This is a genomic window from Vibrio ruber DSM 16370, from assembly GCF_900163965.1.
Lineage (GTDB): Bacteria > Pseudomonadota > Gammaproteobacteria > Enterobacterales > Vibrionaceae > Vibrio > Vibrio ruber.
This window is the reverse complement of sequence record NZ_FULE01000004.1, coordinates 1-53356: the sequence shown is the minus strand read 5'-3', so window position 1 is coordinate 53356 and position 53356 is coordinate 1. Positions and strand designations below refer to the sequence as shown.

Below are 53356 nucleotides of genomic sequence, written 5' to 3'. Positions count from 1 at the left end.
CTTTAACGGAAAGTTCCGCGATGAATGTTTAAACGAACATTGGTTTCGGGATCTGAGTCATGCTCGTGAACTCATCAGTAGCTGGCGTATGGATTACAATGAAAATCGTCCTCACTCAGCACTGGATTATCTGACTCCATCTGAGTTTGCAGCAACCACAAGAACAGTAACGAACAATGGTGATTTAATAAGCATTACTAATGAAATTTTGGATTAATTCTTGGGGGCAGGTCAAATCCAAACAGGAGTAAAGTCGTGATTAATAGCAACAGGAGTTTTCGGGAGATTGAACGGATCATGGTAAGACACCTTGCTGATTCCTTAACCGTTCTAACGTATCTGAAGCAAGCATTTTGCGGTAATCCGGTAACGAGCTATTCACGATACCGGTATCGATGGCCCAACGAGCCTGCAACTGCAAATTAGACAACAATGCATTACCTAACGACAGCCGGAACACATAATCTTTCCAAGAACTTTGCAACTGAATTTTATCAATATTCAGAGCCTTACCGACAATACTTCGGGACGATTCAGGATGTTGATGCATCCAATTGATCGTCTCTGCCAGTGCTTGCAACAAACGTCGATGTGTCTCTTTTTTTTGCAGATAAGATGAGTGCATCATCAAAAGATTGAATGAGAGTTGATATACACCGTTCAGACTTAAATCGACCAAAGGTGTTCCCGATTGTGATGCAACCTGATAACCATAGGGTTCCCATACCGATATCGCATCCACCTGCCCATCAAGTAACGCGCTGGTCAGTGCTTGCGGTGTTAAATACACTTTTTTAATCTGATCACTGGTAAGATTATGTACTAACAACAATGCATCCAGATAAAATTCTGAAGAACTAGCTTTAACCACCCCCACAGTTCTACCGACTAAGTCACTCATTTGACGAACGCCAGTCCGTTGTAATGACAACAGTTTTAAGTCATTGTCCGACTGCACAAAACTGCTCAAAACCATAAAGTCTTTACGTTTAAAACTCTCAAACATAACGACGGATTCAGAGGCCGTAGCATAGTCTACCACGCCTGAAAAAAGCTTACGGATACAGGCAACACCGCCATAACAAGGGACGATCACGACATCTAACCCATGTTTGGCAAATATGTCTAACTGCCTTGCAATCAGAAATGGTGAGGATAACGGTGTCTGAGAAACAGCAATATAGATATGTTCTTTAGGCGTTTGCATCAACATTGCTTGCTCTCTATGTACCCAAAATAAAAACACAGAAAAACCTGCTATCAATATGATCAGCAACCCAACCCATCTGAGAAAAGTAAAACGAGTGTTCATCTATCCATTGTCCATATTCCTCCCCCTGGATTCAGGTTCAGGAGCCATTCATGATGCCTGCAATTTATCCTGATGACTTAACTTGAAACTGGGACATCAAATGACGTAAATCAGATGCCTGTATCGATAGATCTTCACCGGCCCGTTTTGTTTCATCGGTGCTCATCAGTACCGATTGTCCTGAGTCTCTGATATGCACCATGCTACGGCTGATCTGCTCTGCCGCAACCGATTGTTGTTCACTTGCTGTCGCAATCTGGACATTGGATTCATTCAATTCTACGAGCGCCTGATCAATGAGGTTCATTTGTTGTTTAATATCCTGAATCAATATTGAAGACTGCCCGATTTGCTCACTGCTAACCTGAATGGCACTGACCGCAGAATCGGTATTATCCACCAGTGATTCAATTAATGAGTCGATTTCTTGCGTTGCTTTCTGACTGCGTGAAGCCAACACCCGGACTTCATCGGCAACGACAGCAAAACCTCTTCCCTGCTCACCGGCCCTTGCCGCTTCAATCGATGCATTCAAAGCCAGTAAGTTTGTCTGTTCTGCAATGGCGTTCACCACAGACACAAAATTCTGAATTTTTGTCGTCCCTGATTGTAAGTTAGTGATCAATGCCTGTGAGTTTTCAGCGCTCCTGACCAACTCCTCCGCAAGATGACGGTTTTTTTCAATCATCCGGCATCCATCTTTCACATAGGTTTCTGCTCGCTGACTGGAGGACGACGCTTCTTCGGCATTGGCGGCAACCTCCGTGATTGTCGCAGCCATTTCAGTCATGGCACTGGCAACCTGCTCTGTATTCTGTTGCTGGGCATCAACTGATTGCCGATTGCTACTGGCAACGGTTGACAACTCGACCACCGCGGTTGCAATCGAATAGCTACTACTCATAACGGATGACACAATCTTGCCTAATGAATCTGACATTGTCTGCATCGCATTCAATAAGCGCCCGACTTCGTCACGACGATCCACCTGAATATCCAGATCAAAATTCCCTTGCGCCATCTGCTCAGCAATTGTACAGGCATAAGACAAAGAATGAACTAATTGACGACTAATAAAGAAACCAATCAATAAGCCGACCAACAGTGCAATCGCTACCAATAAAATCATCCCCCATATTGCCTGTTGCTCTTCGAGCTCCGTTTGCATTAACGATGATTCGGTGAGTTTCTCCACTTCGGTTAAAAGCGCGCCAAGCTGTCGGTTCTGAGCCGTTTGCTGCACCTCCAATTGCTGCGCTTTTTCAGATAATACCTGACCATTTTTACGATCAGCAATCGCCTGAAGAATCTCTGCTGCGGAATGTTCATAACTCTGGTGATGCTCAATAACGGCATTCAAATGCTGCAATAACCGTTGCTCCTTCTCAAGCTTCTCATTCTTATGATATTGCAACATCCCTTCTAGATTAGATTGTGCCTGATGCACTTCCTGATCAAATTTCTGTGAAACGAGGCTAAAATTTTGTTGGAGTTGTTTTAACTCTTCTGCATCAAGATCGGCAGTAAAATCAGCAGCCCGCAAGGCTTTCTCAACAATTAACGCACTTTGTAACTGTTTCACCGTGGCATCACTGACGAGTTGAATTAAAGGGATATGTTCATGGGCAATCCCTTTAACCTCTTCAGCAACTCGGTTCATCTTGAATAGGCTGAAAGAAGAAAGAATAATGGTCAATACTAGCATCGTACCAACAAGAAAGACCATCTTGGCAGTAATCGACTGATTTTTTATCCATTGCATAATAAAACTCGGCCAACTGTAAATGTTTATATATTCATCAATCAGACGTATTCATACACATGCTGTACAATTACGTCATAACTCACTTATTTAATTTAAGTGTATAGGGCTACTGCGTAATTGCTCAGATTTTTTTGATAATAGACCACAAAACAGGCTAACACTGATACTTAAAGCCTGAAAAAACAATCACTAATATCACTCGAAAATATAAAAATAGTCTCTTATTCAAAACGATTGGAATTTATAGGGACACAAATTTATAGGGACACACACTTGTAGAATGTATTTGCAGGGACAGACACTTGTACTGGATGTAAGAACAGGGGAAAATCGAACTGGTATCAGAAGCTGTACTGCACAACCTTTTGTATTACAATCATAGCTATCTGAAAAATTCGGCTTTCTTTATTTGTGCAAACCAACAATCGGAATCGGCAAAACCGGTCTTGGAGCAGATACCATCAAAAAATAATTGCAGCGATGAGCTGATGAGTGCGGCCACAGAGCAGCAAAAAAAATCAGTCACCTGCACATGGAGTTTGATCAAAAAAATGAGTACATTCAGTTGCCATATTTCCGATACCAGCTCCGGTATATCTGCCACCCATAGCTATCAGATCGAAAGACCACTTGTATCAGCCATAATCAATGCCGAGGATCGTATTGATTGTGAAACGGTCACGTTATTATTCAATCACGATGCCTCTCATTTGATGCTGCATCCTATGGTGAAAATGCCTTTAATCAGGCGTTTTTTCCCAAAACCGATGCGCATTTTCATGTGACGAAACAAAAGCATTCTCATATTCTATTACGGCTCTCGCCCTACACCTGTTCAATTTATCGTGAGATTTAAGAGTCAAGTATGCAAAAGACATTTCATCGGGGTGAGATTTTACACTTCCCCAAAAGGACAGACAGTCCTGAACAAAACTACCAATATCTGAATGATGGTATTCTCGTTATAGAACAAGGAAAAATCATTGATTTACTCGATGCCGACATTTTTTTTCAGCACCATCATATTGCACAGGAACAGATAGAAACACATTCGGGGTTATTGATACCGGGCATGATTGACAGTCATGTCCACTACCCTCAAATGGAAATGATCGCCAGCTATGGTCGTCAACTGTTGGAATGGCTCAATGACTATACATTCCCAGTCGAAACAAAGTATGCAGACTCATCCTATGCAGCGCTGCAAGCTGACGCTTTTCTCCGACAACTTTTTGCGCACGGCACAACAACCGCCAGTGTCTTCGCCACCGTCCATCCACAGTCTGTCGATGCTTTCTTTACCGCAGCGGCAACTTATCAGGCCCGAATGATCTGTGGCAAAGTCTTAATGGATCGTCATAGTCCCGATAACCTGCGTGACACCGCAGATTCGGGTTATCGAGAGAGTAAAGATTTGCTGGAAAAATGGCATCATCATGAACGGGCACTGTATGCAATTACGCCTCGATTTGCACCGACAAGCACACCGGAGCAACTGGCATTAGCAGGACAGTTGGCCCAAGAGTACCCAGATGCCTTTATTCAGACTCACTTGAGCGAAAACACGGACGAAATTAACTGGGTAAAAAGTCTATTCCCAGATGCCAAAGACTATTTGAATGTTTATGAGCGGTATGGATTAGTACGTGACAGAGCATTGTTCGGACATGGGATCCACCTTGAACCAAGAGAATATCAAACACTGGCCAGCAACCATAGCAGCGTCATTTTCTGCCCGACGTCAAACCTATTCATCGGCAGTGGGTTATTCCCCTATTTTACTGTCAAAGAACATGGGATACCGGTGGCGATTGCCAGTGATGTCGGGGGCGGAACCAGTCTCAATCTACTGGTGAATCAAGCTGAGGCTTACAAAATTCTGCAATTACAACATCAAAACCTCAATCCTTTTGAATCATTATATCTATGTACACAAGGAGCTGCTGTTGCAATGCAGTTGGAAGACCAAATCGGTAATTTAAACCCCGGTACGGAAGCTGACTTTATTGAACTTGATGTCAATGGCATACCACCAATGCTCAAACAGCGCATGGCGCAAGCAAAAACCTTGGAAGAAAAATTATTTGCTCTAATTATGCTGGCTGATGAACGTGTGATCCGTCAGACCTATGTGAATGGACAACAGGTGTATTCTCGCCCATAAGTGACGCAAGATTTCGGGACACATATTTGATGTCCCGAAATCTTTCAACCATAGCCGAAGCCACCCGTTTACCCTCGGTGACATTGAATATTATCGGGTAAGTTTTTGGCTTTTAACGATAAACGTTGTTGATCTAGACGGACAATATCCAATGTCCCTCCCGCATGTTTGGGAATATATTGTTTAAGATTCAGCATCGCTTCCCACTCGGGATGCGTGAGATTTTCAACCTTCAGCTCCTTTGCCTCAAGGATCAGCTTATCTCCTTCCACTTGCCAACTACCATTCCCGACAACAGAGTACGACACTTCGATAGGCTGCCCCGGTAAACGAGCAATCAGTGTTCCCTTAGTCACATATTTATGGGACGCAAGATAATGTTCCTGAGTCGTTAAATTTAACTGATACAAAGGCTGACGCAGAGAAGCCGTGCAATCCCACTTCCCCCGCAATAAAGACACATTTTCAGCAGCTTGAGCTGCTACCGAAAATCCACTGAATAAACAGCAAGATAGCAAATAAAAATAACGCATCACATCTTCACTTCATCTAAATAAGTTATCGAATCATAACCAATTTTAACCCGAAAGTGTCAGAGTCAGGTCGGAAACTATTACGAGGACAGACACTTTATTATGGGTTGGGTTACAAGGACAGGCACCTTATTCTTCTCTTCTGTTCCATGGACAGACGGCTCAGAGATGATAACAGGCTAAATTATTCAATTTGTCACTTGTAATTCAGGTAAGAACCATGCATCTTTAGTCAAATTAAATATTTGATAAAAAAGGATAATTTAAGTGAATATATCCAAAGCCCTATCATTCACCAGCATGATTTTATTAAGTGGCTCGGCCATGGCATCGGTCACAATCGATCTCCCTGAATCTGTTAATATTCTGGTTGCTAATGGCGGTAAAGCAGATATATCAAGTGATGGTTTTTTCAGTTCACAAAGAAAACTACAACTGGAAGACGGACTACAACAAATTGTCTTTCGTTATGAGCCTTTTTTTCAGGAAGGTAAAGACAACATCGGTGTAGAAAGTGATGTAACGGTTGCTGTATTTAATGCGGCAGACGCAGAACTGACGCTCCAAGTTCCTCAATATAGAAATTCGCGCGAAGCTCGGGAACATATTAGTAGTATGCAATGGTCACTCACGAATCAAGACGGACAAAAAATCCCAGTCACGCAGGATAAACTACTCAAAGACGGTATTCAATTCGGACGCAACTATTATACGGAAATGTCGGTTTACAATCAGTCTGACAAAGTGGCATCCGTTCCTGAATATGCACCGCAGTCGGGTCTACCGGTCAAAACCATCCCAGCTCGGTCTATCAAATCTGATCAAACCAAAGCTTCAGCATCGACAGCAGAGACCATGTTGCATTACTGGTACGAACAAGCAGATAAGCAAACCCGGGCTCGCTTTAAACAATTTATCAATCAGCAGTAATTTGCTCATAACTTAAAGATTGTTCAGTTCGATAACGAACACATCTGATCTATCCCGTAAAATGTCACCATTTCTATATCAGAATGGTGACATTTGTTTTATTGAAATTTATAGATAACGAACACCCCCTTTTTAACCGACCCATTTGCTCATCATCGCGTTTAATATGCAGCACGCTTTATTTTCCCTCAACTCACAACTCACATGTGAAGTCTCTTCAAATCTCATCTTCCCTATTCTCCGATGATGATCACTAACTGGCATAAAAGATAACGTTATGGCAAGGTACTTATCATAAAAACAAGCCATGCTATAAAAACAAATCATAAAAATTGCTAAGTAGATAGATTGATCATAAGGATAAACAACATGAAACCGATAACATCCACAGTCGTTTTATGCCTACTGATTGGCATCGCGGGCTGTCAGAGTACACCGCATCAAACATCATCGGATAATCCAACCGACGAACAGTCCCAGTCTTACGCACTGTTTACTCACCTTCAAACTACCTATCAGCAATGGGATAAAACGCTCACGGATGTTGAACCTTTCAAAATCTACTCCGAATCTCATTACAAAAAGCTACAAGATGCATGGAACGATGCTCAAACGTTATATCAAGAGCTTCAAGCCGATCCATCAAGAACCACCAAAAGTGTATCGATTTTCTCCAGTCAAACCTATGCAGACAAATTCAACCAGTATATTGACACTATCGAGCAGCAGCTAAATCAGCTTAAAGCCTTCAAAGAAAAAGCGGATCATTTCCTTGCCGATGCAATTGCGGAAATGGATTACTTAACAAAGATCGACGCACAACATTATGATGCCAGAGAATATCAACGCGTGAACGGGATGTATCATGATCTGTTTGAATATGTTGCTGAAGATAAGCTAGAAAAGGCACAGACAAAACAAGTAGACTTTCTGAACATGTCTCGGAACCTTGAAGTCAAGGTCATGCGTCTCAAATATGTCCAGCCATTACAGAAAAAACTCACATTATTAAAACAAGAAGATTTCAACGAAGTGGCTCCTATCACCTTTGCTAAAGCCAGTCATCAAATTCAACTAGTTGAAGCAACCGCTCAGTCTAATCCCAGAGACATTGAAGCTATAGAAAAAGCAGCACACCTTGGTCAGTTTGAAATCGCTCATCTAGAGCAAGTTACACATAGGGTGAAACAATTACGCAGTATTGAAAACGGTCAATTTGAACCGACTGTTCTTGAGATTGAAAACAAATTACTGGCTATTTCACAAGCTATCGATAATTCAGACTACCGAGATCAAGTGCTAAGAGAGCAAACGAATCGTATTCTGGAAAGTGTCGCAGCGCTCCAACAGTTGGTGCAAACACAACAAGAAAGTTTGCAGGCCAAAAACACGGCACAACAACAAAATAACCAGAAGCTACAAACAGCGCTGACAGAAGCCTATCAGCAACAACAAGCACTACAGGAACAGTTGCTTCAGGAACAAACACATGTGGAAAATCTAGAAACGCTGGTTGCTCTGTTAAAGTCACAGCAATCCTCATCCACAACACCCCCTCTGCCAGAAGAGCAAAACAAATTGAGAGAAGCGGATAAAACGCCGCCAACTCTACAGCAAACAGACCCGAAAAATTCAGAGGTGCAGTGACCCCAACCTAAGCGCAACTCATTCATATTAAATGATTTTTAAGTACAGGGATGACAGGTTTGTCATCCTTGGTCTTTCTAAGGACAGACACTTTAGCCTTTCTCGCTCCCTTCTAGGGACAGGCATAATTAGACCCAGTAAGTATGTCATACTTTACTGACATCAAATTACATCGAAAAAACGGATATGACTCGTATCATGAGAATCGTCGTCTTTCTCATTTATTTTCAATTCGCCATACTTTCCGCATAATTTATCAATACGGTTTCTTCCTATGACCATCGCCAGAGCACAGTTGGTTTCTCCTGATATCACAGCCTACTACCACTGCGTCTCTCGCTGTGTCCGACGTGCCTTTTTATGTGGTGAAGACCAACTGACTGGAAAGTCCTACGAACACCGACGTTACTGGGTTGAGCAACGCATTCTGGCTTTAGCCCAAGTATTCTGTATCGATATCTGCGCCTATGCAGTGATGAGCAATCATTACCATCTGGTTGTTCATATTAACCGAGAAAAAGCAGCACAATTATCGGACAAAGAAGTTATCGAGCGTTGGGGAAAGGAGCATCAATTACCACAGCTGATTCTGAAATATCTAAAAAATCAGACCTCCGCTTCTGAAATTCAGACTTGTCGAAAAATAATTCACCTTTGGCGGGAGCGACTCTACTCTCTGAGCTGGTTGATGAAAGAGCTCAATTTCAGTATTGCTAAACAAGCCAATCAGGAAGATCAATGTCGTGGGCATTTCTGGGAAGGCAGATTTAAATCTCAGGCTTTACTGGATGAAAAAGCGCTGCTGGCAGCAATGGCCTATACCGATCTAAATCCGGTTCGAGCTGGTATCGCTAAAACACCAGAAACTTCAGCATATACATCGATCAAGAGACGACTTGATACACTGAATACGGCTCAAGCCCCACAACTTAAGCTATTCCCATTCGTTGGTGAATCTTCCCAGAAAAAATCTGATGGTATCCCATTTCATCTAATTGATTACATTGAGTGGGTAGATTGGATTGGGCGGCAGGTTCGGGAGGGAAAGCCGGGTTATATCGACAACAAACAACCTTCCATTCTCATCCGATTATCTGCCAATCACATGGATAGTTTTTACTTATGTACCCAGCTAGAACGAAAACGATGTTTATGGATAGGCTCATCGAAACGACTTCAAATAGTGAAAGATCAATTGAACAGGCAGCGTTTACATGGACTATCTGTCTAAATAGCACTTCATATATCCTTTCAAATTGCATCTGACATTTCTGAAAACTGCACCATATCAGGTTCTACACACCATTTAAGATTTGCCCCAACCATCTTGACCCTATTCCGTTTAAGAAAATAGCTCAACAACTCACCGAGTAAAAAATCCAGCTGCGTTTCGTTATGATGACTAGAATGTGACTTGTGTGTCCCCATAATTAACCAAAGACTTGGAACGACTGTCCTCATTAATGTTGTGTGTCCTCGTAATTAATTATGCCTGCTTGTGCTTGTGAGTTACCATCGCTTATGGCAGATTAACCCTTCATATATATCTGAAATACACGTTGTTTATCCACTTTATTGATCATGGTCTCCCGTCCTTTATGAAAAAGCTTTCAAAACAATGGTTGTTATTCGCTATTCTTTTATTCTTGGTTCTCTCTGTTGGTATCACGTACTGGTGGCTACAGCCGGAACCACAGCCGGTTTATGCGACACAAACAGTAAAAAGAGGTCACATTGAAAACAATGTTCTTGCGAATGGGATATTACAAGCTTCCAAATTAGTCAGTGTTGGTGCGCAAGTCTCCGGTCAGATTGTGAATTTGCCAGTCAAGCTCGGAGAACAGGTCAAAAAGGGGCAGCTCATTGCGCAAATCGATAGTTTGACACAACAAAATAGTCTCAAAGAGTCTCTCGCTTCTCTCGCAAGTTTGAAAGCACAGTATCGTGCCAAACAAGCACAAATTCGTCAGGCACGACTGGCGTATGCTCGTCAAAAAGCAATGCTGGCAGACAATGCCAGCTCCAAAGCCGATTATGAATTAGCCGAGTCGAATCTTGCTGTTTATCAGGCAGAACTAGATCAACTGAGCGCCGGAATTGAGCAGGCAGAAATTAATGTTGATTCAGCCAAAGTCGATCTGGGTTATACCAAGATTTCAGCACCAATGGACGGCACGGTTGTTTATACCGCAGTAGAAGTCGGACAAACCGTGAATGCCAACCAAACAACCCCTACCATCGTTGAACTGGCAAATCTAAACCAGATGACAGTAAAAGCAGAAATATCCGAAGCCGACGTTATACATGTTCATTCGGGGCAACCGGTCTACTTTACCATTCTGGGCCAGCCAAACCATCGCTATCACGCGACATTACGTGCCATTGAGCCCGGCCCGACAGTGATGGACGGTGATGATAGTGATATGACATCAAATGATTCAGAAGCAATTTATTATAATGGTTTGTTTGATATCGATAATCCGGATGGTGTGCTACGCATCGGTATGACAGCACAAGTGACAATTGTCCTCAATCAATCTGACGATGCGTTGATTATTCCCGCTCAAATCTTACGCCCCAGAGATAATGATCCAAATGGTTATCAAGTCCCGGTACTGGTGAAAGGTCAAGTCGAATTTCGTGATGTCACGATAGGTATTAACAATAAAGTCCGGGCAGAAGTTCTCAGCGGTTTGAACGAAGGCGATAAAGTAATTCTCAGTTTACCCAGTGGTGATTCCTATACGCCTCGCCGCTTTCGCCGGTCGATGGGGATGTAATACATGAAGGATGCATTACTCCATTTGTCCGGTGTGTCCCGAACTTTCCCTGCCGGTGAACAGACGTTGACTGTTTTGAAAGACATCGATCTCACGATTGAACGTGGTGAAATGGTCGCAATTGTTGGTGCTTCCGGTTCGGGGAAATCAACCCTGATGAATATTCTCGGTTGTCTCGATAAACCGTCACAAGGCAATTATCTGATCAACGGACAAGATACCTCGACAATGCGAGGGGACGAATTGGCCCACCTCCGCCGGGAGTATTTTGGATTTATTTTCCAACGCTATCATTTATTGGGTGATTTAACCGCAGTTGATAATGTTGAGGTTCCTTCCGTTTACGCAGGAAAAACACGCAAGACTCGTCGGGAAAGAGCGCGTCAACTATTGGCTCGCCTTGGATTGGGTGACCGTTTCGATCACAAACCCAGTCAACTCAGCGGAGGACAGCAGCAACGGGTCAGTGTTGCCCGGGCGCTGATCAACGGCGGTGATGTCATCTTAGCAGACGAACCCACCGGGGCTTTGGATAGCCACAGTGGTGAAGAGATGCTCAAGCTGTTACAAGAGCTGCATCAGGATGGCCACACGATCATCATCGTGACACATGATATGCACGTCGCCCAATTTGCGGATCGCATTATTGAAATTAAAGATGGTGAAATCATTCGTGATCAACAGCATCACAAGCAACGGCACAATACACACCGAGAAAGTCCGGCATCGCAGACGCGACGTTGGTTCAACTGGGATCGCTACATCGAAGCTTTCAAAATGGCGCTGCTGGCGATGTCGAGCCATCGTCTCCGTACCTTTTTAACCATGCTGGGGATCATTATCGGCATTGCATCGGTGGTCTCTGTTGTTGCCTTAGGTACCGGGTCACGACAGGCTATTCTGAAAAACATCAGTTCAATGGGAACCAATACCATTGATATACGACCGGGAAGCGGATTTGGTGATCGGCGGGCAGATCGAATCCGGACACTGAGTGCCGGTGATGGTGATGCACTGAAAATGCTGCCTTTTGTCGATAGTGTGACGCCATCGATCAGCAGTAGTGTCACCATTCGTTATACCAATAAAGCCGTAACAGCAAATATTGAAGGGGTCGGGCCGGAATATTTTCGTGTCAGAGGTTATGAGATTGCAACAGGACAATACTGGGATAGCCACAGTGTTCAGTCATTAGCGCAGGAAGCCGTAATTGATCACAATACCAAACAGGAACTGTTTCCGCAGAGCAATCCAATCGGCCAAGTCATTTTTCTCAACTCATTACCCGTCCGAATTATCGGTGTCACACAGCCGAGAGAAAGTGCATTCGGCAATAATGATTCACTGAAAGTCTGGGTTCCCTATACCACCGTCTCCGGTCGAATGCTCGGTCGCCCCCATTTGGACAGGCTTACGGTCAGGATCAACGATTCAGCACCCAGTCAGGCTGCTGAACAGGCGATTATCGCACTGCTGAAAATGCGGCACGGCACGCAAGACTTCTTTACGATTAACACAGATACCATCCGCCAGAGTATTGAAAGAACAACTGCCACCATGACCCTGCTTATTTCAGCAATTGCCGTTATCTCACTCATTGTCGGCGGTATCGGTGTGATGAATATTATGCTGGTCTCCGTCACAGAAAGAACCCGGGAAATCGGCGTACGTATGGCGGTTGGCGCGAGACATAGTGATATTTTACGCCAGTTTCTGATTGAAGCCGTGCTGGTTTGCCTCTGTGGTGGCGTATTAGGAATTTTACTCGCCTTTCTGATTGGGGTTATATTTTCCTATAGTGGTAGCAACTTTCAGATGATTTATTCCACAACATCCATTATCACCGCATTTCTCTGCTCGACACTCATCGGTGTCTTGTTCGGCTTTTTACCTGCGCGGAATGCAGCACGTCTGGACCCCATCGAGGCGCTGGCAAGGGATTAATAACCAATGAATTCAATCATGTTCAAACCAGTGTTTAACATTGTCATATCAACTCTGCTGATATCGGGTTGTACTACGCTAACCCACACCAAGTTCACACCGCCACAGGTAGACATCCCGGCCACATGGCAGACACAACAGGTGAACGAACAGGTCAGCCTTAACCCATGGTGGGAACGATTTAACGATCCACAGCTCAACCAACTCATTCAACGGATGCTACGCATCAATAATGATCTGGCATTGGCAACTCTCACGCTGCAAAAAGCACGTCTGGAAGCCGGTTTGAGTGAAACCGATCAATATCCTGAATTATCATCCACACTGGCAACGTCACATTCAAAACGGTTGGATTCAGGCAGCAATAGTAAAAGTTACTCCGCCAACCTCTCTGTCAGTTATGAATTGGATCTGTGGGGACGTGTCGCTTCATCCGTCAACGCAGCCCAATGGACAGCAATTGCCAGCGCCGCAGACCGGGAAAGCACCGCTCAAAGCCTCGCCTCAACAACGGCTTCACTCTATTGGCAAATTGGTTATCTGAAAGAGCGGGTGGCACTCAGTAATAAGAGTATCACCTATGCCAAACAGGTTCTGGCACTGACTCAACGCCAATATCACAGTGGTGCGGTTTCTGAATTGGATGTTCTGGAAGCCAAACGCAGTTTAGCCGGACAACAAGCCGCGCACAGTGACCTACTGCAATCTTTGGCTGAAGCTGAGAATGCGATGGCGATGCTCTTCAATCAGCCGCCAAAACAGCCTGATTTACAGATTCAGTCACTTCCCCAAGCCCCTATTCCTGAAATAGCTGCCGGTATCCCGGCGGATTTGTTGGTCAGGCGACCAGATGTTAAAGCGGCACTCTATGAACTGAAATCAGCACTGGCAACCAGCGATGCCACTGTGGCCGGATATTTACCGACACTGACTCTCACCGGCTCTGTCGGGGACTCTTCTGCCCAATTGCGCGATCTGCTGACCGATCCACTCGGCACACTGGGTGCTGAAATAATCCTGCCTTTTTTGCAATGGAATAAGATGTCACTCAACCAAAAAATCGCCGAAACCAATTATCAAACGGCACTGGTGAACTACCGTCAGACCCTCTATACGGCAATGAAAGATGTTGATAATGCACTCTCGGCAAAACAACACTATCAATATCAGGGGCTCAGACTCAAAGAACAGTATGATGCAGCTACCGCTGCAGAACAGATTTATGCCAGTCAATATCATCATGGCGCTGTGAGTATCCGAGACTGGCTGGATGCACAAGAAACCCAGCGTAGCGCACAGGAATCACTACTGGAGAATCGCTACAACCAGTATCAAATTCAGGCCACGGTATATCAGGCGCTGGGGGGAAGTGATATCGCGCCACCATTGGCGGCAGAAAATCCTTAATTCACCAGTACAAGCGAAGATCACAGAACGGCCGGTATAATCCGGCCATTTTGGTCATTGACGACTCAAATCCCGAACTCAAAAATCAGATGGCTGATATTTCAGATAACGCCCACTCACCCAAGCTACTTCATTGCGGAACTGAATCATCGCCCAACCTCGTGAAAACCGATAGACATAGATGTTCTCACCATACGCCAACTGGCCGACCGGCCGTCCATCCAGCAAATTATCACCACGCACATTTAATTGCTTTGCTGTCACCACATAGTGACCGGCTCCCCGGTAAAGTTTTTTCCGGCTCGCTTTCTGAGCGGGTGCCTGAGACTGAAGCTGGTGATAAGCGCTTTTCTGAACATGATGACATGCCTGTCCTTTCAGACAGCTATTGGCTTGAGCGGAGAATGTGAAAGACAACCCCAGACAGAGCAGCATTATTATTTTCATACGTTTTTTCATCATTTTTTCATACTTTTTATATACAACCTTGCGGTATTGTCCAATAGGAACATATCGCATTGACGTATATTCTATACACAACTGATTTCAAGATACAGTTGTCGTATAACAATTGCATCATCTAGTTCAGTAGATGAATGGTTAAATATGCAGTCACCATTCCTTTTATGATTGGAACATGCTAGCTCGAACAGTGTGGCTAACTTGGGTTCCTAACTCATTTTTCTAACCCATCAGCGTTCTATCTCAATAGTCATAAATATTTATTTCATTGAGGTGAGATAGTTACCTTCTATCAATCATTCAGATTTTATATCAGAGAATTAATCCATTTATATTATTAATTCAGTTATAGAAATAGAAAAAACAATTTCATTGACGTTCATACTCACAAAAACATTATATTAATGAAATTGATAATATAAGCTCTAAAGACTTATACCAATGTCTAAATAAAAATTGAGTGTGGATAAACACTCATACAATATATTTCAGTGGTCAATATTGACCACTGTTTTAAGCATTTACTAAATTTATCTGTTCAAGTAGGTTCTGGATACTTTTCCGAACAAGACAGTTAATCTTTTAAATCAAAGCGATGAATGATCTGGTTGGCACTCCCGCGCCATAGTAATGCCGGGTCATATTGCTCCTGCTCAAACTTACCATCAATCAGCACATCGACCATCTTAACGACGGCACACTGTTCCTCTGACAGCTCTTCAAGCGTATAACCCGTCCACATCCAGATATCCTTACCGGGACACTCATCTTTAACCCTTGTCACGAGTTGGTAAATAGCAGTTAAATTGGCGGGGTGAAGCGGGTCTCCCCCCGACAGCGACAGGCCACGCCGATAAATCCGGGTATCCTGTAAATCAGCAATAATCTGATCCTCCAGCGCTTGTGTAAATGGATGACCAGAATCGGGAGACCATGTGCATTGGTTATAACAGCCCCGGCATTGATGCTCGCACCCTGAAACAAACAGGGTGCAGCGTGTTCCTTCGCCGTTGACTACATCAACCTGATGATATTGATGATAATTCATAGCAATTACAGGTGCTTCACTCGTCGTTTGACTTCTTCTTGCTTACCGAAATTAAACGGACGCGCATCAGGGCTGCCTAAATAACCGCATACCCGACGAATCACAGAGACTTTAGCCGGATCATGGTTACCACATTTCGGGCAGACAAACCCTTTACTGGTACAGGAAAATTCTCCGGTATAACCGCACTCATAGCATTCATCAATCGGGGTATTGGTACCGTAGTAAGGCACCCGGCTGTAGCTGTAATCCCAAACGTTCTCCAGCGCTTCTACATTACGCTGCATATTCGGAAACTCGCCGTAACAGATAAAACCACCGCTCGAAATCGCCGGATACGGCATCTCAAAGTCAATCTTGTCGTATGGATTCACTTTTTTCTCAACGTCGAGGTGGAAACTGTTCGTGTAGTAGCCTTTATCCGTCACACCGTCGATGACACCAAACTCTTTGGCATCAATCCGGCAGAAACGATTACACAAGTTCTCACTCGGTGTACCGTACAAACTGAAACCATAGCCGGTCTCTTCTGCCCAGCGGTTGGTAGCTGCTTTGAGATAGCCGATAATTTTAACTGCTTCATCCCGGAGTCTTTGATGATCATAAACATGCTGTTGATCACCAAAAAGTGCATTGATTGTTTCATGTACCCCAATATAGCCCAGTGAAATCGATGCCCGACCGTTTTTAAAGATATAGGCAATCGACTCATCCGCTTTGAGCCTGACACCACAAGCCCCTTCCATATACAGAATCGGTGCAACCCGCGCGCGAACTTTCTCTAAACGACTAATGCGGGTCTCCAGTGCCCGACGCGCCAGTAACAAACGTTCATCGAGCAGTTGGTAGAAACGGGTTAAATCCCCCTTGGCCTGCAATGCAATTCGCGGCAGGTTCAGACTCACAACTCCGAGATTATTCCGGCCATCATGGATTAATTCGCCATCTTCTTCATAGGTGCTGAGGAAGCTTCGGCAACCCATCGGGGTTTTAAAGGAACCAGTCACTTCAACCACACGGTCATAGTTAAGAATATCCGGATACATCCGCTTAGTCGCACAATCGAGCGCCAGTTGTTTGATATCATAATTCGGGTCACCGGCTTGATGATTTAAGCCATCTTTAATCGCAAACACGAGTTTCGGGAACACCGCCGTTTTATGATTTTTGCCTAACCCGGCGATCCGGTTTTTCAAGATAGAAATTTGGATCAACCGCGATGCCCAACTGGTGCCCAGACCAAAACCGAACGTTACAAAAGGTGTCTGTCCATTGGCGGTGTGTAGAGTGTTGACTTCATATTCCAGCGACTGAAATGCGTCGTAGCACTCTTTTTCAGTCCGCGCCATCGCAAATCCTTCGGGATCGTGAATGTCCCACTCGTGGGCAGTATCAAGATGTTTTTGGTAACTGGCCTGAACGTACGGTGCTAATATTTCATCAATGCGATTGATGGTTGTGCCACCGTAAATATGACTGGCAACCTGAGCAATAATCTGAGCGGTTACAGCGGTTGCTGTCGAGATCGATTTTGGTGTATCGATTTCTGCATTGCCCATTTTAAAGCCGTGCGTCAACATCCCTTTCAAATCAATTAACATACAGTTGAACATCGGGAAGAAAGGCGCGTAGTCCAGGTCATGATAGTGAATATCACCGGTTTCGTGTGCCTGCACGATATCACGGGGCAGAATGCGAGTCTTGGCGTAGTGTTTTGCAACAATCCCAGCCAGCAAATCACGCTGAGTCGGAATCACTTTGCCATCTTTATTGGCATTTTCATTCAGTAAGTCAGCATTGCTTTCATTGATCAATCCCTCAATTTCCCGCGTCAGTGCACTCTGTTTCTCGCGAGCGATATCACGATCATGGCGATATTCGATATAAGAACGAGCCAGTGCTTTGTAAGGCCCCTGCATTAACTCGTTCTCGACCAACGTTTGAATTTCTGCAATATGAACTTCTTTGTAATCCTTGAGTTTTAACTCAACCGCCAGCGCAACATTTAAGGCATAGATGGCCAGTTCTTGATCAGCATGTTCGGCTGCAGCCTCAACCGCAGCCTGAATTCTGTCTCGATGAAACGCGGCCCTTGAGCCATCACGTTTGATTACAATCGGTTTCACTTTATCTCCTTACCCCTCATCGCCTGCTTTGAGCAAAACACATGATATAGGGCTTAACATTGTCATATCAACACTACATATTGTAGTGCATTTAACGAAAAGCCCTCTGCACATGTATTGATCAGGATCAACAAAGCACAGTGAATGGATAAGATAAACACGATTATTATCAGCAGATCTCATTTATTGAAGTACATCGCTGAAAATGGAATTTTTTTCGCTACCAAGGTAGATTTTTCATTCAAGACGATTCTTCATCACGGCAAAATACAGCACCGGAATCACAACCAGTGTCAGTAATGTGGACACAAAAACCCCGAAAATCAAACTGATCGCCAACCCGTTAAAGATCGGATCATCGAGAATAAACAGTGAGCCAATCATTGCTGCTAACGCAGTCAACAAAATCGGTTTTGCCCGCACTCTGACAGAATTGATCACGGCTTCAGAAAAAACCATTCCCTGCGCGTGCTCCTGACGGATAAAGTCCACCAGCAAAATCGAGTTCCGCACAATGATTCCGGCTAACGCAATCATGCCGATCATTGAGGTTGCCGTAAATTGTGCCTGCAGAAGTGCATGTCCCGGCATCACACCAATCATCGTCAATGGAATCGGAGACATGATAATCAGCGGTGTCAGGTAAGATTTAAAATGCGCCACAACCAACAGATAGATCAAGATCATACCGACAGCATAGGCAATCCCCATATCACGAAAAGTTTCGTAGGTAATTTTCCACTCACCATCCCACAACACCGCAACCTGACTGAGCCCCGAGGGTTGATGGATGTAGTTTTGCTCAACCGGAAATGGCAGCGTTTTCATCCGACTGGCGATCTCAAACATGCCATAGAGTGGGCTGTCCGTGCGACCGGACATATCACCGACCACCATTACCATCGGGATTAGATTCTTATGCATGATATAATCATCTGCGGTGACCTGATGCACCCGAACCAAATCAGACAATGGATACGCGATCCCGTTCTGACTGGTGACTCGCATTTCAAGCAGTTGTGACAGATTTGCCTTATCCCCTTCGCTCGCCTGAAGCTGAATCGGAACCGGATACTTACTATAATCTGTGTGCAAATAGCTGACAGGCTGACCACCAATTGCGGTCGCCAGCGTCTGAACAATCGAGGCATAAGGTACTTGAACGAGAGCCGCTTTATGACGATCGATCATCACCTGCCACTGTTGATGCGGCTCAGGCAGATAAATATCCACATCGACAATATCGGCACTGGTTTGGAATAAGTGACGAATCTGACGCGCAGCTTTTGAACGCACCGCTTCAGTCGGCCCGTAGACTTCCGCTAAAATCGGAGACCAAACCGGCGGGCCCGGTGGTACTTCAACCACTTTCACTTTGCCGCCAAATGCACGGGCAACCGCCACCAGCTTTGGCCGGAGTTCACCGGCAATCTGATGGCTGTCTTTATCCCGCGCACCCTTGGGCAACAAATTCACCTGAATATCCCCCTGATAAGAGCCAGAGCGGGTAAAATAATGCCGGACCAGACCATTAAAGTTCATCGGTGCCGCAGTCCCGGCATAAATTTGATAATCATGCACTTCAGGAGACTGATCAAGCACGGTCGCCATGTCGAATAGCACCCGTTGCGTGCGTTCCAACGATGTGTCATCCGGCATATCCAGTATCACCTGAAATTCAGATTTATTATCAAACGGCAACATTTTCAGAACCACGGCCTGATAAACAGGAAGCAATAGTGAACCGATAATCAGCATCACGATCCCGCCACCGAGTAACCAGCGATTCCGCCGTTGACGGGGTGATAACACAAAAGGTGCCATGATCCGCTGTACAATTGCCTGACTCGGTTCTTTTGGCTGGGAATGAGACTGATTGCGCAGTAATTTCACGGCTAACCAAGGGGTTAACACAAACGCGACAGCCAACGAGATAAACATCCCCATCGATGCATTGATCGGAATCGGGCTCATATACGGCCCCATTAACCCGGTGACAAACGCCATTGGTAATAGCGCTGCGATCACGGTAAACGTTGCCAGAATCGTCGGCCCCCCGACTTCATCGACGGCATCAGGTAACGAAAACCGCTGACCTTTTAATGCCATATGGCGATGAATGTTTTCCACCACCACAATGGCATCATCAACTAAAATACCGATGGAAAAGATCAACGCAAACAGAGAGACTCGGTTGATGGTAAACCCCCATGCCCATGAGGCAAACAGCGTCATCATCAGGGTAATCATCACCGCTATACCAACCACAATGGCTTCTCGCCATCCCATCGTGATCAGCACAAGGATGACCACCGCACCGGTGGCAAACATCAGTTTACCAATCAAAGTATGGCTCTTTTCCGCAGCCGTACTGCCGTAGTTACGCGTCACATCGACTTTCACTTCCGCGGGGATCAACTGGTTCTTCAGTACCTGCAATCGCGCTTCTACATCCCGAGCAACCGCCACCGCATTTTCCCCGGATTTTTTCGCAATGGCGATAGTCACGGCTGGGATCAACGTCGATTTATCACTGGTCCAAACATGCTGAGTCGGGGTATTGGCACCTAAGTTTACAGTGGCAATATCACTCAGATAGACCGGTGCCTGATGATACATTCCGACCAAAAGTTGTCTGACATCCGCCACGTGATGGAGAAATTGCCCGATGCGGACCGGAATTGCTTGATTCTGATCGGTAATGCTCAACAGCGGGGAATGGACGTTAGCAGACTGAAATACCTGATTCAGTTGATCAATAGTGATACCAAAACTATTCATCCGCACCGGATCGAGCCGGACATCAACAATCATGTCATGTCCCCCGACGGTATAAATATCCCGAGTTCCGTCAATGGTTTTCAGCGCTGTTTCGAGACCATGTGCCACTTCCGTCAGTTGTTGTTGCGTCATCTGACCGTCGGGATTACTGAGGGTCAGGCTGACAATTGGCACATCTTCAATGCCTCGCGGTTTGATCACCGGCTCACCGACACCAACACCACTCGGCATCCAGTCTTTATTCGAATACAGTTTATTATAGGTTCTCACCACTGCATCATTGCGCGACACACCCACTTTAAAAATCGCAACAATCAGGGCACCGTCCGGTTGTGAAAAAGAATAGATATTATCAATGCCCTGAATCTCGGAGATAATTTGCTCTGCCGGGTTGGTGACCAAATGTTCGACTTCCGCCGGAGAAGCACCGGGAAAAGGGATATAAATATCGGCAAAAGTCACATCAATTTGCGGCTCCTCCTCTTTCGGAGTGACCAGCACAGCAAACACGCCCATGAGTAACCCAACCAACGCTAACAACGGGGTTATAGCCGAGTGTTGAAACAGTGCGGCAATCCGCCCGGAAATGCCCAGTTTTTTTTCCATTATGCGCCCCTCTTACTGTGCATCGATAGGAAATGCATGGGTTACAATCTGATCCCCGATTTCCAGTCCGGATAAAATTTCAACCGAATCACCATAGTCCTGCCCGATCCGGACCGGATTCAGTCGCTGTGTTTTTTCCTCACCCTTCACACGAAACACGGCACTCAGCTCTCCTCTTCTGATCACCGCAGTTTTCGGTACCAGCACAACCTGTCTGTCCCCGGTATGGAATGACGCTTTCACCCACATCCCGGGCGCAAGTTCAGCGTCGCTCGTCTCCGGTAATCTTAAGCGAATCGTAAACGTATGAGATTGCGGATCGGCATAACGGAATAACGTATACTGACTTGGCTGTAATACCTGCCCATCCGGTAATTCAATTGAAAACTGTTGCGCCTGTGTCACCAAAGCACGATATCGCTGCGGCATTTGAAATTCGACCCGCAACGGTGACATCCCATAACCACTCAATAACGGCATTCCGGGCGTAACCGTTTCTCCCAACTCAACATGACGCTGAGTTACAATCCCGGCATAAGGCGCTTTAATACTGGTATAGCCTAATGCATCTTTCGCCTGCACCACCGCGGCCTTGGCGGCCTGAACAGCCGCAGACGTAGTTCGGGCACGCGCTTCTGCACTATCGAGCTGCCCTTGAGAAACCGCACCTCGTGAAATTAACTGTCGAAAGCGCTTTACCTGTGTCTGAGCTTCGTTATTCTGAGCAACGGCCTGATTCAGTTGCGCCATCGCAGCATCGTAAGACGCGGTTTGTTGGGTCGCACTGATATCAAGTAACACATCACCTTGCTGCACGACATCATTCACATCCACGTACATGCCCACAACTCGCCCGGAAGTCTGAGCTGCAACTGTCCCTTGATTGACAGGCTGCACAATCCCATCGAATGTGACTTGCTCCGGTATCGTTTGACGCGCGACTGTTAGTGTCTGTCCCGCTAACGATTTTCCTGCCTGTGCCTCCAAAACCGTCTGTCCTGCGAAGACTTGTCCACCTAAAAGCGTCTGTCCCGCTAAGATAAAGGCTAATTGTCGTATGTACTGCTTCATCAGATTCCCCTCCTTTGGCGAACCTCTTGTTGTTATTTCCGTTGATGGCGCTCTGACTCGGGTGCTTCACAAAACAGCATCTGCAAATTGACAATGATCTGTGCAGACCGGCTATCAGCCAGTGAATAAAACACCTGCTGTGAGGATTTACGACACGCGACTAAATGATGTTTACGCAGCACCGTCAAATGCTGAGAGAGTGCGGACTGACTCAGGGTCGAATTCCGTTGGAGTTGTCCGACCCCGACCTCTCCCTGTATCAGTTGGCATAAAACCATTAATCGCTCAGGGTGTGCCATCATTTTCAAAAAATCAGCCGCCTCCTGAGCATGGGCTTTGATGCGCTCAATCTCAGTGACTTGGTTAAGATCATGGTTGACTTGCATGAACACTCCACGAAAAAAAGATTTCTATGTTTATTATATTAGATAAATCTTATTTAGAAATACAAATATTAGACTATATTAAATTAGACTTCACTAATTTTTAGATCTATAGTCTCTTTTAGATTGATGGTCACTTATAGAGTGACCATCACAAGAAATCCCCACAAGGAGTATGTCATGACTATTGAAAATGGCGTTCGAATCATGGCCGGAAGCATGGTATTGCTATCCGTTATTTTGACTTATTTTGTCCATCCCTATTTTGTCTGGTTGACTGTTTTTGTCGGACTCAACCTCATTCAAAGTGCGTTGACCGGTATTTGTCCGGCGGCATTCATTCTCAAAAAATTCGGATTAAAAGCGTAGTATCAGTCGCAAACGTGAAAAGGCTTACTTATGACAAAAATTGTAATTATCGGTGGTGTTGCCGGCGGCGCTTCGGCAGCCGCCCGCGCTCGTCGTCTCAGTGAAACAGCACAAATCCTGATGTTCGAACGTGGTCCGTTCATCTCTTTTGCCAATTGTGGATTGCCCTATCATATTGGTGGTGAAATCAAAGAACGCAGTAAACTGCTGCTACAAACACCAGAAAGTTTCCTCGCACGCTTTAACGTAGATGTCCGCGTTATGAGTGAGGTGCTTCGTATCAACCGTGAAGAGAAAACCATCACGGTTCGTCATCTGCCAGACCAAAGTGAATACACGGAAAGCTATGATTTTCTCCTTCTAAGCCCGGGAGCAGGACCGGTTGTTCCGCCAATTCCAGGTTTAGATAACCCGTTAACGCATTCACTACGCAATATCCCGGATATGGATAACATCCTCCAAACCATTCACACCAACCAAGTTGACCACGCTACTGTTGTAGGCGGTGGCTTTATCGGTTTGGAAATGATGGAAGCTTTCCATCAGCTTGGAATTAAAACCACGCTGTTAGAGATGGCCGACCAAGTAATGACGCCCGTTGACCGAGAAATGGCAGGGTTTGTTCACGCAGAGATCAAAGCAAAAGGCATCGATTTACGCCTGTCTACCGCGCTGAAATCAGTAGAATTCAAACCAACAACATCATTGGCGAGCATGGATTCCGGTCAAACAGAGCACCAACACGTGAATGGCGAACTTGAGCTAATACTAAGTGATGGCGACACGCTCACAACTGATATCCTCATCATGGCGATCGGTGTTCGTCCTGAAACCAAACTGGCATCAGAAGCGGGTCTGCAAATCGGTGAACTTGGTGGTATTTATACCAATGAATATATGCAAACCAGCGATCCATCAATCTACGCAGTCGGTGATGCCATCGAAGATAAAGACTTCGTCACTGGCAAACAAACATTGGTTCCTTTAGCGGGGCCGGCCAACCGCCAAGGTCGAATGGCAGCAGATAACATGCTTGGTCGGAGTGAAACTTATCAGGGGACTCAAGGTACTGCGATTTGTAAGATCTTTGACTTAGCCGTGGCTTCAACCGGTAAGAACGAGAAACAGCTCAAACGTGAAGGCGTTGCGTACCAAAAAGTGTATGTCCACACAGCAAGTCACGCCAGCTACTACCCGGGCGCTGAAGTGGTATCGTTCAAAATGCTGTTCGATCCAAAATCAGGCCAGATTTTCGGTGCGCAAGCGGTCGGGAAAGACGGTGTCGATAAACGTATTGATGTGATGGCGGTGGCCCAGCGTGCCGGAATGACAGTTGAACAACTACAACACCTTGAGCTGACTTACGCGCCGCCATACGGAAGTGCGAAGGATGTGATTAACCAAGCAGCATTTGTGGCAAACAACCTGATCAAAGGCGATTCTACGGCAATTCACTTTGACGAAATTGATCACCTCACTGACGAGCAGTTGTTACTGGATGTCCGTAATCCCGGTGAATTACAAAACGGTTATCTGGAAGGTGCCATTAATATTCCGGTGGATCAGCTACGTCAACGCCTGAATGAATTACCGAAAGACAAAGAAATCATTATTTACTGTCAAGTTGGGTTACGCGGTAACGTTGCCTATCGGCAACTGGTCAACAATGGCTTCAGAGCACGTAATCTCATCGGTGGCTATCGTACTTACAAGTTCGCCACAGCGTAGTCAGCCCCGTCTATGTAATGCCAATAGCCAGCAATTATATTGCTGGCTATTACAATTTGTACAACTCACAACCTCTATTCGCTGACAAACACATACAAATCGCCACGACAATGGTTAATACTGTACTCAATCGGTCGGCCAGTGTTATCGAATGCCGTCTGCTCAATCAATAGTACGGGGGTATGTTCATCGATGTTGAGCTTCTCAAGTGATTCTTCGGTTGGCATTTTGGCTGACACCCGGCTTTGAGTTCGGGAAGGTGTAATATTCTGACTTTGAAAATAGTCGTAAAGTGACAACTGGATTTCATCGGGGTCATGAATCAACGCTGATGGGACGTAAGACTCTTCGATAGAGACGGCTTGTTCATCAATATAACGCACACGCTTTAGCAGAAACACTTGTTCACCTTGCTTAAGATTCAAGGTTTTTGCAATGTCGGCAGAGCAAGGCACTGTATCTTTTTTAATCCATAACGTGTCCGGTTTTTTCCCGGTTAACACAACTTGCTGAGAAAAACTGGTTGCTGTCTTCCCTGAGTATTCAACTGTTTCACTGATCATGGTTCCCAAACCTCGAGAACGTACAATCACCCCGTCTTTATCCAGTAAATCCAACGCTTTTCTTACCGTAATCCTTGATACCCCAAGTAATTCACCAAACTCTCGCTCAGTCGGGATAAAGTCGCCACCTTTCAGGATATGCTGTTGCATCGCATGTTTAACGGACTCTGCAATCTTGAGATAGAGCGGAGATTTATCCTGCTGCTCAATACGAGTTTGGATAAGGTCGATAAGAGACTGGTACGTTGTCATAAGGTTCTAATTTTTATCAGTAATGCAGCCAGTATAACGGATATTATCAATGGGTACATAGACGTGAGATGAAGAGCTAAATTTGAGGTGATCTAGCTCTCAGTTTTAGTTTATTGATTGATTACGTTTTGAGATTCTAAGCGTGAGCTTACTTCCCGAACCAGACACCACAAATCAATGCGGATCATATGCACGCAAATACTTTGTAATTTGCTCGACACTTGGCGCACAGTCTCCCCCTTCATGGCTGACCACATAAGATGCCACAGCATTGCCCAATAAGACGGCATCAGCAAGATCCCAGCCTGAACTTAAGCCAGCCAAAACACCGCCGGCATGAGAGTCACCGGCACCGATGGTGTCAACGACTTTAGCCGGAAACGGTGCGACTGTACCGCACAATTCACCGTTATTGAAGAACGCTCCGTCGCTGTCAATACGCAAAATCAGCGGACAACCGTAACGCGAAAACCATTGTTCGATAAACCGCCGACTATCTTGCATCCCCAACCGTTGCGCTTCTTGTCGGTTTAAAGAAACAATAGGTTTGAGCGCTAACAAACGCTCCAGAAGCACCGCATTAATGTCAGCGATTCTCGGTCCGAAGTCGATAAACAGCAGGTTGGTATCGGGTAAGGTTTCTAACCAAGAAATGATTTCTTCACCCGATGCAGACGCCAACTGATAGCCAGATAAATAAATGATTGCATCTTTATCGAGTGGCAGTTGATTGAGATTGTTCTTGCTCCAGTGGTTCTCAACACCACTGACAGAGAGAAATGTCCGTTCTCCATCCGGCTCAACGAGGGCAAGACACCATCCATTATCACCGCTATGATCTTCAAGACAACTGCTCAAACCTTTGTCTGCCATTGCCTGACGAATCAGCTCCGCCCATCGCCCATGACCGATCGGTAGCGCATTCACCGATTGGAGTCCGAGTCTTTGGATCGCGATCGCGATATTGAGCGCACACCCACCGACATGAATCCCTTTCTCCTGAATTTCGATATCTTCGCCACGCTTCGGTAAGTTTGGCGTTTCGGTCACAATGTCGATCACCGCAGCCCCGAGCAGGCATAGCTGACGTTGGTTGCTGAGGGTCGGCACCAATTGTATTAATGCGTTATGAGGCATCATCCTGCTCCTTTATTGCTCTCAGAGAAAGGAATTGACGGGCATATTGATCAAAATCGAGCTGATTTTTCTGATCCAGCTGCCGCTTTAATGACACATTGATTGCTTGCACACCGTTCAAAGCACCACAGATGGCGGTTGCCATCGCACCAATCGTATCGGTATCCCCACCAAGGTTGGCACATAAAATCGCACACCGATTCGGGTCGGTCTCGGCCATCTCAACCATTGCAATCGCTGCAGGGACAGACTCAATTGTACTGACACCGGCACCGACTAAGTTGTAGACTTTGTCCATGCGCGTTTCAATACCACCGGGTTCACACGCCACACTCAATGCCAGTTCGATACGAGATGCCATCGATGCACTGAACGTCGTGATCTGTTTTGTTTGTGCTGCCAATGCGATAGCCGGCAGTTGATCTTTGATTGCAGACCAACTGTGACCATCAATTGCTTTTGAAACAGCCCATGCAATCACAACAGCCCCTGCAATCGCGACATCAGATTTGTGTGTCGGACTGGAAGCAAGCGCCACTTGTTCGATAAAGTCATCTAAGTTTATCGCAGGTAACAGGCATCCCATTGGAGAGACACGCATGGCTGCACCATTGGTCACACCATTATTTTCAAGCGCGTCGATTGGTGTGCCTTCTTTAATTGCACGCATCGCGGCTTTAGAGCTGGGACCGAAGATATTCTTGTTAAATGCATCAAATCCCTCAGCCCAGGTTAAGACATTGCGGGCAATCACTTCTGGAACAATGTTGCCATCACACGCAATAATGGCATCAGCCAGCGCTAACGCCATTGATGTATCATCCGTAAACTGGCAGGCGGTAAAATAGCACGCTGCATTATTTTCTTGTGGACCATCCAAAAAGCGGTCGATCCAACCAAAATGAGCTTTTACTCGATGACGGGGCCATAACTCTGAAGGCATTCCCATTGAATCACCAAGTGCTTGACCATAAAAAGTGCCGAGGATTCTGTCTTGTTTTGTGATTGTCATTTTACTTACCAAAATTAGATTAAATTGCCTGCTCAGTAAGTAAGATTAAACATACTGAGCAGGGTTGAAATTAAGCTTGTGCTTTCTTCTGTCCGTCTGTGTTCTCTTGCTGAGACGCAAGAGGAATCGGTTTGATCTCTCCGTCCGGTTCACGGAAGAAGAAGATAAACAGTGCGAGGATGACTGCGATCATGATCCCACCAAAACTCCACATCCCTGCCCAGTCAAATGTCAAACCATGTTGCGGCGTGTCGTAGGCAAACATTTTTTCCATGAGGACACCGCCAAGCCGATACCCCAGTAAGCTACCAATTCCCTGACACCCGAGAGTTATCAGCCCCTGAGCAGCGGTTCGCATATGTGCAGGTGCTTTTTTGTCTACGTAGATATAAGCCGTAACAAAGTAGAAATCGTAACTGACACCATGCAATAAGATGCCTAAAAATAGCAGCGAGTACAGGTACCAGGCATCCGCATTCCCATAAGCGAAGAACCCATAACGAATCGCTGCGGTAAACAGACCAAGTAACAATACCTTTTTAATACCAAAGCGTTTAATAAAGAAAGGGAGTGCCAGCATAAAGAAAATTTCGGAAAACTGACCAAGCGTCATCCAACCGGTCGCGTGAGTCATCCCCACTTCTGTCAGGAAGCCATTGGCAAAGATGTAATAGAAAGCAAGCGGCATACTGAACATGAATGAGCAGATAAAGAATGCTAAGAAGTTTCTGTCTTTCAGTAACACCATGGCATCCAAACCAAGCATCACTTTCAGATCTAACTTACCGGTACTCTTCGGCGGTGTGTTTGGCAACATCAGGGCAAAGACCCCTAAGGCAGCAGAACTCAATGCTGTAATAATGAGCGGAATATTGCTGGAAGAAATATCACCATAGCCCAACCAACCCGGCAGGAAGCCAATTGCGATCCCTGAAGCAATCCAACCAATTGTTCCCATGACTCGAATTCGTGGGAAATCACGCTCAACATCAGCAACGTTGGAGAACGCAATACTATTCGTCAGCGCAATTGTCGGCATATAGGTAAGCGAGTAACCAAGTAAAAGCGGGAAGAAAGTGACAAACTCGGTTTGTTGTGCCGCAAGGTACATTAATACCGCCCCGGAGAGTAACATCACCGACAGAACCTTTTGTGCCGGAAAGAAACGGTCTGTAATCGAACCGACCAGAATCGGTGACAAAATCGCAGCGATTGCAGTACAAGCATATGACCAAGCAATCTCCGTCGGTGAAAAACCATGTGTATTTAAGATTTGCCATAACGGGACGAACCAAGCGCCCCATATAAACCATTCAATGAACATCATGAATGAGAGTTTGATATTAGTCGTTTTCATTTTTTATCCTTAGTACTGTAGGGTACACAAAAATGGTATAACAAATAACAATACCAATACAATACCATTATGTTCATTTTGTGATCATAAATAACATTTTAATCAATTAAATCCCCTCTTAAAAAATGAGGTATTCAACACTAACGCTACAAGAACAAAGAGCACTACAAGGACACACACCTCACGAAGAGTACCACCATAAAAAGTGCACAAAAAAACGCGCTGGGTATTGTATAACCCGGCGCGTTTGATATCTGCTGAATATCGGGTGGATGAGTAAATCTATGCGGCAACACTACCGTGTGGATCAATCACGAATTTCTTCGCAGCACCACCATCAAAATCAGCATAACCTTGAGGGGCTTGATCCAATGTGATCAGCTGAACGTTCACCGCTTTGGCTATGTTGACTTTATCAAACAAAATCGCCTGCATCAGGGAACGATGATATTTCATGACAGGACACTGACCGGTGTGAAATGAATGAGATTTCGCCCAACCGAGACCGAAACGCATACTCAACGCTCCAACTCTTGCGGCTTCATCGGTCGCTCCCGGATCATCCGTTACATACAGCCCCGGAATACCAATTTGACCGCCGGCACGCGTGATTTGCATGGCTGAGTTCAGCACTGCCGCAGGTGCTTCTTTCTGGTGACCGCCACAACCGCAACCATGTGCTTCAAAGCCAACACAGTCAACAAAGCAGTCAACTTCGCGTTCACCGAGAATCACTTCCAGCTTATCTTCCATATCACCGTCTTCACGCAGGTCGATTGTTTCACAGCCAAAGCTCCGCGCCTGTTCAAGACGTTCCTCGATCATGTCGCCGACGATCACACACGCAGCACCCAGCAGTTGAGCTGATACAGCAGCAGCGAGGCCAACCGGGCCAGCACCGGCAATATACACGGTTGAACCTGGGCCAACACCGGCAGTCACACAACCGTGGAAGCCGGTCGGGAAGATGTCAGACAGCAATGTCAGATCGCGGATTTTTTCCATCGCCTGATCGGAATCGGGGAATTTCAGCAGATTGAAATCAGCATACGGTACCATCACGTACTCTGACTGACCACCGACCCAGCCGCCCATATCGACATAACCATAAGCAGCGCCGGGACGTGCCGGATTGACATTCAGGCAGATGCCGGTCATACCGGATTTACAGTTACGACAGCGGCCGCAGGCAATGTTAAAAGGAACGGAAACGATATCACCGACATTGAGAAATTCGACGTCATCCCCTTTTTCAAGGATCACCCCCGTGATTTCATGACCCAGAACCAGCCCCGCCGGTGCCGTTGTCCGTCCGCGAACCATGTGCTGGTCACTACCACAAATATTGGTAGTCAGAACCTTGAGGATCACGCCATGGTTACACTTCCTTTTGCCCAAAGCCAACTCCGGAAAAGCGATTGATTCAACAGCGACTTGTCCCGGTCCTTTATACACAACACCGTGATTACTGGAATTGCACATTCTGTTCTCCTTACGTGAATTATTATTGTACTGCGCCTGCCACGTTAACGAGCGTGAATTCATCATAGATGTTTGTATACGACACCATTCAGTCCGGTCACGACTCGTCATTGTCAAGAAAGTGGTTTCTGTGGTGTTGATTAGACTTTTACAGCCACATGTAAACGCCTCAACGACCAACCTGCCCGACCACGGATGTGATAGTCAGGAATTATCCTGTTTTCTATAACAATAGATTCTTCCTATTGAATGAATAGCTACAAGTGATTTTATTTTGTGTTGCGGCAGTGCGAATATACTTCTCGAAGGCAAGATATTGCAAAGCTAACTAACTGAAAGGAAAGTGAAAATATTATGATCAATACAAAAATCAAACCATTTAGTGCAACTGCTTATAAAAACGGTGAATTTGTTGAAGTCACAGAAAAAAGTGTCGAAGGTAAGTGGGCAGTATTTTTCTTCTATCCAGCAGATTTTACATTTGTTTGCCCAACAGAATTAGGTGATCTTGCCGATCATTATGCTGAACTTCAAGAGCGTGGCGTTGAAGTATTCTCTGTCTCAACTGACACACACTTCACTCACAAAGCATGGCACGACAGCTCTGACACTATCGGTAAAATCCAGTATTACATGGTCGGCGACCAGACCGGTAACATCACCAACAACTTCGGCGTGATGCGTGAAGGTCAGGGTCTTGCAGACCGTGCAACATTCCTGATTGATCCTGAAGGTGTGATTCAGGCAATGGAAATCACTGCTGAAGGCATTGGCCGTGACGCTGAAGACCTGCTGAGAAAAGTGAAAGCAGCTCAATATGTTGCAGCACACCCAGGTGAAGTTTGCCCGGCAAAATGGAAAGAAGGTGAAGAAACACTGGCACCTTCGCTGGATCTTGTCGGCAAAATCTAAGGATTTTCTGATTTGAGAGCGGGCTGGATGTACCAAACGACCAACGCATCCGGCTTGCTCTCTCCCCTCTTCCAATTATCTAGAGTGGTCACTCTCTTTATCTAAAGACGTTTTTATCTAAAGACAAGGTGTAATCAAACATGCTAGACCAAGCGATCAAACAACAATTAAAACAATATCTCACAAACTTAAAAGAAGATGTCCGCTTAGTGGTCAGTCTAGATGAAAGTAAAGCATCTCAAGAAATTCTTTCTCTGGCTGAAGAAATCGCAACATTAAGCGACCATGTCTCGGTGGTTCACGATAATGCAGCCAGTGAGCGTAAACCGGTTATGGCAGTAACCAATCCGGAAAAAGGCACACAATTACGTTTTGCCGGTGTGCCAATGGGACACGAATTTACCTCATTGGTTTTAGCGCTGCTCCATTCGGGCGGTCATCCGATGAAACTTGAAGACGAAACCATCACACAGATTGCCAACCTGCATAAAAAACTGGATGTGGAAATCTTCATCTCGCTCTCATGCCAAAACTGTCCCGATGTCGTTCAGGCGTTCAACATGATGGCAGCGATCAATCCGGACATCCGAGTCACCATGATCGATGGTGCGCTATTTCAGGATGAAGTCAAACAACGTGATATTCTGGCGGTGCCAAGTGTATTCGTAAATGGCGAATTATTCGGACAAGGCCGGATGTCACTGGCAGAAATTTTGACCAAACTTGATGATGGCGCCGCCGAAAGAGCAGCCGCCAGTCTGAATGAAAAAGATCCATACGATGTTTTGGTCGTTGGTGGCGGCCCGGCTGGTGGTGCAGCAGCAGTTTATGCAGCCCGTAAAGGCATCCGCACCGGAATCGTTGCCAAACGTCTCGGTGGTCAAGTCATGGATACGATGGCGATAGAAAACTTTATCTCGGTCAAAAGAACCGAAGGGCCCAAACTGGCAGCCGATCTGGGTGAACATCTGAAAGAATACGATGTCGATGTCATTACCGATCAGCAGGCAGACCGCTTAATGGGCGCAGCTCATACCGACGATGGCTATATTCATATCAACCTTGAAAGCGGTGCGACACTTAAAAGTAAAAGTGTCATTCTCAGCCCGGGGGCACGCTGGAGAGAAATGAACGTTCCCGGAGAACACGAATACCGTAATAAAGGGGTAGCTTACTGCCCTCACTGTGACGGACCACTGTTTAAAGGCAAGAAAACCGCCGTTATCGGCGGCGGCAACTCCGGGATTGAAGCTGCCATTGATTTAGCCGGCATCGTGGAACATGTAACGGTCCTTGAATTTGCTGATGTGCTGCGTGCAGACCAAGTGCTGATTGATAAAGCGAATTCTCTGCCGAACATTGATATCATCACCATGGCACAGACAACTGAAGTCATCGGAGACGGTAAGCGGGTAACCGGCCTGAAGTATAAAGATCGTCATACCGATGAAGTTCATACCATACTATTGTCCGGCATTTTCGTACAGATTGGTTTGGTTCCCAATACTGAGTGGTTGAAAGATTCAGATGTGACACTGTCACCCAGAGGCGAAATCGAAATCGGTAGTCGGGGCGATACCAGCATGTCAGGTGTATTTGCTGCCGGAGATGCGACGACTGTCCCTTATAAGCAGATCATTATTGCCATGGGCGAAGGTGCCAAAGCCAGTCTGGGGGCATTTGATTACCTGATTCGTCATCAGGGCTGATATCCGTCAGCGAGTGTCGCGTTCATAACCGACAGTCACATACAACAGTGATTCCCCATAACATAACGCAAAACGGGCGCTGAAAATCAGTGCCCGTTTTTCATGGTTACCTCAAACAGCCCCCTTCTGTTGCCTATCCTCTCAACTGCTCTGGTGTCTGTCCCTTTAATTTCTTTAAATTTAAAAACGGATGTCTGTCCTTTCAATTTCTCTTTCAATTCCTGTTGCTTTTCGGGTGTCTGTCCCCTCAAGAATTTCCTTATTGCTACAGGCGTCTGTCCTTTCAATGATTCCAATGCAGACTGCCGAAAAATATGCCAGTTATGTCTTTTGCGCCTGAATTGTCTATAGTAGCGTAAGAATCCGTTATATTGTGTATAAGGACGTTCAACCATGCTTAGATATCTCTTGATAGTATTTGTGATACTCGGTGCTATCAGCTGCAGTGGTGGAGACTGGCGTACCGCGAGCCGCGAGCCCGCCGGTATCGCGCCGGAACCGGAGCAAGAAAAAGATGCAGTGATTGAAGTATATGCCGCAGATGCATTCGGCTGGCGCGGCTGGTTTGCCGTGCACACTTGGATTGCCCTGAAACCGAAAAATGCTCCCGAATATACGGTTTATGAAGTGATCGGCTGGCGACTCAAGCAAGGACGCCCGGTACTGACCCAATATCAGACCAAACACCCGGATCGCTACTGGTATGGCGCTAAACCAGAGAAAGTCTTGTCGCTCCAGGGCGCAAAAGCGAGTCAGTTGATCCCTAAGATTACAGCAGCCATTGAATATTATCCGTGGGCAGATGAATACAATCTGTTTCCGGGGCCAAACAGTAATACATTTCCGGCATGGGTTGGCTTACAGGTACCGGCACTGGGATTGAAAATGCCTTTCCGGGCTATCGGAAGCGGCTACGCCAATTAATCCTGTTCTCTCTTGATGTGACCAACATTCAGTGTTTGTGGCAGTCATCGTATCCATAAGCTCATCCGGCCTATTCATACTTGTGCACATGATTGAAATGAAATAGCATACGTAAAAACAGACTAACAGTGTGGTTATTGTCTATTTGATGAATAATTTCAAGTAGATATTATTATGTTGGTGAATTATTCGTTGAATTCATCGATTTAATTCCGTTCATTTCAATTAAACATCACCACCGATGCTCATCTCAAAAATACACCAAAATACGAGCAGATCTTGCTTGATTCGGTCATACTGGATCCTTGAAAGTAATGAGAAGTGCGTCAGGACGATCACACTGTTTATGAGCTGGATATCAGAAAGCTCTGATGATCAGATACTCTGGTTATCAGGAACAATGGAGAGTCATCATGGTGAACATTATGATCGATGGGTCAACTTACACAGTCGATCCGAATCAAACCCTGCTCAGTGCGACAACAGCCTGTGGTATTGCCCTGCCTTCACTCTGTGATACCGATAATGCTGACGCGATTCATCAACATTGTGAACTCTGTGAGGTTGAAATTCACGGCATCGGTGTCGTCGCTGCATGTCAGGAAATGCCCGTCGAAGGTATGGTGATCACCACAACATCCAGCCACCTCTCAGAGCGCAGAAAAAAACATCTTCAGGACATCCTTTCTCAACCCAATATCATCTGTAGTGAACCGCCCTGTCAAACCGCCTGTCCTGCCCATGTCGATATTCAACAATATTTGGCGCTCATCGCACAGGGTCAATATCAACAAGCGATTGCCGTCATCAAAAAAACGTTACCAATGCCATTATCGATTGGCCGGGTATGCCCTGCTTTCTGTGAATCCGGATGTCAGCGACAACAATTGGATGAACCACTGGCAATCCGCCAGTTAAAACGCCACGCTGCTGACCATGATTTGGCGGCGTTGCAGTCTTATCTGCCAGAAAGAAAAGCAGAGAAACATAAAAAAATAGCCATTGTCGGCGCCGGACCGGGCGGGCTCAGTTGCGGCTATTTCCTGACAAATGAAGGTTATGATGTCACCATATTTGAAGCGATGCCTCAGGCGGGCGGATGGCTTCGCTATGGCATTCCCGAGTACCGGCTGCCCAAAGCAATTCTTGATCAGGAAATTGAGTTGATGTGTCGTCATGGTATGACCATCAAGACCGAACAGCGACTCGGCAAGGATTTCCGACTTTCGGCACTGAGTGACAATTATGATGCCGTTTGTCTGGCAATTGGTGCATCGCAAGCCAGCGGTATGGCATACCCCGGCAGTGATCTCGACGGCTGCTATCTTGGTGTCGATTTTCTGAAAGATCATATGCTTGATAAACGGTGTTCCGTCGGTCACAACGTTGCGGTCATCGGTGGCGGTAACACCGCCATTGACTGTGCCCGAACCGCGCTACGCCTCGGTGCACAGGCCACAATCATTTACCGCCGCTCCCGGGAAGAAATGCCGGCGGAAGATTATGAAATTGAAGAAGCCGAACATGAAGGGGTTCAATTTTATTTTCTGACTAATCCTGTCGAAAATATCGCTGATCAGAATGGCCGGGTCTGCCAGGTTAAACTGGAAAAAATGGCGTTGGGAGAACCAGATGCTTCCGGACGCAGACGCCCGCAGCCAACCGGTGAATTCATCACCGAATCTTTTGATACCGTAATATCTGCTATTTCACAGCAGACTGACGTCAGCTTCCTCGATAATGACAATATTGAGCTCCCGCTCAACCGTTATAAAACCATTGACGTTGATGAAGACAATATGTTCTCCGGCTCACATAATATTTTTGCAATCGGAGATTTTCGCCGGGGGCCGGCAACGGCTGTCGAAGCTGTTGCCGATGGCCGTAAAGCGGCATATGGTATTGACCGCTTTCTTGGCGGTGATATGGAAACACTGTATACCGAATCCTTCCGGGAAAGAAATGTCACCAGAAGTCACCTGATCCGGCCGGAGCATCTTAAAAAGCTCAAAGATGACCTTCGCTCGATCGTTCATGGCGACACACAAGAACAACTTGATCAGGCGCTGACACAGGCAATGCAGCATATTCTGAGAGCCAGAATGCCGGAACTGACACTGGAAGAGCGCCGCCTCAATTTCAGAGAGGTAGAAAAAGGGTTCACAGACCAGGCAGCGATCAATGAAGCCCGCCGTTGCCTGAGTTGTGGCTGTCCTGATGGGAATGACTGTAAACTCCGCCACTATGCAACGGAGTACCATGTCGATAAGTCTTTACTGCCGCATTCTGATTGTGCTTAAGCCAAGCAACGTGGTTCGGTAAACTCATACTTTAATGTCGACACATAGTGCCGCAATACAACAAGGGGCAGATATTTCTGCCCCTTGTTGTATTTCAGATAATCATCATTCAACTTCGGATCATGAATGGCGGTCATTGACTAATAAAGGTTCACTTTGCGTCGGAACCAGCATGACAGCAACCATTTTCGACGTCGGGGTATCGCTCCAATCCCCTTTACTGTCGAGAGGAATCAATGCATTCGCTTCCGGAAAATACGCTGCGACATTTCCCTGTGGGATTTGATACGGCACAACCTTAAAGTTATAAATTTTCCGCTGGACATCATCGGTCCAGATCGTTTCGACATCGACTCGTTCTTCCGGCTTTAAACCCAGTAACTCAATATCTTTCGGATTAAGGAAAATCACCTGCCGCTCTCCCCGAATCCCCCGGTAACGATCATCATATCCATAAACCGTGGTATTGTACTGATCGTGTGAGCGCATCGTCTGAAGCATAAAGACCGGTTTATCCGTCATACGCTGTGGATCAAACGACAATATATGTTCCGGTAGCTCGTTTGCCGCGATCATCGCTTTTCCCGAAGCGGTTTTCCAGTTCAGCTCTCTGGCGCTATTACCTAAATAAAACCCACCCGGTATATCGAGACGCTGATTGAAGTTATCAAAGCCGGGAATAGTCTGTTCAATCAAATCACGGATACGATCATAATTATCCGCCAGTGATTGCCAGTCAACCGGGTTATGTTCGCCCAGTGTTGCTTTAGCAATTCCCACCACAATTGCCACTTCTGAGCGAATCGACTCCTCACTCATATCAACCCGTCCGGATGAAGCATGAACCATTGAGAATGAATCCTCGACGGTGACCCGCTGTTCACCACTGGCCTGCATATCAATATCGGTACGCCCCAGACATGGTAAAATTAACGATGCTTTCCCCGGGTTGACATGGCTGCGGTTGAGCTTCGTCGCGATATGGACTGTCAGTTCACACTGACGCATCGCTTCTGCTACCCGGGCTGTATCCGGTGCCGCGGCCACCAGATTGCCTCCCAAACCGATAAAGACTTTACTGTCACCACGGGCCATCGCTTGCAATGCATGATGCACATTATGACCATGCGCTTGTGGCGGGCGGAATCCGAATACCTTTTCGATATTATTCAGTAATGCTTGTGGCGGATGATCATTGATACCCACCGTCCGATCGCCCTGTACATTCGAGTGACCACGAACCGGACACAACCCCGCTCCCGGTTTGCCAATCTGACCAAACAGTAATTGTAAATTAACCAACTCTTCGATAATGGCAACCGAATGTTTGTGCTGCGTAATACCCATTGCCCAGGTTACTATGCGTTTTTCCGCATGAAGATAAATATCGGCCGCTTGAATAATTTCATCCTGAGTCAGGCCTGATTGCTGAGTAATAGCCGACCAAGAGGTTGCTTCAACCTGTTCGAGATAAGCGGATAGTCCCTCGGTATGCTGTTCTATAAACGCTAAATCAAACACCGACTCGCCCCGTTGTACCGCGGCCTGATGATACCCCAGCAACACTTTAACGATGCCGCGCACGACTGCCATATCGCCACCCAGTTTCGGCATGAAATAGTGACTGGTTGTCGGTGTCGAACTGTTACTGATCATTTCCAGTGAGTGTTGCGGATTGGTAAAGCGCTCCAATCCTCGCTCTTTCAGATTGTTGAAAGCAACAACTTTGGCACCGCGCCGATAGGCATCACTCAGTGTTTCGAGCATCCGGGGATGGTTGGTGCCCGGGTTTTGTCCGAATAAGAAAATTGCATCCGCATGTTCAAAATCATCGATAGTTACCGTGCCTTTGCCGATACCAATACTTTTTCCCAGTGCATAACTGGTTGCTTCATGGCACATATTGGAACAGTCAGGAAAATTATTGGTACCAAAACGACGGACAAATAACTGATAAACAAAAGCGGCCTCATTGCTCGCTCGCCCTGAGGTATAGAATTCAGCCTGATTGGGGTCTTCCAGTAAATTCAGATAACTGGCCACCATCTCGTAAGCATCTTCCCAACAGATCGGCTCATAGTGATCCGTATCCGGGTTATAGCTCATCGGCTCATTGAGACGCCCCTGATATTCGAGAAAATAATCCGTCTGCTTATTCAACCAGTCGACTGAATATTGCGCAAAAAATTCCCGGCCGACCCGGCGAGATGTTGCTTCCCAGTTCACTGCTTTCGCACCGTTTTCACAAAAACGAAACCGTCCCGGAACCCCTTTCTCACCCCAGGCACACCCCGGACAGTCAAACCCGTGATCTTGATTTGTACGCAATAGATTTGATATGTTTTTCGCTACATTCTCACTCTTGAATAAATGCTGAGTCGTTGCTTTTAAAGCCCCCCACCCACCGGCAGAACCTGAATATTTTTTATAACTCATGTGCTTCTCTTCTTATTCTTGATGTTCAGAAAACATCCGCCAATGCAATGCCCGTAATACGAATGCATCATTCGTATCCGGTCAATCAGGCACCTCTTCCATCACATTAAGTAGTCACAAAGACGAGAGAGATAGATAGAAACTGCATATCCGTTTTCTTACATGAACAAACGAACACGCATAAAAACGTCTAAATGATAACACGCTCAAAAACTCCCAAATGACTAAAAACGACAAATATCAGTTTAGTTTCACCGTAAACGATGCTGGTTATTTGTTAGGAGGCCGAACTCATGCTGAAAAAGAAAGAAACCTGACTTGAACGCATCGAAAATACTCCTTAGCAATGACCTGGGTCAATAAATAGCCCTCAGCCCAAATTTTTACTCAAATACTCATTTTGTAATGTTCCATACAATTTGTTGAATATTAATTAGTATTTTATGTCATTTAACAGCAAGGTTACTGATAAAACCAAAAATAGAATCATATTTTCCATTAATGAAACTTTTTGCTTAACATTGAAATACAGGGTTGTTTCTAATTCATAAATGATATACATATATGTGCATATTATTTTATTTGACGGGTGTAGAATTCGGATGACCGAACCTTATATTCGTGTCATTTTATAAGCAAACCGTAAAGTATGTTTCTTACGACAATGTCCCTTACAAACAATGTCCCTTACAAACAATGTCTTTTACAAACAATGACTCTTGCAAACAATGTTTGTTGAACAATCAGACCATTAATGATGGAGAAATAATGAATCATCCAGTTATCGAACAAATCAAAAAAGCAGATCAAGCCATTGTTACAGAGGATTTTGATTCCCTGATGAATATTTATACTGAGGATGCAGTTCTAGTCATAGAACCCGGTAAAAATGCTGTCGGTAAAGCTGCCATCCGTAAAGCCTTTGAAGCCATCGCCGTTTATTTCAAAAATGGATTGCAAGTCAAGCAGCAAGGGTTAGAAGTACTCGAATCAGGCAACACAGCACTGGTTTTGGCAAATACGGTAATATCTGCACCGACATATTCTGAAGTGACACGCAAAGCGACTTATGTTTTTACTAAAAATGCTCAAGGAATTTGGTTATGCTCAATCGATAATTCATATGGCCATGAAATTATCGGTCAATAGTTTTTAATTGAATGTCAGATTGTAACCAGAGATAAAGAATACCTATGACCAAGATATATTCTATATGCGGCTTTATTGGTTCAGGGAAAACAACATATGCCAAAGCACTGGCGAAAAAATATGGGGCGTTTCGCTTTTCTATCGATGAATGGATGATCCCATTATATGGCGAGCATATAGAACGGGATGTGTTTGACCACCGCCTGTCAACGCTAAAAGCGTTATTTGAAGACGCGACATTACAACTTCTCTCCCTTGGCACCCCTGTCATTTTCGATTTCGGACTTTGGACCAGAACTGAACGCCAAGCTTTTCAGGATTGGGCATCCGGTATCGGCGTGGAGCATGAAATTCACTATTTGGATATTAGCTTTGATATTTGTAAACAACGAGCAATGGCCCGCAATACAACTTTAGAAGGTAAGTCTTACGAGATGACACCAGAAATGTTGGATTTATTCTGGTCCAAGTTTGAAGTTCCGAATCCAGATGAAAACGTTATTTGGGTCTCGCAAAAGGATTGAATCAAATGAGGGAGTTCGAGGACGATGACCACCTTCCCTGACTTTCTCAGTGGTTTCCGGTAAATCAATAGTCCCCCACCGATAAACGGTCATTGTGCACATTGCGCTCATCATCAATGAACACATCTATTCTAGAGAATATGTAATGACGAACCGCAAGCACATGACATGTTCCGCATTTTTATTGATTACTAATGATATTTAGTTGATAAACCAAAATATTATCGTCATCTTATGACCTAAAAATGATCAGTATTGTCCATTAAAAATATGATTTTAGCATTGATATACACAAGCACGCATAGCTTGGTGAAGTTATCTGCAAGCTCATTTATAAATTGCCGCTCTATATCAACCAATGGTCCAGTCAAAACGACGGTTCAGTCAAACCATCAGCAATCATTGAATATGTTTAGGCTGTAAGGGAAGTTATGTATAAAAAATTAAGCATTATTTTATCGTCAGCACTCATCACTGCATGTTCCGGTGGAACAATTGGTGGATTGTTACCGGCTCCCAAAATATTACATGGGAAATTAGATGGCTTAACTTATACTTCGCCACAAGGTGACTTGAAGATTACAGCGCCAGTTACCGAAGATCACGGAGAGTGGACCTACACACAAATCAAAGAACATTCTGAAAATACACCGGACCAAAGAGATACTTTCGTCGGATTTAAAACGCCTTACGATAGTCACTTTTATTCTGCTGAAGTGGTAAACTATAAGCATCTTCCGCCGCTCACCGACAAGCAGTTTGTGCGATTCAAGAATGAAAATTTAAAGCGAATGATAAATACCACGGAAGAACGCTGGGGAAGTCAAGTGAAACAACTCAATGAAACCAGTATTCATTGCGCAAACAATCAATCTTTCACCTATACGATATTGAAACAAAACATCACATCTTACGAACTCAACTTTGTGAAATACTATTTAGTTTCTCAATCTTATCAAGGAAATAGCGTCGCAATTGTCACAAGCGAACTGAATTTCGATTTAAGAAACACACGTCCTAACGAGGCTGAAGCTGATATCAAGAATGCAAAGTATACCAAACATCAGACATTCACATGTTCTTTGGAATACAATCCACTAGCGAGCTAGACAGCCATCTGGAGAATGCCGCTGACACCGATTGGTGAAGCGGCAATTTTCTTGCTCCCCCGAACAGATAAAGCTCTCATCAAGACCGACTTCGTGCTAGAATCGCGCGTTTTGTTTATTCAGCCGCGCCAAAGCATCAGAGGTCACTATGTCATTCGCGAAACTCGGACTCAGTCCTCCCCTACTTCAAGCTATTAGTGAACTTGGGTATCTTCAGCCAACGACGATTCAGAATCAGGCCATTCCTGTAATTCTACAGGAACATGACCTCATTGCTGCGGCACAAACCGGCACCGGTAAAACCGCCGGATTTGTCCTCCCAATCCTGAACCGGCTCGCACAAGGACAAACTCAGCGTAAAAAACGCATTCGGGCTTTGATATTAGTCCCCACTCGAGAGCTGGCAATTCAGGTCGCGGAGAAAATCACCCAATACGGTCAATATCTCCCCCTGACATCTCTCGCAATTTATGGTGGCGTTGATGAAAAACCCCAGAAACAACATCTGATTGAAGGCGTTGATATACTGGTGGCAACCCCGGGGCGACTACTCGATCTGTACCATCAACGGGCGGTTTACTTCGAAGAAGTCGAAGTGCTTGTCCTTGATGAAGCAGACCGAATGCTGGATATGGGATTTATCGATGATCTGAATAAAATTCTTGATCGGCTGCCAGAAAATATTCAACACCTATTATTTTCAGCGACGTTATCACATAAGGTTCGTGATCTGGCGAAGACAGCGGTCCACAATCCACGCGAAATTACTATTGCCGCGAATCAGGCTTCTAAACCCAATATTGAACAGTGGTTGATCACCGTTGATAAAGACAAAAAATCAGCACTGCTGGCTCATCTGATTCAGGAGAACCAATGGGATCAAGCACTCATCTTCATTGAAACCAAACATGGTGCAGCCAAACTGGTCAGTCAGTTGGAGAAACGCGGTATTCAGGCCGAAGCCTTTCATAGTGGTCGTAGCCAGGCAATCCGAGCCAAGTTGCTGGATGATTTTAAAACCGGCCAGATCAAATATATGATCGCAACAGGTGTAGCAGCCCGAGGTATCGATATTGATTCACTACAACGTGTGATCAACTACGATCTGCCTTTTCCTGCGGATGAATATGTGCACCGCATCGGCCGAACCGGAAGAGCCAATGCATCCGGTGAAGCTATCTCTTTTGTTTCTAAAGATAATTTTAAAAATTTGTGCATGATTGAAAGCCGCCTTGGTCACTTAATCGAGCGTAGAGAAGTTGCCGGATTCGAACCGAAAAAACCGGTTCCGATCTCTATTCTGAATTATGTACCAAAACATAAACGGACTCAGTCATAGCCGTTCAATTGATATTTGGTTCGAAGTATCTATAGACTGCACGATCCGCAACCCAGTTCAACCTATATGAGGAATGCCCTTGTGAGCCAGTTACCTTTTTCTTCTCTGCCTTTATCTCCGGAACTATTGCAGAGCCTCGACGCCCTTGGTTATACCCATATGACGCCAATTCAAGCGCAAAGTCTGCCTTTTCTTCTTCAGGGAAAAGATATTATCGGACAGGGAAAAACCGGTTCGGGCAAGACCGCAGCATTTGGACTCAGCTTACTGCATAATCTGAATGTGAAACGCTTTCGCATACAGTCACTGGTTCTCTGTCCAACTCGTGAGCTGGCGGAACAAGTCGCTAATGAGATCCGTTCACTGGCAAAAACCATCCATAACATAAAAGTGCTGACACTCTGCGGTGGCATGCCGATGGGCCCGCAAATCGGTTCTCTCGCTCACGGTGCGCATATTTTGGTTGGCACGCCGGGACGAATTCTTGACCATTTGCAGAAAGGTCGGATCGATTTATCAGAATTAAATACGTTGGTCTTAGATGAAGCTGACCGAATGCTGGAGATGGGCTTTCAAGACGCATTAGATGCCATTATTGACCACGTTCCGTCTCAACGACAAACCTTGCTGTTCAGTGCAACATTTCCAGCGCAGATTCAGTCAATTGCACAGCGGATCATGCAAAACCCTGAGTGGATCAAAGTCGAGTCTACTCATGATAATACCTCCATTCATCAGGCATTCTATCAAGTCGGTAATGATGAAGACCGCTTACTGGCACTGAAAAAACTGCTCCTTGCTCATCAACCGGAATCAACCGTTATTTTCTGCAACACCAAACGTGAGGTGCAAGAGGTAGCCGATTCTCTCTACCACGATGGTTTCAGCGTTATCGATTTACATGGCGATCTGGAACAGCGGGAGCGAAACCAATCATTGGTCCAGTTTACCAATAAAAGTGTCTCGATTCTCATCGCAACTGATGTTGCAGCCCGGGGGCTGGATGTTGACCAACTCGATATGGTCATTAATTATCGTCTGTCGCGCGATCCAGAGGTCCACGTTCACCGAATCGGCCGGACAGGCCGAGCGGGCAGCAAGGGGATGGCATGTAGTCTTTTCAGTGCCAACGAAGGCATTCGGGTAGCTCAGATCGATGAATACATGAACACCCCGATTGATCCGGTTGCGTTACCGGCTGATGATGTGCTCAACCGCTCACCATTTGAACCTGAGATGGTCACCATTGAAATCTCTGGCGGCAAAAAACAAAAAGTCCGTGCCGGCGATATTCTCGGTGCCCTTACCGGCCAGCAAGGTATTGAAGGCAAACAAGTCGGAAAAATTAATTTGTTCGATATGCGTGCTTATGTTGCCGTACATAAAAATGTCGGTAAAAAGGCTGTGAAAAAGCTAGAAAATGGCAAAATAAAAGGACGCTCTTTCAGAGCGCGAATCATCAAGTGAGTCAATATCATAATAAAATTCAGATGATATTTCCCAGATAGATTTATATTAATCAATTTATTATTTTTTGAAATCATGTGAATAAAAATATCCCGGTATTGGATGATGCCGGGATAGTGATTCATTCATAATCTGATAAATATTTATAGAAAGTTTCGCAATTCAGATTATTCAGAAATTTGAAACTCAATAATGTGGCACATATGCCCGACAGGTGTATCGACTCCTTCAGTCACGACTTTGACAGTTTTCTTTGCCACATATGCTGCCATTAATGCGGACATCATACCTTTACTACCGGGATCATTTTCATTGATATATGACCAAGACGGATTTTTGGGGCCGTTGTGACAATGCCAAGCTCCGGGGTTATTTGATATAACCCGAAAGTGAAAATTCGTCGGACCCGACATAAAAATAGAACTAATTTTAAATGCTGCCGGATATTCTGCCGCCTGAATTGAACCACTCAGAGCAATTCCCATTACAATCAAACTTCGAAAAAAGTTTTTCATTGATATTCCTAAATAGTGTCAAAAATAATGATAACTTCTGAACGATTAAATAAGTTTTTCTGGAGTTATCGCGAAACTTTAAATTGTATCAGCCTCTTCGAATGTTTCAATAATTCTGATATTTAATTCAGCAATTAAACGTGAGCTTCTCACTTCGATAAAGTGTCTGTCCCTATAACACTCCCTGTAACGCTTTCCTATAACGAAAGTGCCTGTCCTCATAACTTAACTCAACCAACAAGAACAACACTCTGGTTCATTTTTAACCGCTTCAATATGAACTGACACACGTGGCACAGATGTGACTAAAATAGTGTCTGTCCTTGTAACTGATCCCCACTCCAACTTTGTTGGACATACCAGGTGCTTTATGAGTAAAGTAATTGATAACAAAAACCTAACCGATACCCGACTCATTTACTAGGTTATTTATGGTACACTTATAAATATTTCCCACCGTAAAATTACGTTAGGCAAGTCCGACACATAATCAAATAAAAAGAATCCAGAGGTACTTATGAAAACGTCCAACCCGCGATTGACACTGCGTGTGATTGAAAAGAGTGATTACGATGAGCTCGCAGCGCTCATGGATCTCGTCTTTCCAGATGTCGGGGGAGCATGGCCAAAAATGACCATCATGGATCTTATCCGCCAATTTCCAGACGGGCAGATCTGTATTGAAGACAACGGTAAGATTGTTGCCGCAGCGTTAACCATAAAAGTTGATTACAACCGTTACTCACTCCCCCATGTTTACACAGACATTGTTGATAAAAACGACGTGATTCAACACAACCCACACGGTGATGCAATGTATGGGCTCGATGTTTTCGTCCATCCTGACTATCGCGGTATGCGTTTAGGCCGACGTTTATATCATGCGCGCAAAGAGCTTTGTCAGAGTGAAAACCTCAAAGCGATTCTGACCGGGGGCAGAATCACGGGTTACCACAAATACTCTGATGAGATGAGAGTCACCGAATATATTGAGCAGGTTAAACGAAAAACCATTCACGACCCGATCCTCTCCTTCCAGCTCGCCAATGACTTTGATGTTAAACGGATTATGCGCCACTATTTGCCCGAGGATGATAAATCTCAGGGCTATGCGACACTCCTTGAATGGGATAACTTCTTTTATGAAGAAGACCAGTCATCCATTCATGAACTCGATAAAACGCTTGTTCGTATTGGTATCGTCCAATGGCAAATGCGTCAGGTCACGAGTCTGGAAGATTTACTCGAACAATCTGAATTCTTTATCAGCTCATTATCAAACTATAAAGCCGACTTTGCACTCTTTCCTGAGTTTTTCAATGCACCATTGATGGGTCTTCAGCACGATCAAAATTCAGTCGAAGCCATTCGTTACCTTGCATCGTTTAGTGAAGCAATTAAACAGCGCTTTTCTGAACTTGCCATCACATACAACATCAATATTATTGCTGGTAGTATGCCCGAGGAGCGAGATGGTAAATTGTACAATATCTCTTATTTGCTTCATCGTGACGGTATGATTGATGAACAATTGAAGGTTCATATTACTCCGCATGAACAACGCGACTGGGTCATCGATGGGGGTAATGAAATCGGTGTATTTGAAACTGATGCGGGACGTGTTGGCATTCTCATCTGTTACGATAGTGAGTTCCCGGAACTTGGACGAATGATGGCAGAAAAGGATGTACAAATTATGTTTGTGCCGTTTTGGACTGACACCAAAAATGGCTATCAACGCGTTCGCCTCTGTTCACAAGCCCGGGCGATTGAAAATGAGTGTTATGTTGCAATCGGTGGCAGTGTCGGTAACTTGCCCCGTGTGGATAACGTGGATATTCAATACGCACAATCTGCGGTATTTTCACCATCCGATATCTTCTTCCCGCACGATGCAACTATCGCAGAAGCAAGCCCGAACACAGAAATGATCATTTTTGCCGATGTTGATCTGGATAAACTGAAACAGCTAAATACTGAAGGTTCAGTCACTAACTTACGTCACCGCCGTCTTGATGTTTACGGTGGGTTTACGCAACCGAAATCAGGTAAATAGTTAAAAAAGGAGGGAAACCTCCTTTTTCTTATTGGTTTAAAGTGTCTGTCCTTATAACCTTGACCATGACACACATCATTCATACAGAAAATTATTGCCAGTATATATCCTGAACTTTAAACCAATTCCCTTCACATCCATTAATTGTCACAGTGAGTTTTTGTCCTGCGGTTTTTGCTGCCAGAATAACCGACTTAAATGCACCATCTGCGTTCGATACACCCGCCCAACCATTACTTTTAGTACATTGACCGGAACTCACCGCATTGGGATATCCCTGACTCAATTTCAAAGCAATCGCTCCAGATGGGGTGACAAAAACGTTACTCACAATACCCGTATCTTGTGAATAATTTGCGGCATTCGCAGATATCGTCAAAAACAAAGCACTACCCATCAAAATTTTCTTATACATAGAACATCAGTCCTTATCATCAAATATATGGAGAATGAGATAGCTATACATCATATCACCTATTCTGTTGAATGACTGTCCTTATAAAAAACTTGAAGTGTCCGCTGTGTCGATGTTTACGTCTGGCTTCAAGTGTCTGTCCTTATAACTAGACTGATCTCAATAAATATAAAACATCATTCATATAATATTGATATTCCAATAACTCACTCCAAAGGATCACTATGAGAAGGATAATACAGGCGTTTATTTCAATACTGCTTAGTTTGGGAATGCTATCAAACATATATGCTGCTCAGGTCGAAGTGCATGACCCGGTAATGGCGCGCGAAAACGGTATTTACTATGTATTCAGTACCGGACCGGGTATCACAATGTACTCATCCACTGACAAAGTTCACTGGAAATACGCTGATCGTGTCTTTAGCACTGAGCCGACATGGGCAAGATCCGTCGCCCCGGAATTTAATGGTCACCTCTGGGCTCCGGAGATCTACGAGAAAAATGGCAAGTTTTATCTTTATTATTCGGTGTCAGCATTCGGCAAAAATACGTCAGCTATCGGTGTCACTGTCAACCAAACACTCAATCCTGATTCACCGGATTATCACTGGCAAGATCAGGGCATCGTAATCCAGTCGGTACCGGATCGCGATAACTGGAACGCCATTGACCCGGCTATTGTCGAAGATGACAATGGCAATATCTGGATGAGTTTTGGATCATTCTGGAGCGGTCTGAAACTGGTCAAACTCAACCCAGACATGAAGAGCCTCGCACAGCCACAAGCGTGGTTTGATATTGCTTCCCGTCCCGGTGTGACAGATAACCCGGTTGAAGCCCCCTTTATCTTTAAAAAAGATGGCTACTACTATTTGTTCGTTTCATTCGATTTTTGCTGCCGTGGCGTGAACAGCACTTATAAAGTGATGGTTGGACGCAGCCAGAGTGTACAAGGCCCCTATTACGATAAAAATGGGGTCTCAATGTTAAACGGTGGCGGTTCTTTGGTTCTTGAAGGTAATCAGGACTGGGCAGCACTTGGCCACAATTCGATTTATACCTTCGATCATCAGGATTACATCGTGCTCCACGCCTACGAAACGGCAGATAACGGTGTACAGAAGTTACGAATTCTAAAAGTTAACTGGGAAAACGGCTGGCCGGTCGTCAATCCTGACGAACTCAATACCAATACAACCGAACTGGTTGAGTAACCCGGCTTCAACACACTCATGTAGGGAAGTCATGTAGGGACAGTCATTTTCCTGTCCCTACAAAAATGCCTGTCCACAATAAAAATAAGGCGAAAACCTCTCCGATCTGCTCAGAATACTGACAACTGTCTCATTCTGCATACAGAATGAATTGACAACCAAAAACTTCCTTTTAGCATGGAGTTTTTAACCCGATGAGTGCCCTTTATGTCTGATACGACACAAAATCAAGAACCTCAGATTCAGCTTGATGACTTGTCTCCTGAACTACGTCAGGTCATTTTATTTGATGATGTTCCTCAGGAAATGTTTACAATGATCGCTTCGATCCATGAAGTCTCGGAAGAAGCCGTCAGAGAAGAATGGAATAGTCTGCCGGCCAGTGCGCAAAATATTTTAGATAATTTTGAACAATTTCATGCACTGGTATCAGTGAGTCAGGCGTTTGCCGGTATTGAAACCATGGAAGGCATTGCTGGGATGGATTTACCGGCTTCGATGGATGACCAAGCCAAAGAAGATTATCGGGCACAGATGCTGGATCAAGTGTTGTTCCAATGTGTGAAAGATATGATCAAACAACTGAAAAAAGCGCGCCGGGATCCTATTCTCAAGCGTGAGTTTATTGAAGTATTTCAATCGAATTAAGCGCTCTCAAACGGCAGGTACAATCGTATCGTACCTGCCGTGTTTCGATTGTGCTGTTATTCACCAACAAAAACCTGAGAATCAACTAAAGGCAGCCGATTGATTTCCGGTGCTGCAAAATAAAAGCCTTGCATAAAACGGATCCCCGCACGTTTTAACCAAAGCATTTCTTCTTTTGACTCAATCCCTTCAGCGATTACATCAATATTCAGTTCATTCATCATATTGAGCGAATGCTTCAAAATACACTGGCGAACCGGGTCTTGATGAATGTGCCGAATCAATGACATATCCAGTTTGACAATGTCGGTTTGGAGATCAGCAAGCAACCCCAATCCCGAGTAACCGGAGCCGAAATCATCGATCGCAGTTTTAAAACCTAAATTCTGATAAGTCCGGATGATTTCAAGCATTCCGCTGACATCTTCAATCGCTTCAACTTCCGTAAATTCAAAAATGATATTCTCGGTCGGAAATCTAAATCGATCCGCGACTGCCAGAGTGGCTTGTAAACACTGCTCTGGATGTAAGATGGCATTGGGTAGAAAATTAATGCTCAATAGCAGCTCCAAGCCAAGACGTGATGCATTTTCAATTGCCCTGACCCGACACATTTGGTCAAATGCGTAGCGACTATCTTTTTTTACTGAAGCAATGACTGTATCGGCATCTTCTTCATTTTGACCCCGTACCAGAGCTTCATAGCCAACAATCACATTTTTCTGACAATCCACAATCGGTTGAAATGCCGTTAAAAAGTATCCCATGCGTTCTTCACGATGAGATGAACAGCAATGCAGCAGATGTTCTGAGGACGTTGTTTTCATCAATTATCGCCTGCGTCAAAAAATATTCTCACTTTAACCCTAACCTGCTCTGAGCGCTTTCACAAGTCTCTTTACTTATGCGATTTAATTAACTAACTGATAAGTATGATATATGCATATATTTTATGATCAATTAGATTACCTGTTTCATGAGAATGTGATTTGAATGTTACCGAACCGTCAGTATATTGACGGAATGGTATATCCATTGCCAACAGAATTAGAAAAAATTTCTAGTGCCTGAATATAAAGGATGTTCAAATCAGAAGCTAACATCTAATCTATATTTCTGATATTAATCAAAAATTAATGATTCCAAACACCTTTTTGTGCTGCTATCCTGTCGCTATGTAACCCTTTTCATCGATTTTGCGTTTGTTTATTGAGTGCTACATAGCTTTAAAATACAATGAGATGAAGTGATAGACATTTTATATTGAATATATAATTTTCATTTATAACCATACTCCCACTCATAGCTTCTATAATTATTCATATCAGTGACAACATTGTGTGACTGAACACCTTGCTACATTTTTAATCCATGATCATTAAGGATTTTTCTCATGTTTATGAGCCGACAATTAAAATCTGATTTACAAAAAACACAACAACAATTACATACCTTACAAGGCACAACAACATCGATTGAAAGACATGTTGCTGTGGTTGAATTCGATATTGACGGTAAGCTAATCAATATCAATGACATTTTTTTGGATACGTTAGGCTACAAACGAGAAGAAGTCCTTGGCAAACATCATTCTATGCTCTGTTTTGATGATTACAGTCGCAGTCAGGAATATACTAAGTTTTGGAGGGAGCTGGCCGCCGGCCAATCACAACATGGTACATTCAGACGAAAGAGTAAAAGCGGAGAGAATGTCTGGCTAGAGGCAACCTACTTTCCGATCGTCATTGATAATAAAGTGGTTCGGATCATGAAAATCGCCAATGACGTCACAGATAAATATGAACAGAGTAAAACCAGAGAAAATATTCTGGATGCGTTAAACCGCTCGTTGGCAATTATTGAGTTTGAACCTGACGGCCATATTATCAGCGCGAATAAAAATTTTATGCAGACAATGGGATATACCCAAGAGCAGCTTAAAGGCAAACATCACCGAATTTTCTGTGATGAGGCTTTTATCCGCAATAACCCAAATTTCTGGCAAGAGCTGGGACGAGGTCAGTTTAAATCCGGTAAGTTTCTCCGCATTTCAAGTCATGGAGAACATGTCTGGCTCGAGGCGACTTATAATCCGATACTTAACGCTAATGGCAAAGTGACAAAAGTCATCAAGTTTGCATCGGATATTACCCAGCAGGAAAAACGGAATATTGCGATTGCCGAGTCCACCGATTTAGCCTTCAGTACCGCCGTGGAGACTTCTCAAATCGCAAAACAAGGCGCAAGTCAACTGGATGAAGCAGTCGAAGTCTCGAAGAAGATTACCAGTCAGGTTCAGGAAACCTCAGAAAAAATCCAGTCACTGAATGATAAATCCAAAAATATCGAAGAGATAGTCGATACCATCCGAGGAATTGCCGAACAGACTAACCTCCTCGCATTGAATGCAGCCATTGAAGCGGCTCGTGCCGGTGAACAAGGACGGGGGTTTGCCGTGGTTGCCGATGAGGTTCGTAAACTCGCATCCCGGACGGCTCAATCCACGGAAGAAATCGCCAACGTTGTCAATGAAACCCATCAACTGATGCTTTCGGCAACCTCGGCCATGTCTGAAGTCAATCAGATTGCCGGTGAGGGCATGGACAAAATATCTCAGGTTGCAACGGTAATCGATGAAATTTATCTGGGTGCAGAGAATATTTCCCGTTCTGTCAGTGAGTTAAACGAAAAGCTTTAACCCCTCACTCAACACATCAGCTATTGTGTTGACTGTCACCTCGCTCAGCGGGGTGACTCACTTTGAGTAGCAATTCATCACCTATGATCGACAGTATATCAATTCAATATTTTCGAATAGGTTCAGCAAATATTCCTACTTCTTTATCTTTCTCTGAGCACTAAAATATTTTTCTGTTTACAGTTCACATATTTCCAACTAAACAAGGAATTTATTATGTCTCATGTTCTTGCTCTGAAATCCAGTATTCTTGGTGAATATTCTCAATCCAGTAAACTGCTTGATGCTTATCTGGAGAAGTTTGGTGATGCACAGGTGACACTCCGTGATCTAGCGGCTAACCCACTTCCTGTACTCGATTTCTCGGTTGCTACAGCGCTTCGTGCCGCTGAAGACCTGAGTGATGAACAACAAGCTGTCGTCAATCTTTCTGATCAACTGATTGCTGAGATTAAAGCAGCTGACACAATCGTGATTGCAGCGCCAATGTATAACTTCACCATCCCGACACAGTTAAAAAACTGGTTCGATCTGATTGCGCGTGCCGGTGTTACTTTCCAATATACAGAAACGGGTGTTCAAGGCTTACTTGAGAATAAGAAAGTCGTGGTAATTACCACACGTGGCGGTATTCATCAGGGAAGTGCGACCGACAATGTCACCCCATACCTCAAAACCATTCTGGGCTTCATCGGCCTGACTGATGTTGAGTTTGCTTATGCTGAAGCACTGAATATGGGTGAAGAATCCGCAGCACAAGGCATTGCAGCCGCAAAAGACCAATTGAAAGCAATTGCGGTTTAATTATCTAGCGTTCATTGCCTCGCAGAAACAGCGCTCATGGCGTAATGCCAGTCAGTTAAGCTGACTGGCATTGTTCTTTTTATGTGGATACTTTCTGGGTTTTGGCTTTACCCACCTTGGGTAAGTTCTGTCTTCCCGCCTTGGTGGAAGCTTAAAGTAGCTCATTTGTTCCAATAAGGATTCATAATGTTTTGGGATATTACCTGGACTTGTCAGCGGTAAAGTTGCAAAAAACTGAGTGATTGCCATGGAACAACTGGTAAAACTGAGTTGAT

43 protein-coding genes and 1 pseudogene are annotated in these 53356 nt (G+C 44.9%); 25 read left to right on the top strand and 19 right to left on the bottom strand.

The features are described from left to right. Positions 1-217 (top strand): integrase core domain-containing protein (locus tag VR7878_RS00705; RefSeq protein ID WP_139343957.1); only part of this gene is annotated, 217 nt, incomplete at its 5' end. A 78-nt stretch (positions 218-295) separates the two neighbouring features. Here VR7878_RS00705 and VR7878_RS00700 read toward each other — a convergent pair. Together VR7878_RS00700 and VR7878_RS00695 are read right to left on the bottom strand one after the other, a co-directional pair. Next, positions 296-1207, bottom strand: a complete 912-nt coding sequence (locus VR7878_RS00700; RefSeq protein WP_235862821.1) for an ABC transporter substrate-binding protein — start codon at positions 1205-1207, stop codon at positions 296-298. A 169-nt stretch (positions 1208-1376) separates the two neighbouring features. After that, on the bottom strand, positions 1377-3074 hold the full coding sequence (locus VR7878_RS00695) for a methyl-accepting chemotaxis protein (RefSeq protein WP_077332476.1): 1698 nt from the start codon (positions 3072-3074) through the stop codon (positions 1377-1379). A 688-nt stretch (positions 3075-3762) separates the two neighbouring features. On the opposite strand from VR7878_RS00695, the gene VR7878_RS21585 reads away from it, so the two are divergent. After that, a complete protein-coding gene (locus VR7878_RS21585) occupies positions 3763-3933 on the top strand; it encodes a hydroxyisourate hydrolase (protein WP_077332481.1) in 171 nt (56 codons plus the stop codon). A 9-nt stretch (positions 3934-3942) separates the two neighbouring features. Next, on the top strand, positions 3943-5241 hold the full coding sequence (gene guaD, locus VR7878_RS00685) for a guanine deaminase (protein WP_077332474.1): 1299 nt from the start codon (positions 3943-3945) through the stop codon (positions 5239-5241). 68 nt (positions 5242-5309) lie between these two features. On the opposite strand, the gene VR7878_RS00680 is transcribed toward guaD, so the two are convergent. After that, complete coding sequence (locus tag VR7878_RS00680; RefSeq protein ID WP_077332472.1) at positions 5310-5774, bottom strand: hypothetical protein; 465 nt, start codon at positions 5772-5774, stop codon at positions 5310-5312. A 267-nt stretch (positions 5775-6041) separates the two neighbouring features. On the opposite strand from VR7878_RS00680, the gene VR7878_RS00675 reads away from it, so the two are divergent. The 6 genes from VR7878_RS00675 (at position 6042) to VR7878_RS00650 (ending at position 14482) form a co-directional block, all read left to right on the top strand. Continuing rightward, the gene (locus VR7878_RS00675; protein ID WP_077332470.1) at positions 6042-6704 is read left to right on the top strand and encodes a DUF2057 family protein; all 663 of its coding nucleotides are present in this window, start codon (positions 6042-6044) and stop codon (positions 6702-6704) included. Positions 6705-7073: 369 nt separating this feature from the next. Continuing rightward, entirely contained in the window at positions 7074-8351 is a 1278-nt protein-coding gene (locus VR7878_RS00670; RefSeq protein WP_077332468.1) for a coiled-coil domain-containing protein, read from the top strand. 274 nt (positions 8352-8625) lie between these two features. Further along, entirely contained in the window at positions 8626-9582 is a 957-nt protein-coding gene (locus VR7878_RS00665) for a transposase (RefSeq protein ID WP_077332466.1), read from the top strand. A 367-nt stretch (positions 9583-9949) separates the two neighbouring features. Continuing rightward, positions 9950-11131 carry an efflux RND transporter periplasmic adaptor subunit gene (locus VR7878_RS00660; protein WP_077332464.1) on the top strand — a complete coding sequence of 394 codons (1182 nt, stop codon included), beginning with the start codon at positions 9950-9952 and terminating at the stop codon, positions 11129-11131. A gap of 3 nt (positions 11132-11134) precedes the next feature. Beyond that, positions 11135-13075 (top strand): MacB family efflux pump subunit, encoded by a 1941-nt coding sequence (locus VR7878_RS00655; protein WP_077332462.1) that lies wholly within the window; start codon positions 11135-11137, stop codon positions 13073-13075. 18 nt (positions 13076-13093) lie between these two features. Next, complete coding sequence (locus tag VR7878_RS00650) at positions 13094-14482, top strand: efflux transporter outer membrane subunit (protein WP_205409400.1); 1389 nt, start codon at positions 13094-13096, stop codon at positions 14480-14482. Positions 14483-14560: 78 nt separating this feature from the next. On the opposite strand, the gene VR7878_RS00645 is transcribed toward VR7878_RS00650, so the two are convergent. The 6 genes from VR7878_RS00645 to VR7878_RS00620 all read right to left on the bottom strand — a co-directional run bounded on the left by VR7878_RS00645 (position 14561) and on the right by VR7878_RS00620 (position 22962). Further along, positions 14561-14929: an SH3 domain-containing protein gene (locus tag VR7878_RS00645; RefSeq protein WP_139343962.1), complete on the bottom strand. Its 369-nt coding sequence runs from the start codon at positions 14927-14929 to the stop codon at positions 14561-14563. Positions 14930-15518: 589 nt separating this feature from the next. Next, positions 15519-15992: an anaerobic ribonucleoside-triphosphate reductase-activating protein gene (gene nrdG, locus VR7878_RS00640; RefSeq protein WP_077332456.1), complete on the bottom strand. Its 474-nt coding sequence runs from the start codon at positions 15990-15992 to the stop codon at positions 15519-15521. A 5-nt stretch (positions 15993-15997) separates the two neighbouring features. Beyond that, on the bottom strand, positions 15998-18118 hold the full coding sequence (gene nrdD / locus VR7878_RS00635) for an anaerobic ribonucleoside-triphosphate reductase (RefSeq protein WP_077332454.1): 2121 nt from the start codon (positions 18116-18118) through the stop codon (positions 15998-16000). Positions 18119-18355: 237 nt separating this feature from the next. Next, positions 18356-21505, bottom strand: coding sequence for an efflux RND transporter permease subunit (locus VR7878_RS00630; RefSeq protein ID WP_077332452.1), 3150 nt, complete (start codon positions 21503-21505; stop codon positions 18356-18358). 12 nt (positions 21506-21517) lie between these two features. Beyond that, positions 21518-22576: an efflux RND transporter periplasmic adaptor subunit gene (locus VR7878_RS00625; RefSeq protein WP_077332450.1), complete on the bottom strand. Its 1059-nt coding sequence runs from the start codon at positions 22574-22576 to the stop codon at positions 21518-21520. A 32-nt stretch (positions 22577-22608) separates the two neighbouring features. Further along, the gene (locus VR7878_RS00620) at positions 22609-22962 is read right to left on the bottom strand and encodes an ArsR/SmtB family transcription factor (protein ID WP_077332448.1); all 354 of its coding nucleotides are present in this window, start codon (positions 22960-22962) and stop codon (positions 22609-22611) included. Positions 22963-23139: 177 nt separating this feature from the next. On the opposite strand from VR7878_RS00620, the gene VR7878_RS00615 reads away from it, so the two are divergent. After that, complete coding sequence (locus VR7878_RS00615; RefSeq protein WP_077332446.1) at positions 23140-23328, top strand: YgaP family membrane protein; 189 nt, start codon at positions 23140-23142, stop codon at positions 23326-23328. Between the two features lie 30 nt (positions 23329-23358). Beyond that, positions 23359-25056: an FAD-dependent oxidoreductase gene (locus tag VR7878_RS00610; protein WP_077332444.1), complete on the top strand. Its 1698-nt coding sequence runs from the start codon at positions 23359-23361 to the stop codon at positions 25054-25056. Between the two features lie 74 nt (positions 25057-25130). Here VR7878_RS00610 and VR7878_RS00605 read toward each other — a convergent pair whose 3' ends face one another. The 5 genes from VR7878_RS00605 to fdhA all read right to left on the bottom strand — a co-directional run bounded on the left by VR7878_RS00605 (position 25131) and on the right by fdhA (position 30859). Beyond that, entirely contained in the window at positions 25131-25871 is a 741-nt protein-coding gene (locus VR7878_RS00605; RefSeq protein ID WP_077332442.1) for a GntR family transcriptional regulator, read from the bottom strand. A 174-nt stretch (positions 25872-26045) separates the two neighbouring features. Then, the gene (locus VR7878_RS00600) at positions 26046-27011 is read right to left on the bottom strand and encodes a PfkB family carbohydrate kinase (RefSeq protein WP_235862820.1); all 966 of its coding nucleotides are present in this window, start codon (positions 27009-27011) and stop codon (positions 26046-26048) included. Continuing rightward, the gene (locus VR7878_RS00595; RefSeq protein ID WP_077332438.1) at positions 26998-28020 is read right to left on the bottom strand and encodes an ADP-ribosylglycohydrolase family protein; all 1023 of its coding nucleotides are present in this window, start codon (positions 28018-28020) and stop codon (positions 26998-27000) included. The genes VR7878_RS00600 and VR7878_RS00595 overlap by 14 nt, the downstream gene beginning before the upstream one ends. 70 nt (positions 28021-28090) lie before the next feature. Continuing rightward, positions 28091-29377 (bottom strand): nucleoside permease, encoded by a 1287-nt coding sequence (locus VR7878_RS00590; RefSeq protein WP_077332436.1) that lies wholly within the window; start codon positions 29375-29377, stop codon positions 28091-28093. A 282-nt stretch (positions 29378-29659) separates the two neighbouring features. Further along, a complete protein-coding gene (gene fdhA, locus VR7878_RS00585; protein ID WP_077332434.1) occupies positions 29660-30859 on the bottom strand; it encodes a formaldehyde dehydrogenase, glutathione-independent in 1200 nt (399 codons plus the stop codon). Between the two features lie 354 nt (positions 30860-31213). Here fdhA and ahpC point away from each other — a divergent pair, with 354 nt between their 5' ends. From ahpC to VR7878_RS00560, 4 genes are all read left to right on the top strand, one after another. Further along, positions 31214-31771, top strand: a complete 558-nt coding sequence (gene ahpC, locus VR7878_RS00580) for an alkyl hydroperoxide reductase subunit C (RefSeq protein ID WP_038184980.1) — start codon at positions 31214-31216, stop codon at positions 31769-31771. Between the two features lie 140 nt (positions 31772-31911). Continuing rightward, the gene (gene ahpF, locus VR7878_RS00575; RefSeq protein ID WP_077332432.1) at positions 31912-33480 is read left to right on the top strand and encodes an alkyl hydroperoxide reductase subunit F; all 1569 of its coding nucleotides are present in this window, start codon (positions 31912-31914) and stop codon (positions 33478-33480) included. Positions 33481-33873: 393 nt separating this feature from the next. Further along, positions 33874-34404 (top strand): DUF3750 domain-containing protein, encoded by a 531-nt coding sequence (locus VR7878_RS00565; RefSeq protein WP_077332428.1) that lies wholly within the window; start codon positions 33874-33876, stop codon positions 34402-34404. A gap of 413 nt (positions 34405-34817) precedes the next feature. Next, complete coding sequence (locus tag VR7878_RS00560; RefSeq protein WP_077332426.1) at positions 34818-36704, top strand: FAD-dependent oxidoreductase; 1887 nt, start codon at positions 34818-34820, stop codon at positions 36702-36704. A gap of 120 nt (positions 36705-36824) precedes the next feature. On the opposite strand, the gene VR7878_RS00555 is transcribed toward VR7878_RS00560, so the two are convergent. Then, complete coding sequence (locus VR7878_RS00555) at positions 36825-39140, bottom strand: FdhF/YdeP family oxidoreductase (protein ID WP_077332424.1); 2316 nt, start codon at positions 39138-39140, stop codon at positions 36825-36827. Between the two features lie 768 nt (positions 39141-39908). Here VR7878_RS00555 and VR7878_RS00550 point away from each other — a divergent pair. The 5 genes from VR7878_RS00550 to dbpA all read left to right on the top strand — a co-directional run bounded on the left by VR7878_RS00550 (position 39909) and on the right by dbpA (position 44728). Continuing rightward, positions 39909-40289, top strand: coding sequence for a YybH family protein (locus VR7878_RS00550; protein WP_077332422.1), 381 nt, complete (start codon positions 39909-39911; stop codon positions 40287-40289). Between the two features lie 44 nt (positions 40290-40333). After that, positions 40334-40813 carry a P-loop nucleotide/nucleoside kinase family protein gene (locus VR7878_RS00545; protein WP_077332420.1) on the top strand — a complete coding sequence of 160 codons (480 nt, stop codon included), beginning with the start codon at positions 40334-40336 and terminating at the stop codon, positions 40811-40813. A 431-nt stretch (positions 40814-41244) separates the two neighbouring features. Next, positions 41245-41922, top strand: coding sequence for a hypothetical protein (locus VR7878_RS00540; protein WP_077332418.1), 678 nt, complete (start codon positions 41245-41247; stop codon positions 41920-41922). A gap of 148 nt (positions 41923-42070) precedes the next feature. Beyond that, positions 42071-43261 (top strand): DEAD/DEAH box helicase, encoded by a 1191-nt coding sequence (locus VR7878_RS00535; protein WP_077332416.1) that lies wholly within the window; start codon positions 42071-42073, stop codon positions 43259-43261. 81 nt (positions 43262-43342) lie between these two features. Beyond that, on the top strand, positions 43343-44728 hold the full coding sequence (dbpA, locus tag VR7878_RS00530; protein ID WP_077332414.1) for an ATP-dependent RNA helicase DbpA: 1386 nt from the start codon (positions 43343-43345) through the stop codon (positions 44726-44728). Between the two features lie 167 nt (positions 44729-44895). Here dbpA and VR7878_RS00525 read toward each other — a convergent pair whose 3' ends face one another. After that, positions 44896-45243: a hypothetical protein gene (locus tag VR7878_RS00525; protein ID WP_235862819.1), complete on the bottom strand. Its 348-nt coding sequence runs from the start codon at positions 45241-45243 to the stop codon at positions 44896-44898. A gap of 517 nt (positions 45244-45760) precedes the next feature. Between VR7878_RS00525 and VR7878_RS00520 the strand changes: the two genes are divergently transcribed. Continuing rightward, entirely contained in the window at positions 45761-47299 is a 1539-nt protein-coding gene (locus VR7878_RS00520) for a bifunctional GNAT family N-acetyltransferase/carbon-nitrogen hydrolase family protein (RefSeq protein WP_077332412.1), read from the top strand. 91 nt (positions 47300-47390) lie between these two features. Here VR7878_RS00520 and VR7878_RS00515 read toward each other — a convergent pair whose 3' ends face one another. Further along, positions 47391-47714, bottom strand: coding sequence for a hypothetical protein (locus tag VR7878_RS00515; RefSeq protein ID WP_077332410.1), 324 nt, complete (start codon positions 47712-47714; stop codon positions 47391-47393). A 224-nt stretch (positions 47715-47938) separates the two neighbouring features. Between VR7878_RS00515 and VR7878_RS00510 the strand changes: the two genes are divergently transcribed. Both VR7878_RS00510 and VR7878_RS00505 read left to right on the top strand, forming a co-directional pair. Next, a complete protein-coding gene (locus VR7878_RS00510) occupies positions 47939-48931 on the top strand; it encodes an arabinan endo-1,5-alpha-L-arabinosidase (protein ID WP_077332408.1) in 993 nt (330 codons plus the stop codon). 207 nt (positions 48932-49138) lie between these two features. Further along, positions 49139-49579: a DUF3069 domain-containing protein gene (locus tag VR7878_RS00505; protein ID WP_077332406.1), complete on the top strand. Its 441-nt coding sequence runs from the start codon at positions 49139-49141 to the stop codon at positions 49577-49579. Between the two features lie 56 nt (positions 49580-49635). On the opposite strand, the gene VR7878_RS00500 is transcribed toward VR7878_RS00505, so the two are convergent. Continuing rightward, a complete protein-coding gene (locus VR7878_RS00500; RefSeq protein WP_077332404.1) occupies positions 49636-50406 on the bottom strand; it encodes an EAL domain-containing protein in 771 nt (256 codons plus the stop codon). Between the two features lie 572 nt (positions 50407-50978). On the opposite strand from VR7878_RS00500, the gene VR7878_RS21525 reads away from it, so the two are divergent. Both VR7878_RS21525 and VR7878_RS00490 read left to right on the top strand, forming a co-directional pair. After that, the gene (locus tag VR7878_RS21525; protein ID WP_205409399.1) at positions 50979-52277 is read left to right on the top strand and encodes a methyl-accepting chemotaxis protein; all 1299 of its coding nucleotides are present in this window, start codon (positions 50979-50981) and stop codon (positions 52275-52277) included. Between the two features lie 216 nt (positions 52278-52493). Further along, positions 52494-53081 carry an FMN-dependent NADH-azoreductase gene (locus VR7878_RS00490; protein WP_077332400.1) on the top strand — a complete coding sequence of 196 codons (588 nt, stop codon included), beginning with the start codon at positions 52494-52496 and terminating at the stop codon, positions 53079-53081. A gap of 51 nt (positions 53082-53132) precedes the next feature. Here the strand turns inward: VR7878_RS00490 and VR7878_RS21285 are convergent. Beyond that, positions 53133-53356, bottom strand: a pseudogene (locus VR7878_RS21285) (IS4 family transposase); the annotation flags it as partial.

What these genes read in the sequence shown, in the direction of transcription:
- VR7878_RS00680 (WP_077332472.1), bottom strand. Translation starts at nt 5,774, where the DNA reads ATGCGTTATTTTTATTTGCTATCTTGCTGTTTATTCAGTGGATTTTCG.
- VR7878_RS00565 (WP_077332428.1), top strand. Translation starts at nt 33,874, where the DNA reads ATGCTTAGATATCTCTTGATAGTATTTGTGATACTCGGTGCTATCAGC.
- VR7878_RS00525 (WP_235862819.1), bottom strand. Translation starts at nt 45,243, where the DNA reads ATGAAAAACTTTTTTCGAAGTTTGATTGTAATGGGAATTGCTCTGAGT.
- fdhA (WP_077332434.1), bottom strand. Translation starts at nt 30,859, where the DNA reads ATGTGCAATTCCAGTAATCACGGTGTTGTGTATAAAGGACCGGGACAA.
- VR7878_RS00660 (WP_077332464.1), top strand. Translation starts at nt 9,950, where the DNA reads ATGAAAAAGCTTTCAAAACAATGGTTGTTATTCGCTATTCTTTTATTC.
- VR7878_RS00590 (WP_077332436.1), bottom strand. Translation starts at nt 29,377, where the DNA reads ATGAAAACGACTAATATCAAACTCTCATTCATGATGTTCATTGAATGG.
- nrdG (WP_077332456.1), bottom strand. Translation starts at nt 15,992, where the DNA reads ATGAATTATCATCAATATCATCAGGTTGATGTAGTCAACGGCGAAGGA.
- VR7878_RS00655 (WP_077332462.1), top strand. Translation starts at nt 11,135, where the DNA reads ATGAAGGATGCATTACTCCATTTGTCCGGTGTGTCCCGAACTTTCCCT.
- VR7878_RS00505 (WP_077332406.1), top strand. Translation starts at nt 49,139, where the DNA reads ATGTCTGATACGACACAAAATCAAGAACCTCAGATTCAGCTTGATGAC.
- VR7878_RS00670 (WP_077332468.1), top strand. Translation starts at nt 7,074, where the DNA reads ATGAAACCGATAACATCCACAGTCGTTTTATGCCTACTGATTGGCATC.
- VR7878_RS00540 (WP_077332418.1), top strand. Translation starts at nt 41,245, where the DNA reads ATGTATAAAAAATTAAGCATTATTTTATCGTCAGCACTCATCACTGCA.
- VR7878_RS00535 (WP_077332416.1), top strand. Translation starts at nt 42,071, where the DNA reads ATGTCATTCGCGAAACTCGGACTCAGTCCTCCCCTACTTCAAGCTATT.
- VR7878_RS00515 (WP_077332410.1), bottom strand. Translation starts at nt 47,714, where the DNA reads ATGTATAAGAAAATTTTGATGGGTAGTGCTTTGTTTTTGACGATATCT.
- VR7878_RS00610 (WP_077332444.1), top strand. Translation starts at nt 23,359, where the DNA reads ATGACAAAAATTGTAATTATCGGTGGTGTTGCCGGCGGCGCTTCGGCA.
- VR7878_RS00550 (WP_077332422.1), top strand. Translation starts at nt 39,909, where the DNA reads ATGAATCATCCAGTTATCGAACAAATCAAAAAAGCAGATCAAGCCATT.
- VR7878_RS00500 (WP_077332404.1), bottom strand. Translation starts at nt 50,406, where the DNA reads ATGAAAACAACGTCCTCAGAACATCTGCTGCATTGCTGTTCATCTCAT.
- VR7878_RS00545 (WP_077332420.1), top strand. Translation starts at nt 40,334, where the DNA reads ATGACCAAGATATATTCTATATGCGGCTTTATTGGTTCAGGGAAAACA.
- VR7878_RS00490 (WP_077332400.1), top strand. Translation starts at nt 52,494, where the DNA reads ATGTCTCATGTTCTTGCTCTGAAATCCAGTATTCTTGGTGAATATTCT.
- ahpC (WP_038184980.1), top strand. Translation starts at nt 31,214, where the DNA reads ATGATCAATACAAAAATCAAACCATTTAGTGCAACTGCTTATAAAAAC.
- ahpF (WP_077332432.1), top strand. Translation starts at nt 31,912, where the DNA reads ATGCTAGACCAAGCGATCAAACAACAATTAAAACAATATCTCACAAAC.
- VR7878_RS00615 (WP_077332446.1), top strand. Translation starts at nt 23,140, where the DNA reads ATGACTATTGAAAATGGCGTTCGAATCATGGCCGGAAGCATGGTATTG.
- VR7878_RS00510 (WP_077332408.1), top strand. Translation starts at nt 47,939, where the DNA reads ATGAGAAGGATAATACAGGCGTTTATTTCAATACTGCTTAGTTTGGGA.
- VR7878_RS00625 (WP_077332450.1), bottom strand. Translation starts at nt 22,576, where the DNA reads ATGAAGCAGTACATACGACAATTAGCCTTTATCTTAGCGGGACAGACG.
- VR7878_RS00700 (WP_235862821.1), bottom strand. Translation starts at nt 1,207, where the DNA reads ATGCAAACGCCTAAAGAACATATCTATATTGCTGTTTCTCAGACACCG.
- VR7878_RS00595 (WP_077332438.1), bottom strand. Translation starts at nt 28,020, where the DNA reads ATGACAATCACAAAACAAGACAGAATCCTCGGCACTTTTTATGGTCAA.
- VR7878_RS00630 (WP_077332452.1), bottom strand. Translation starts at nt 21,505, where the DNA reads ATGGAAAAAAAACTGGGCATTTCCGGGCGGATTGCCGCACTGTTTCAA.
- VR7878_RS00695 (WP_077332476.1), bottom strand. Translation starts at nt 3,074, where the DNA reads ATGCAATGGATAAAAAATCAGTCGATTACTGCCAAGATGGTCTTTCTT.
- VR7878_RS00620 (WP_077332448.1), bottom strand. Translation starts at nt 22,962, where the DNA reads ATGCAAGTCAACCATGATCTTAACCAAGTCACTGAGATTGAGCGCATC.
- VR7878_RS00520 (WP_077332412.1), top strand. Translation starts at nt 45,761, where the DNA reads ATGAAAACGTCCAACCCGCGATTGACACTGCGTGTGATTGAAAAGAGT.
- VR7878_RS00600 (WP_235862820.1), bottom strand. Translation starts at nt 27,011, where the DNA reads ATGATGCCTCATAACGCATTAATACAATTGGTGCCGACCCTCAGCAAC.
- VR7878_RS00555 (WP_077332424.1), bottom strand. Translation starts at nt 39,140, where the DNA reads ATGAGTTATAAAAAATATTCAGGTTCTGCCGGTGGGTGGGGGGCTTTA.
- VR7878_RS00650 (WP_205409400.1), top strand. Translation starts at nt 13,094, where the DNA reads ATGTTCAAACCAGTGTTTAACATTGTCATATCAACTCTGCTGATATCG.
- VR7878_RS00605 (WP_077332442.1), bottom strand. Translation starts at nt 25,871, where the DNA reads ATGACAACGTACCAGTCTCTTATCGACCTTATCCAAACTCGTATTGAG.
- guaD (WP_077332474.1), top strand. Translation starts at nt 3,943, where the DNA reads ATGCAAAAGACATTTCATCGGGGTGAGATTTTACACTTCCCCAAAAGG.
- VR7878_RS21525 (WP_205409399.1), top strand. Translation starts at nt 50,979, where the DNA reads ATGAGCCGACAATTAAAATCTGATTTACAAAAAACACAACAACAATTA.
- VR7878_RS00665 (WP_077332466.1), top strand. Translation starts at nt 8,626, where the DNA reads ATGACCATCGCCAGAGCACAGTTGGTTTCTCCTGATATCACAGCCTAC.
- VR7878_RS00645 (WP_139343962.1), bottom strand. Translation starts at nt 14,929, where the DNA reads ATGAAAATAATAATGCTGCTCTGTCTGGGGTTGTCTTTCACATTCTCC.
- VR7878_RS00560 (WP_077332426.1), top strand. Translation starts at nt 34,818, where the DNA reads ATGGTGAACATTATGATCGATGGGTCAACTTACACAGTCGATCCGAAT.